The sequence below is a fragment of the Chryseomicrobium aureum genome (genome assembly GCF_016909155.1).
Lineage (GTDB): Bacteria > Bacillota > Bacilli > Bacillales_A > Planococcaceae > Chryseomicrobium > Chryseomicrobium aureum.
Window position 1 is genome coordinate 518,535 of the sequence record NZ_JAFBFG010000001.1, and the last position, 57,671, is coordinate 576,205.

Annotated in this window: 58 protein-coding genes and 1 riboswitch (2 of these 59 cut by a window edge); of the genes, 14 read left to right on the forward strand and 44 right to left on the reverse strand. The window is 43.8% G+C overall.

Features of this window, described 5'->3' with window-relative positions:
* The 3 genes from JOD03_RS02665 to JOD03_RS02675 all read left to right on the forward strand — a co-directional run.
* On the forward strand, positions 1–227 hold the 3' portion of the coding sequence (locus JOD03_RS02665; RefSeq protein WP_204589256.1) for a sporulation protein. The gene continues 157 nt to the left of window position 1, outside the view; 227 of the gene's 384 nt are visible here — the last part of the coding sequence; the start codon falls outside the window, past its left edge; its stop codon occupies positions 225–227.
* 54 nt (positions 228–281) lie between these two features.
* Positions 282–385, forward strand: a riboswitch (SAM riboswitch).
* Between the two features lie 54 nt (positions 386–439).
* Positions 440–1,357: a homoserine O-acetyltransferase MetA gene (gene metA / locus JOD03_RS02670; RefSeq protein ID WP_204589257.1), complete on the forward strand. Its 918-nt coding sequence runs from the start codon at positions 440–442 to the stop codon at positions 1,355–1,357.
* On the forward strand, positions 1,354–2,211 hold the full coding sequence (locus tag JOD03_RS02675) for an aminoglycoside phosphotransferase family protein (protein ID WP_204589258.1): 858 nt from the start codon (positions 1,354–1,356) through the stop codon (positions 2,209–2,211). Before metA ends, JOD03_RS02675 begins: the two co-directional genes overlap by 4 nt.
* Before the next feature lie 504 nt (positions 2,212–2,715).
* Here the strand turns inward: JOD03_RS02675 and parC are convergent.
* Together parC and parE are read right to left on the reverse strand one after the other, a co-directional pair.
* Positions 2,716–5,136 (reverse strand): DNA topoisomerase IV subunit A, encoded by a 2,421-nt coding sequence (gene parC, locus JOD03_RS02680; protein WP_204589259.1) that lies wholly within the window; start codon positions 5,134–5,136, stop codon positions 2,716–2,718.
* Positions 5,136–7,103 carry a DNA topoisomerase IV subunit B gene (gene parE / locus JOD03_RS02685; RefSeq protein ID WP_204589260.1) on the reverse strand — a complete coding sequence of 656 codons (1,968 nt, stop codon included), beginning with the start codon at positions 7,101–7,103 and terminating at the stop codon, positions 5,136–5,138. The genes parC and parE overlap by 1 nt, the downstream gene beginning before the upstream one ends.
* 187 nt (positions 7,104–7,290) lie before the next feature.
* Between parE and plsY the strand changes: the two genes are divergently transcribed.
* Complete coding sequence (gene plsY, locus JOD03_RS02690) at positions 7,291–7,896, forward strand: glycerol-3-phosphate 1-O-acyltransferase PlsY (RefSeq protein ID WP_204589261.1); 606 nt, start codon at positions 7,291–7,293, stop codon at positions 7,894–7,896.
* 12 nt (positions 7,897–7,908) lie between these two features.
* Positions 7,909–8,205 (forward strand): HesB/YadR/YfhF family protein, encoded by a 297-nt coding sequence (locus JOD03_RS02695; protein WP_204589262.1) that lies wholly within the window; start codon positions 7,909–7,911, stop codon positions 8,203–8,205.
* 3 nt (positions 8,206–8,208) lie between these two features.
* On the opposite strand, the gene JOD03_RS02700 is transcribed toward JOD03_RS02695, so the two are convergent.
* From JOD03_RS02700 to JOD03_RS02715, 4 genes are all read right to left on the reverse strand, one after another.
* On the reverse strand, positions 8,209–8,526 hold the full coding sequence (locus tag JOD03_RS02700) for a hypothetical protein (RefSeq protein WP_204589263.1): 318 nt from the start codon (positions 8,524–8,526) through the stop codon (positions 8,209–8,211).
* On the reverse strand, positions 8,526–8,945 hold the full coding sequence (locus tag JOD03_RS02705) for an acyl-CoA thioesterase (protein WP_392456602.1): 420 nt from the start codon (positions 8,943–8,945) through the stop codon (positions 8,526–8,528). Before JOD03_RS02705 ends, JOD03_RS02700 begins: the two co-directional genes overlap by 1 nt.
* 200 nt (positions 8,946–9,145) lie before the next feature.
* Positions 9,146–11,857, reverse strand: a complete 2,712-nt coding sequence (gene acnA / locus JOD03_RS02710; protein WP_204589264.1) for an aconitate hydratase AcnA — start codon at positions 11,855–11,857, stop codon at positions 9,146–9,148.
* Positions 11,858–11,976: 119 nt separating this feature from the next.
* Positions 11,977–12,468, reverse strand: a complete 492-nt coding sequence (locus JOD03_RS02715; protein ID WP_204589265.1) for a DinB family protein — start codon at positions 12,466–12,468, stop codon at positions 11,977–11,979.
* Positions 12,469–12,701: 233 nt separating this feature from the next.
* Here JOD03_RS02715 and JOD03_RS02720 point away from each other — a divergent pair, with 233 nt between their 5' ends.
* Complete coding sequence (locus JOD03_RS02720; RefSeq protein WP_204589266.1) at positions 12,702–13,244, forward strand: cysteine hydrolase family protein; 543 nt, start codon at positions 12,702–12,704, stop codon at positions 13,242–13,244.
* Positions 13,245–13,332: 88 nt separating this feature from the next.
* A complete protein-coding gene (locus tag JOD03_RS02725; RefSeq protein ID WP_204589267.1) occupies positions 13,333–13,584 on the forward strand; it encodes a GlsB/YeaQ/YmgE family stress response membrane protein in 252 nt (83 codons plus the stop codon).
* Positions 13,585–13,612: 28 nt separating this feature from the next.
* On the opposite strand, the gene JOD03_RS02730 is transcribed toward JOD03_RS02725, so the two are convergent.
* The 5 genes from JOD03_RS02730 to JOD03_RS02750 all read right to left on the reverse strand — a co-directional run bounded on the left by JOD03_RS02730 (position 13,613) and on the right by JOD03_RS02750 (position 15,650).
* Positions 13,613–14,293, reverse strand: a complete 681-nt coding sequence (locus tag JOD03_RS02730; protein WP_204589268.1) for a lytic transglycosylase domain-containing protein — start codon at positions 14,291–14,293, stop codon at positions 13,613–13,615.
* Between the two features lie 79 nt (positions 14,294–14,372).
* Complete coding sequence (locus JOD03_RS02735) at positions 14,373–14,945, reverse strand: SCO family protein (RefSeq protein ID WP_239584756.1); 573 nt, start codon at positions 14,943–14,945, stop codon at positions 14,373–14,375.
* A gap of 65 nt (positions 14,946–15,010) precedes the next feature.
* Positions 15,011–15,148, reverse strand: a complete 138-nt coding sequence (locus JOD03_RS02740) for a YvrJ family protein (protein WP_204589269.1) — start codon at positions 15,146–15,148, stop codon at positions 15,011–15,013.
* A 52-nt stretch (positions 15,149–15,200) separates the two neighbouring features.
* Positions 15,201–15,413, reverse strand: coding sequence for a DUF2922 domain-containing protein (locus tag JOD03_RS02745; protein WP_204589270.1), 213 nt, complete (start codon positions 15,411–15,413; stop codon positions 15,201–15,203).
* A gap of 21 nt (positions 15,414–15,434) precedes the next feature.
* The gene (locus tag JOD03_RS02750; RefSeq protein WP_204589271.1) at positions 15,435–15,650 is read right to left on the reverse strand and encodes a DUF1659 domain-containing protein; all 216 of its coding nucleotides are present in this window, start codon (positions 15,648–15,650) and stop codon (positions 15,435–15,437) included.
* Between the two features lie 106 nt (positions 15,651–15,756).
* Here JOD03_RS02750 and JOD03_RS02755 point away from each other — a divergent pair, with 106 nt between their 5' ends.
* On the forward strand, positions 15,757–16,212 hold the full coding sequence (locus JOD03_RS02755; protein WP_204589272.1) for a DUF2621 family protein: 456 nt from the start codon (positions 15,757–15,759) through the stop codon (positions 16,210–16,212).
* A gap of 16 nt (positions 16,213–16,228) precedes the next feature.
* On the opposite strand, the gene JOD03_RS02760 is transcribed toward JOD03_RS02755, so the two are convergent.
* The 12 genes from JOD03_RS02760 to JOD03_RS02820 all read right to left on the reverse strand — a co-directional run bounded on the left by JOD03_RS02760 (position 16,229) and on the right by JOD03_RS02820 (position 29,390).
* Positions 16,229–16,702 (reverse strand): CcdC family protein, encoded by a 474-nt coding sequence (locus JOD03_RS02760; protein WP_204589273.1) that lies wholly within the window; start codon positions 16,700–16,702, stop codon positions 16,229–16,231.
* Positions 16,695–17,024: a thioredoxin family protein gene (locus JOD03_RS02765; protein ID WP_204589274.1), complete on the reverse strand. Its 330-nt coding sequence runs from the start codon at positions 17,022–17,024 to the stop codon at positions 16,695–16,697. The genes JOD03_RS02760 and JOD03_RS02765 overlap by 8 nt, the downstream gene beginning before the upstream one ends.
* A 12-nt stretch (positions 17,025–17,036) precedes the next feature.
* Entirely contained in the window at positions 17,037–17,747 is a 711-nt protein-coding gene (locus tag JOD03_RS02770) for a cytochrome c biogenesis CcdA family protein (RefSeq protein ID WP_204589275.1), read from the reverse strand.
* A 79-nt stretch (positions 17,748–17,826) separates the two neighbouring features.
* Complete coding sequence (locus JOD03_RS02775) at positions 17,827–19,614, reverse strand: ABC transporter ATP-binding protein (protein ID WP_204589276.1); 1,788 nt, start codon at positions 19,612–19,614, stop codon at positions 17,827–17,829.
* The gene (locus tag JOD03_RS02780; protein ID WP_204589277.1) at positions 19,607–21,367 is read right to left on the reverse strand and encodes an ABC transporter transmembrane domain-containing protein; all 1,761 of its coding nucleotides are present in this window, start codon (positions 21,365–21,367) and stop codon (positions 19,607–19,609) included. Before JOD03_RS02780 ends, JOD03_RS02775 begins: the two co-directional genes overlap by 8 nt.
* A 106-nt stretch (positions 21,368–21,473) precedes the next feature.
* Positions 21,474–22,724 carry a Y-family DNA polymerase gene (locus tag JOD03_RS02785; RefSeq protein ID WP_204589278.1) on the reverse strand — a complete coding sequence of 417 codons (1,251 nt, stop codon included), beginning with the start codon at positions 22,722–22,724 and terminating at the stop codon, positions 21,474–21,476.
* A gap of 828 nt (positions 22,725–23,552) precedes the next feature.
* Positions 23,553–23,816: a hypothetical protein gene (locus tag JOD03_RS02790; protein ID WP_204589279.1), complete on the reverse strand. Its 264-nt coding sequence runs from the start codon at positions 23,814–23,816 to the stop codon at positions 23,553–23,555.
* Positions 23,817–23,883: 67 nt separating this feature from the next.
* Positions 23,884–24,513 carry a hypothetical protein gene (locus tag JOD03_RS02795; protein ID WP_204589280.1) on the reverse strand — a complete coding sequence of 210 codons (630 nt, stop codon included), beginning with the start codon at positions 24,511–24,513 and terminating at the stop codon, positions 23,884–23,886.
* Position 24,514: 1 nt separating this feature from the next.
* Positions 24,515–25,021, reverse strand: a complete 507-nt coding sequence (locus JOD03_RS02800) for a type I restriction-modification system subunit M N-terminal domain-containing protein (RefSeq protein ID WP_239584757.1) — start codon at positions 25,019–25,021, stop codon at positions 24,515–24,517.
* Positions 25,022–25,944: 923 nt separating this feature from the next.
* A complete protein-coding gene (gene argH, locus JOD03_RS02810) occupies positions 25,945–27,315 on the reverse strand; it encodes an argininosuccinate lyase (RefSeq protein WP_204589281.1) in 1,371 nt (456 codons plus the stop codon).
* Positions 27,312–28,520: an argininosuccinate synthase gene (locus JOD03_RS02815; protein ID WP_204589282.1), complete on the reverse strand. Its 1,209-nt coding sequence runs from the start codon at positions 28,518–28,520 to the stop codon at positions 27,312–27,314. Before JOD03_RS02815 ends, argH begins: the two co-directional genes overlap by 4 nt.
* Positions 28,521–28,610: 90 nt before the next feature.
* Positions 28,611–29,390 (reverse strand): polyphosphate kinase 2 family protein, encoded by a 780-nt coding sequence (locus JOD03_RS02820; protein WP_204589283.1) that lies wholly within the window; start codon positions 29,388–29,390, stop codon positions 28,611–28,613.
* A 117-nt stretch (positions 29,391–29,507) separates the two neighbouring features.
* On the opposite strand from JOD03_RS02820, the gene JOD03_RS02825 reads away from it, so the two are divergent.
* The 3 genes from JOD03_RS02825 to JOD03_RS02835 all read left to right on the forward strand — a co-directional run bounded on the left by JOD03_RS02825 (position 29,508) and on the right by JOD03_RS02835 (position 32,567).
* Positions 29,508–30,533: an NADH:flavin oxidoreductase/NADH oxidase gene (locus JOD03_RS02825; RefSeq protein ID WP_204589284.1), complete on the forward strand. Its 1,026-nt coding sequence runs from the start codon at positions 29,508–29,510 to the stop codon at positions 30,531–30,533.
* A gap of 175 nt (positions 30,534–30,708) precedes the next feature.
* Entirely contained in the window at positions 30,709–31,047 is a 339-nt protein-coding gene (locus tag JOD03_RS02830) for a DUF485 domain-containing protein (protein ID WP_204589285.1), read from the forward strand.
* Entirely contained in the window at positions 31,044–32,567 is a 1,524-nt protein-coding gene (locus tag JOD03_RS02835; RefSeq protein WP_204589286.1) for a solute symporter family protein, read from the forward strand. The genes JOD03_RS02830 and JOD03_RS02835 overlap by 4 nt, the downstream gene beginning before the upstream one ends.
* 23 nt (positions 32,568–32,590) lie before the next feature.
* On the opposite strand, the gene JOD03_RS02840 is transcribed toward JOD03_RS02835, so the two are convergent.
* A complete protein-coding gene (locus JOD03_RS02840) occupies positions 32,591–33,343 on the reverse strand; it encodes an SDR family NAD(P)-dependent oxidoreductase (protein ID WP_204589287.1) in 753 nt (250 codons plus the stop codon).
* A complete protein-coding gene (locus JOD03_RS02845; RefSeq protein ID WP_204589288.1) occupies positions 33,336–34,277 on the reverse strand; it encodes an MBL fold metallo-hydrolase in 942 nt (313 codons plus the stop codon). Before JOD03_RS02845 ends, JOD03_RS02840 begins: the two co-directional genes overlap by 8 nt.
* Before the next feature lie 128 nt (positions 34,278–34,405).
* Here JOD03_RS02845 and proC point away from each other — a divergent pair, with 128 nt between their 5' ends.
* Positions 34,406–35,245: a pyrroline-5-carboxylate reductase gene (gene proC / locus JOD03_RS02850; RefSeq protein ID WP_204589289.1), complete on the forward strand. Its 840-nt coding sequence runs from the start codon at positions 34,406–34,408 to the stop codon at positions 35,243–35,245.
* On the opposite strand, the gene rnz is transcribed toward proC, so the two are convergent.
* From rnz to mce, 5 genes are read right to left on the reverse strand one after another with little or no spacing between them, the layout of a single operon-like run.
* Positions 35,191–36,147, reverse strand: a complete 957-nt coding sequence (rnz, locus tag JOD03_RS02855) for a ribonuclease Z (RefSeq protein WP_204589290.1) — start codon at positions 36,145–36,147, stop codon at positions 35,191–35,193. The two genes, proC and rnz, sit on opposite strands and share 55 nt — an antisense overlap.
* Positions 36,148–37,395 (reverse strand): DNA polymerase IV, encoded by a 1,248-nt coding sequence (locus JOD03_RS02860; RefSeq protein WP_204589291.1) that lies wholly within the window; start codon positions 37,393–37,395, stop codon positions 36,148–36,150.
* Positions 37,396–37,408: 13 nt separating this feature from the next.
* Positions 37,409–38,506, reverse strand: coding sequence for a M20/M25/M40 family metallo-hydrolase (locus tag JOD03_RS02865; RefSeq protein WP_204589292.1), 1,098 nt, complete (start codon positions 38,504–38,506; stop codon positions 37,409–37,411).
* Positions 38,507–38,516: 10 nt separating this feature from the next.
* Positions 38,517–40,064 carry an acyl-CoA carboxylase subunit beta gene (locus JOD03_RS02870; RefSeq protein WP_204589293.1) on the reverse strand — a complete coding sequence of 516 codons (1,548 nt, stop codon included), beginning with the start codon at positions 40,062–40,064 and terminating at the stop codon, positions 38,517–38,519.
* Positions 40,064–40,477 carry a methylmalonyl-CoA epimerase gene (mce, locus tag JOD03_RS02875; protein ID WP_204589294.1) on the reverse strand — a complete coding sequence of 138 codons (414 nt, stop codon included), beginning with the start codon at positions 40,475–40,477 and terminating at the stop codon, positions 40,064–40,066. The genes JOD03_RS02870 and mce overlap by 1 nt, the downstream gene beginning before the upstream one ends.
* A gap of 112 nt (positions 40,478–40,589) precedes the next feature.
* On the opposite strand from mce, the gene prli42 reads away from it, so the two are divergent.
* Positions 40,590–40,685, forward strand: a complete 96-nt coding sequence (prli42, locus tag JOD03_RS13825) for a stressosome-associated protein Prli42 (protein WP_165767453.1) — start codon at positions 40,590–40,592, stop codon at positions 40,683–40,685.
* A gap of 411 nt (positions 40,686–41,096) precedes the next feature.
* On the opposite strand, the gene JOD03_RS02885 is transcribed toward prli42, so the two are convergent.
* The 12 genes from JOD03_RS02885 to JOD03_RS02940 form a co-directional block, all read right to left on the reverse strand.
* A complete protein-coding gene (locus JOD03_RS02885) occupies positions 41,097–41,537 on the reverse strand; it encodes a BrxA/BrxB family bacilliredoxin (RefSeq protein ID WP_204589295.1) in 441 nt (146 codons plus the stop codon).
* A 48-nt stretch (positions 41,538–41,585) separates the two neighbouring features.
* The gene (meaB, locus tag JOD03_RS02890; RefSeq protein WP_204589296.1) at positions 41,586–42,581 is read right to left on the reverse strand and encodes a methylmalonyl Co-A mutase-associated GTPase MeaB; all 996 of its coding nucleotides are present in this window, start codon (positions 42,579–42,581) and stop codon (positions 41,586–41,588) included.
* Positions 42,578–44,665 (reverse strand): methylmalonyl-CoA mutase, encoded by a 2,088-nt coding sequence (gene scpA / locus JOD03_RS02895; RefSeq protein ID WP_239584758.1) that lies wholly within the window; start codon positions 44,663–44,665, stop codon positions 42,578–42,580. The genes meaB and scpA overlap by 4 nt, the downstream gene beginning before the upstream one ends.
* Positions 44,662–45,993: a methylmalonyl-CoA mutase family protein gene (locus JOD03_RS02900; RefSeq protein WP_204589298.1), complete on the reverse strand. Its 1,332-nt coding sequence runs from the start codon at positions 45,991–45,993 to the stop codon at positions 44,662–44,664. The genes scpA and JOD03_RS02900 overlap by 4 nt, the downstream gene beginning before the upstream one ends.
* Positions 45,994–46,097: 104 nt before the next feature.
* Entirely contained in the window at positions 46,098–47,408 is a 1,311-nt protein-coding gene (locus JOD03_RS02905) for a dihydrolipoamide acetyltransferase family protein (RefSeq protein ID WP_204589299.1), read from the reverse strand.
* 15 nt (positions 47,409–47,423) lie between these two features.
* Positions 47,424–48,407: an alpha-ketoacid dehydrogenase subunit beta gene (locus JOD03_RS02910; RefSeq protein WP_094942020.1), complete on the reverse strand. Its 984-nt coding sequence runs from the start codon at positions 48,405–48,407 to the stop codon at positions 47,424–47,426.
* Positions 48,407–49,411: a thiamine pyrophosphate-dependent dehydrogenase E1 component subunit alpha gene (locus JOD03_RS02915; protein ID WP_204589300.1), complete on the reverse strand. Its 1,005-nt coding sequence runs from the start codon at positions 49,409–49,411 to the stop codon at positions 48,407–48,409. The genes JOD03_RS02910 and JOD03_RS02915 overlap by 1 nt, the downstream gene beginning before the upstream one ends.
* 14 nt (positions 49,412–49,425) lie before the next feature.
* A complete protein-coding gene (gene lpdA / locus JOD03_RS02920; protein WP_204589301.1) occupies positions 49,426–50,853 on the reverse strand; it encodes a dihydrolipoyl dehydrogenase in 1,428 nt (475 codons plus the stop codon).
* Positions 50,854–50,865: 12 nt separating this feature from the next.
* Positions 50,866–51,942: a butyrate kinase gene (gene buk / locus JOD03_RS02925; protein ID WP_239584759.1), complete on the reverse strand. Its 1,077-nt coding sequence runs from the start codon at positions 51,940–51,942 to the stop codon at positions 50,866–50,868.
* 23 nt (positions 51,943–51,965) lie between these two features.
* Positions 51,966–53,060, reverse strand: coding sequence for a Leu/Phe/Val dehydrogenase (locus JOD03_RS02930; protein ID WP_204589302.1), 1,095 nt, complete (start codon positions 53,058–53,060; stop codon positions 51,966–51,968).
* Between the two features lie 24 nt (positions 53,061–53,084).
* Positions 53,085–53,960, reverse strand: coding sequence for a bifunctional enoyl-CoA hydratase/phosphate acetyltransferase (locus tag JOD03_RS02935; protein ID WP_204589303.1), 876 nt, complete (start codon positions 53,958–53,960; stop codon positions 53,085–53,087).
* A gap of 14 nt (positions 53,961–53,974) precedes the next feature.
* Entirely contained in the window at positions 53,975–55,930 is a 1,956-nt protein-coding gene (locus JOD03_RS02940; RefSeq protein WP_204589304.1) for a PAS domain-containing protein, read from the reverse strand.
* Between the two features lie 127 nt (positions 55,931–56,057).
* On the opposite strand from JOD03_RS02940, the gene JOD03_RS02945 reads away from it, so the two are divergent.
* Entirely contained in the window at positions 56,058–56,309 is a 252-nt protein-coding gene (locus JOD03_RS02945) for a DUF2627 domain-containing protein (protein ID WP_204589305.1), read from the forward strand.
* A 221-nt stretch (positions 56,310–56,530) separates the two neighbouring features.
* Here JOD03_RS02945 and JOD03_RS02950 read toward each other — a convergent pair whose 3' ends face one another.
* Positions 56,531–57,250 carry a glycerophosphodiester phosphodiesterase gene (locus JOD03_RS02950; protein WP_204589306.1) on the reverse strand — a complete coding sequence of 240 codons (720 nt, stop codon included), beginning with the start codon at positions 57,248–57,250 and terminating at the stop codon, positions 56,531–56,533.
* A gap of 13 nt (positions 57,251–57,263) precedes the next feature.
* On the reverse strand, positions 57,264–57,671 hold the 3' portion of the coding sequence (gene spo0A, locus JOD03_RS02955; protein ID WP_204589307.1) for a sporulation transcription factor Spo0A. The gene runs 369 nt beyond the window's last position; 408 of the gene's 777 nt are visible here — the last part of the coding sequence; its start codon lies beyond the right edge, outside the window; the stop codon is at positions 57,264–57,266.

A 57,671-nucleotide genomic window follows, 5' to 3' on the forward strand; every position in this document is an offset into this window, starting at 1 on the left:
GCAAGAAAGAAAAACGTGAATTGATTGCAAAACTATCCTTTGAGCCAGTCGGCAATCCGGCATCAAAAGGAACGCTCATGATTCCGTTTGAAATCATGCCGGATGAACGCTGGGTGCCAGAAGAAGGGGAAGAAGCGACACAGCTCGTATTGACTACGACTGCATTCTTCTCAGATGGAAGCAGTTTGAGCGATGAAGACGAATTGATATTTGATATCGAAGAGTAGGCTTGAACTTTACGATTGCGTTTGATACAATCGCATCAATACAAAATTGCATATTCATTATCAAGAGAAGTCGAGGGACATGGCCCGGTGACGCTTCAGCAACCTCTGTTTGACAGAAAGGTGCTTCCTCCATCAAGTGCTGACTTGGAAGATAATACTACCGACACTCTGCCCTTGTTATGGGTAGAGTGTTTTTTTAAGGAGAGAAACCAATGCCAATCAATTTGCCGAAAGATTTACCTGTAATTGAAAAACTCCGTGATGAAAATATCTTCGTGATGGACCAAGAACGCGCGCACACGCAAGATATTCGTCCACTTGAAGTACTCATTGTCAATTTGATGCCGGAAAAAGAGAAAACCGAGCATCAGTTACTGCGTTTACTTGGAAATACGCCACTTCAGACGAATGTGACATTTTTACGTATGGCTAGTTATCAACCGAAAAATGTCAGTAGCAGTCACTTGGATCAGTTTTATACAGTATTCGAGGATATCAAAGACCGACGATTTGACGGAATGATTGTGACGGGCGCGCCGGTCGAGCAAATGCCCTTTGAAGAAGTGGCCTACTGGCCTGAGATTGTGACCTTGTTATTTTGGGCGAAGACGCATGTGACATCAACGTTATCGATTTGCTGGGGAGCTCAGGCCGTGCTTTATCACGAGTTTACTATCGAGAAAGAAGATTTACCGAAGAAATGTTCGGGAGTTTACCCACACTCGTTGTTAACACCTCATAGTCCGCTTGTTCGCGGATTCAATGATACGTTCTTGGCACCGCACTCTCGTCATACGACGGTCAGTTACGAAAAACTCTTGAAGCAGCCAGCCCTTGAAGTAGTAGCAGTTTCAGATCAAGCGGGTGTGTTTTTGGTGCAATCAAAAGACCAACGCCACATCATGGCAACTGGTCATTTAGAATATGATGCGACGACATTACGAGATGAATATGAGCGAGACATCGCAAAAGGATTGGAGTGCGAAGTGCCAGAGAATTATTTTCCTGATGATGACCCAACAAAAGATCCTCAAAACACGTGGCGTTCTCACACCCATTTATTGTTCTCGAATTGGTTAAATTATTATGTCTACCAGCAGACCCCTTTTGAGTGGAGCACTTCGTCATGAGCTTTGAAGAAAAGATCCGGGTTGCGTTCGGAAAGAGAGGCGAGGTGTGGCTAGTAGAACTCCCGAAACAACTTAAGAAGATCGCCTGTTTACATGAATTGACTGGACTGACGCCATTTTCGAACCTGTCTTACAATTATGTAGCCCGAGCAACGATGAAGGGGAAGTCTGTTGTCTTGAAGGTTGGTATACCCGGTACTGATTTCACAAATGAAGCAGTTGCTATGCAGGCCTTTGGAACGTTTGGAGTACCACAGCTCTTGTTTAAAAACACCGACTTCGGCTACTATATTATGGAAGATATATCGCCTGGTTATACACTAAATGTCCGATTTCCCGAAACGAGAACGAGTGTTCGTTTATTTGTGGAGCAGTGGAGGAGGTTGCATGACACGGAGGTGCCAACTACCGATTTGAATCAGTTACCACAAATTGAGCGATGGTTTGAGAGTTTAGAGACTCACTATGATGCGATTCCTGAAGATTGGCGATTAGAAGCAAAACGCGCTAAACAAAGAATTCATGAGTTGCAGCAAACGACGATTTTACATGGAGATTTGCATCATGAGAACATTTTGTGGGATGATTTGCGTGGATTTGTCATCATTGATCCAAAAGGCGTCGTTGGTCATAGATATTATGATTGTGTGCAATTTTTATTTAATAAGAACAAGAACTTGGATGAATTTAAATTAAAAGTTGAATTGTTGATTGATGAGCATGGATTTGAAGAGAATTTATTAGTGGATGCAATCAAAGCATTAGGAAATGTGTATTATGCATGGATGGTCGAAGATAGAGATCCCGTGGTTGGTGAACGAGTTGAAATGCTTGATTGGATTATGAGTAAATAGTGGATGATAGGAGACCAAGTAGAGAGGTCTCCATTGTTATTTTTTAAAATTAGTTTCCATAATATATATTATCTAAAGTTAAGTTTCATTAAGTAGTATACTTTAAACAATGAGATATTTGAGAAAAAACAAGATTTCATGCATGTGAAATTTCATCCGGTTTATCTACTCAATTAGTGAAAAATCGTTGGATATTTTGATAGTTGCTTTGAGCGACGAAAAGTTTAATTCTAGCGACGCAAATCGTGATAACTGCGACGCAAATTCAAACTTGAGCGCCGAATCCACTGCATGAGCATAATCCAGCGACGCAAACTTCCATTCTAGCGACGTATTTCTCACATACTGCGTCGAAAATGCAATTCCCAGCGACGAAACGATTTATTTCTCCTCACCATACCTCCCTTCTAACCAACTTTTAATCGTGTTTACCAAACTCCAGGAAAACCAAAAAGCACTTCCTCTCAAAGCTCAAGAGAAAATGCTTTTTAGTTTACTTCTATACTATAATTCCTTAACAGTTAGTTTTTCCACGGGTCCAGTTTGATCCACGTCAACTAAAAAACTACCGTTTGAATAGCGGTCTACAGATTTCATCTCTTTTACAGCAATTGGCTCGGAAACTCCAGCTGCTGTATGAGGAATGACAAAATCAGCATTTGACACGTACACCACATCAATCACGCGATGCGCATTCGACTTCAGTTCTCGAAGTACGACTACCCCACGCTTTGCACGTGAACTTGGCTCGAGCTCTTTTCTAGCAAGCTTTTTCATAGCTCCGCGGTGCGTCACTACAACAAAGAAGTCTTGGCTATCCTTTTTAATCAGTGTAAATGCAACGACTGAATCACCATCTTTTACATTGATGGCTTTGACTCCAGCTGTTTTAACTCCAGTAATCGGAACCTCATCTAATGAATACGACAACGCGTACGCACCCGACGTGAACAACGCAAGATCATCCGATGGACTTGCTAAACGAACCGCAACAATCCGGTCGTCTTTTTTTAACTTCATCGCTTTTAATGCGCGATTATAGCGCTGTACATAAAATTCTGCGAGCAATGAACGTTTGATTTGACCTTCAGCGGATACTGTTACAACTGTATAGTCTAACTCGAATGATTCAATCGCTTCTGCATGTATGATTTGCTCTGTAGGATCTAGCTGTACAATACTCGAAATATGTTGGCCAAGGTCTTTCCAACGAATCTCAGGCAGCTCATGAACCGGTTGGTAAATATAATTGCCGTGAGACGTAAACAACAACAAGTGATGCTGCGTATTGCTTGTTAGATCGAGTAACAGTGCATCGGTCTCTTTCATCGCAAAGTCTTTTCCGTTCGATGCCTGGTACGAACGAAGAGACGTACGTTTCACATAGCCTTCTTTTGTTACTGTTACGCGTACATCTTCACTTGGGATCAAGACGTCTAGCGTTAATTTAATTTCCTCGATTTCATCTTCAATGATTGAACGTCGTGTCTCTGCATACGCTTTGCGTAAATCTTGCAGTTCTTTTTTAATGACACGAATCAACTTCTTCTCATCACCTAAAATTCCTTGTAATTGCGTGACAAGTTTCGTTAAATCTGCGTGCTCTGCTTCAAGAGCCGTGATATCCGTATTGGTTAAACGGTAAAGTTGCAAGGAAACGATTGCTTCGGCTTGCTCTTCTGTAAACGCGTATTTTGTTTTTAAATTCTCTTTTGCATCACGCTTATCTTTTGAAGCTCGAATTGTAGCGATTACTTCGTCCAAGATGGATAAGGCTTTCATTAAACCTTCTACGATGTGAAGACGAGCTTTAGCACGTTTCAAATCATACTCTGATCGTTTGCGGATGACTTCTTTCTGGTGCTCCAGATAAGCATCGAGTAGTAAAGGCAACGTCATCATAGTCGGACGACGATTATGGATGGCAATCATATTGAAGTTATACGACACTTGAAGGTCTGTATTTTTGTAGAGATACTGTAAAATCCCGTGTGCATCAATATCTTTCTTCATCTCAACAACAATACGCAGTCCCGTGCGATCGGACTCATCGCGGATATCGGCAATGCCATCTAAACGTTTGTCTGAGCGCTGTTCATCCATTCGTTTGATCAGATTGGCTTTATTCACTTCATACGGAAGTTCTGTGATGACGATCTGTTGTTTGTTACCTTTGATCGTCTCAATTTCTGCTTTCGAGCGAATGATGATTTTTCCTTTGCCTGTCTCGTAGGCTTTCTTAATCCCCTCTACACCTTGAATGATACCACCAGTTGGGAAATCCGGTCCTTTCATAACGGTCATGAGTTCCTCGACCGTCACTGCGGAGTTTTCCATATACATAAACAAAGCATCAATCACTTCGTGCAAAGCGTGTGGTGGAATATCTGTCGCATATCCTGCTGAGATACCCGTCGATCCGTTGACGAGCAAGTTCGGGAAACGTGCAGGCAATACAGTCGGTTCTGAATCCGAATCATCGAAGTTTGGAATGAATTCGACAGTTTCTTTTTGAATATCACGCAGTAGCTCAGATGCGATAGGTGACAAGCGTGCTTCTGTATAACGCATAGCTGCTGGCGGATCTCCGTCAACAGACCCATTGTTCCCGTGCATCTCAACGAGTAGATTGCGAAGTTTCCAGTCCTGACTCATGCGGACCATCGCTTCATAAACCGAACTATCGCCGTGTGGGTGGTAGTTCCCGATAACATTCCCGACTGTTTTAGCCGATTTACGGAATGCTTTATCGTGTGTATTTCCTTCGGTGTACATCGCATATAAAATACGGCGTTGTACCGGTTTTAAACCGTCGCGTGCATCAGGAAGAGCACGGTCTTGGATGATGTATTTACTATACCTCCCGAAGCGGTCACCGATGACCTCTTCGAGTGGTAGATCTTGAAAACGTTCAACTTGTGACATTACACTTCACTCTCCATATGAATACGTTCATTCTCTAAAATCGTGCCATCTTCTTCTAGACTGAAGTCGACATTGTTCTCGATCCACTTCCGGCGTGGTTCTACTTTATCGCCCATCAAAGTGGTGACACGACGCTCTGCGCGACTGCCATCTTCAATTGTTACACGAATCAGAGTACGTGTCTCTGGGTTCATTGTCGTCTCCCAGAGCTGGTCCGCATTCATTTCACCAAGCCCTTTATAGCGTTGTAAGGCATAGCCCTTACCAATTTTTTTGATCGATTCTTGCAGTTCTTTTTCAGTCCAAGCATATGTGCTCACTTCTTTTTTCCCGGCACCTTTAAACACTTTGTACAATGGAGGAAGTGCAATATACACTTTGCCTGCTTCGATCAAAGGTTTCATATAGCGGTAGAAGAATGTGAGTAGCAATACTTGAATGTGTGCACCATCTGTATCGGCATCGGTCATAATAACAATTTTGTCGTACGCGATGTCTTCAACGTTGAAGTCTGCTCCGACGCCACCGCCGATTGCATGGATGATGGTAGAGATCTCTTCGTTTTTCATGATGTCGATCAATTTGGCTTTTTCAGTATTGATGACTTTTCCGCGAAGTGGCAAGATTGCTTGGAACGTGCGGTCACGCCCTTGCTTGGCTGAACCACCTGCAGAATCTCCCTCCACGAGATACAATTCATTGCGTTTTGCATTTCGTGACTGAGCAGGAGTCAACTTACCCGATAGTAATGTGTCGTTCTTTTTGCGCTTTTTGCCGCTTCTTGCTTCTTCACGTGCTTTTCGGGCTGCTTCACGTGCTTGTTGTGCACGAATTGCTTTTCGAATCAAGGAAGCTGTCAGTTCAGCATTTTCCTCTAAAGTATATTGCAACTTTTCAGAGATTACCGTATCCACTGCGCTACGTGCCTCATTCGTTCCAAGCTTCCCTTTTGTCTGCCCTTCAAACTGCAACATATTTTCGGGGATGCGGACAGAGATGATAGCCGCGATACCTTCTCGGACATCGGACCCATCTAAGTTTTTATCTTTTTCTTTCAACAAGCCCGTCTTACGTGCATAGTCATTGAACACACGTGTCAGTGCTGCTTTCGCACCTGTCTCATGAGTTCCGCCATCGCGCGTTCTGACATTGTTAACGAATGACAAGATGGTCTCTGAGTAGCCATCATTGAACTGGAAGGCAAACTCCACTTCGATTTCAGACTGAATACCTTCCATATAGAATACATTATGAAGTGTATCTTTCTCTTCGTTCAAATAACCAACGAACGCTTCTATTCCTGTCTCATAGAAATACACTTCTTCAATGTCTGTACGCTCATCTTTTAATGTGATGCGCAATCCTTTCAATAGGAAGGCGGACTCACGGAGACGCTCACTTAATGTTTCGAAATTATATTTTGTGACTGAAAAAATCGTATCATCCGGCAAGAAACGGACAAGTGTCCCCGTCTCTTTCGTCTTCCCCGTCTCATGCAGCGCCACTTCGACTTTGCCGCCGTGCGAGAACTTTTGATAGAACTTCTTGCCGTCCCGGTGGATCTCGACTTCTACCTCACTGGAGAGTGCGTTCACTACAGAAGCACCTACCCCGTGGAGGCCTCCACTCGTTTTATAACCGCCTTGGCCAAATTTCCCTCCGGCATGCAGTACGGTGAAAATTACTTCTGCTGTCGGTTTCCCTGTTTTATGTGTTCCTGTAGGCATACCGCGTCCGTAATCCCGAACGGATATGCTGTTGTCGTCATGTATCGTTACATCGATCTGTGTGCCAAATCCAGCTAAGCTCTCATCTACTGCGTTATCGACAATCTCGTAGACCAAATGGTGTAAACCACGTGTATCTGTCGAGCCGATATACATCCCAGGACGCTTGCGGACGGCTTCGAGACCTTCTAATACTTGAATATCATCATCTGTGTAGGCTGTTAATGTCTGTTTTGCCAAGTTGTTCTCCCCTATCAAACATGCGTTCTATTTTTAACGATACGCTTGTCTAGCAGTGCTGTCAACCGCTAGACCGTCATTCTATAAGTGTAAAGAAACAGTGAAAAGATTGCAATGCAGTATGTCCAATCAAAATTCGAATATGGTACACTACTAGTAGCAAAAGAGACATTTAAAGGAGACTGCCATGACTACAGCACTAGTACTTTTACTTGCCTACTTACTCGGGTCTATTCCGACAGGCCTTATTATAGGAAAGATTTTCTTCAAAACCGACATTCGTGAACATGGGAGTGGGAACCTCGGAGGGACAAACACCTTCCGCGTACTCGGTAAACCCGCGGGTCTGATTGTATCACTGATCGATATTTTAAAAGGAACAGCTGCCGTATTGCTCGTTGCATTGCCAGTATTCGCAGACGTCGGCATTCATCCATTGGTTTTAGGTGCGGTTGCGGTCATTGGCCATATGTATCCTGTGTTTGCAGGATTTCGAGGTGGAAAAGCCGTTGCGACTTCTGCGGGTGTATTACTCGGCTATAACTGGTTGTTCTTCTTGATCTTACTTGGATTATTCTTCTTATTGTTAAAACTGACAAAGATGGTGTCTCTGACATCAATTTTACTTTCACTCATCGCCTTTTTGATGGCGGTCGGGTCACATTTCTTGATTCGACCGGACGTTCCACTTATTCTGTTAATAAGCGTCTTGTTGGTGTTCATCGTGTATCGTCATCGCGCGAACATCACACGAATTCGTCAAGGAACAGAACCAAAAATAACGTGGATCTAGGAAGTGATACAGATGAAAATCGAAATTTCACAACAAGCACTCGAGTGGTTCGTGCAGGAAATGGAAGCGCGCTCGGGAGAATGGATTCAATTTTACGCACGGTACGGCGGTAGCAGCATACTTCATGAAGGATTTACGCTTGGTATGACAAAAGCAGAGCCGGATGAAGCAGCTATCCAACAAGATGAAAATGGCATTCATTTTTATATCGAAGAACGCGACTTATGGTACTTCGATGGACATGGTTTGCATGTCCACTTAAATGAAGACCGAAAAGAAATTGAATTTGACTATAAAAAAGGATCGTAACCCTTAGAGGGTGCGATCCTTTTTCTCTAAAAATTTTGCATATTGATCCTCGATGCCTTCTAGCCGCAATACCTTCTCCTGCCATTCCCCAAATAAATCAAAGTGGGGATACGATTCTTTTCGATCGATCCATTGCTTTTTCAAGCCATATTGTTCTCCCCACTTAGCCAGTTGATCAATATCTTGGGCACCTACTTTTGTGACAGAGGTAGACCCTGGGAATCGTGGGTCCATCCAATAATGCGTTAAAAAAGCAATTTCTCCTTGCTGTATTTTTGACTTCCATTGTACGAGCTCGTCACGCGTGATTCCGAATGCCATTATGTATTCACACACGCATTCTCATATGCCTCATGCCATTCTTTATCTACCTTAGATAAAGGGACAGGGCGGAACGTCTCTTTCGCTACAAGGGTATGAATCGTTTTAGCCGTTGCTGCAACCGTCCCATCCTCTTTGACCACTTCATATCCATAAATCGTCTTCAAACGACTATACGAGTCTATCCAAGTTGAAACCGTCACTGTCTCGCCGTATCTGACACTTTGTTTATATTGAATGGATACATCGAGAACCGGCGATAGAAATCCTTTTTCCTCAAGTCCCGCATAATCGAATCCTAAATCCTTTATCAATTGTGTGCGGCCCATCTCTAACCAAACTAAATAATTGGCGTGATAGACGACACCCATTTGATCCGTTTCTGCGTAGCGCACTTCAATTAATTTTGTACTTTTCAAGTTGCTTCACCTCAAGTAACAGTATACATGATACAAGTTAGTTCTAGCGAAAAGATAGTACTATTCAAATATAATGTATTACTTTATTAAAATTATTTAAATATAACTTTATGTGAATTGCGTTATTATACTCACTTATATTGTGTTTTTGGCATAACAAAACCCCTCCCCACCGAAGTGGAGAGAGGTTGTTTAAAAACTTATGCTTCTAACATTTTGTTACGAAGTACCATTTGAAGGATACCACCATGACGGTAGTAATCTACTTCTACTTCAGAGTCGAAGCGAGCAAGTACTTGGAATGTCTTTTCAGAACCATCTTTTGCTTTTGCAGTAACAGTTAAGATATCACGTGGTTTAACGCCTTCTGCGATATTCACGCTGATCTCTTCAGTTCCAGTCAAACCAAGTGTCTCTGCGCTCTCACCCTTCATGAATTGAAGTGGAAGCACGCCCATCATGACAAGGTTTGAACGGTGAATACGCTCATAGCTTTCTGCGATAACTGTTTTGATGCCTAGAAGGTTTGTACCTTTCGCAGCCCAGTCACGAGAAGAACCCATACCGTAATCTTTACCAGCAAGAACAACAAGTCCTGTACCATCTTGTTGGTACTTCATTGCTGCATCATAGATTGCCATGATTTCACCAGTTGGCCAGTACGTCGTGTAACCGCCCTCTGTACCTGGTGCTACTTGGTTACGGATACGGATGTTTGCAAACGTACCACGCATCATGACTTCATGGTTCCCACGGCGTGAACCGTATGAGTTGAAGTCACGGATCTCTACGCCATTCTCACGAAGGTAGCGACCTGCTGGTGTGTCTTTACCAATCGCTCCGGCTGGAGAGATATGGTCTGTTGTAATTGAATCGCCAAATTTCGCAATAACGCGAAGTCCAGCAAGTGTTTGAATGTCTTGTGGCTCTTTCGATAGACCTTCGAAGAACGGTGGGTTCTGAATGTATGTTGAGTTCTCATCGAACGCATACAGGTCATCGTCTGGAGTTTCAATTGCATTCCACTCTTCGTTCTCTGTGAATACGCGTGCGTACTCTTTGCGGAACAATTCAGGTGTTACTGTAGAGTGAACAGCTTCTTTCACTTCTTCAGTTGTTGGCCAGATATCTTTGAAGAATACGTCGTTCCCGTCTTTGTCTTGACCGATTGGGTCGTTTTGAAGATCGATATCAACCGTACCTGCAAGTGCATACGCCACAACCAGTGGTGGTGAAGCCAAATAGTTTGCTTTTACTAATGGGTGAACACGGCCTTCAAAGTTACGGTTACCAGAAAGTACGGAAGTCACTAGTAAATCGTTATCGATGATGCCTTTCTCGATTTCAGGAAGAAGTGGTCCTGAGTTCCCGATACATGTTGTACAGCCGTATCCAACTAAGTTGAAGCCGATTTGCTCAAGTGGTGCGAGCAGTCCTGAATCTTGAAGATAGCCTGTTACAACTTTTGAACCTGGTGCTAATGAAGTCTTCACGTAAGCAGGAGGAGTTAATCCTTTTTCAACTGCTTTCTTTGCTACAAGACCAGCGCCAAGCATTACGTATGGGTTGGAAGTGTTCGTACAAGAAGTGATTGCAGCGATTGCAACAGCACCTGTAGGAATCGTTACTTCTTTGCCATCAAGCTCGATTTCTGCAGTTTTTGCGAACTCTTTCTTTGAAAGACCGAAACCTTGGTTTCCTTGTGGAGCGACTACAGCTTTGTTGAATTCTTCTTTCATTGCTGAAAGTGGAATCAAATCTTGTGGACGCTTAGGACCTGAAAGGTTTGGTTCGATTGCAGAAAGGTCTAATTCAATGATGTCTGTGTATGTTGGTTCAACTGAATCTGCTGTGAAGAACATGTCGTTTGCTTGTAAGTAAGCTTTCACGACTTCAATGTTCTCGTCTTCACGGCCAGTTAAGCGCATGTAGTCAAGTGCCTCTTCGTCAACTGGGAAGAAACCACATGTAGCACCGTACTCAGGAGCCATGTTGGCAATCGTTGCACGGTCAGCAAGTGGAAGTTGAACAACGCCAGGTCCGAAGAACTCAACGAATTTACCAACTACGCCAGCTTTACGTAAAACTTCTGTTACTTTAAGTGCCAAGTCAGTTGCAGTCGTTCCGTTTGGAAGGTCTCCAACTAAACGTACACCGATAACTTCTGGGATTGGGAAATAGGAAGGTTGACCAAGCATTCCAGCCTCAGCTTCGATACCACCAACACCCCATCCAAGTACACCGATACCGTTGATCATCGTTGTATGAGAATCTGTACCGACTAATGTATCTGGGAATGTTTCAAATGTACCGTCTTCATTTTCAACAGCATGGACAACATTCGCTAAGTACTCTAAGTTTACTTGGTGAACGATACCAGTTGCTGGTGGAACTGCACGGTAGTTGTCGTATGCTTTTTGTGCCCAGCTAAGGAACTGGTAACGCTCTGCATTACGCTCAAACTCAAGCTCCATGTTTATACGAAGCGCATCGTTTGTACCGTATTTATCAACCTGAACTGAGTGGTCAATTACAAGGTCCACTGGGATTTCAGGATTGATTTTTGATGGGTCTCCACCCATTTTAGCCATTGCTGAACGTAATGCAGCAAGGTCAACGACTACAGGAACTCCTGTGAAATCTTGAAGGATAACGCGTGAAGGTTTGAATGGTACCTCTGCTTCTGGGTCGTTTTCTTTGCCCCAGTTTGCTAGTTTGCCAACGTGATCTTCTTTGATCACATACCCGTCGTATTGACGAAGTACAGACTCAAGAAGAACTTTAATTGAATACGGCAGACGTGAAACGTTTGCGATTCCAGCTTCTTCTAAAGCTTTCAGACGGTAGTAGTTGTACGTTTTGCCATTGACTTCGAATGAAGCACGGCTTTGGTGTAAGTTACTTTTTGCCATCGTGTTTCCTCCTTTACAATCTTGAAAGAGACATATGTCGCTTTTCTCCACTATTAATCATACGCTACCTAGATTGATAAGTAAATTACATTAAAATTATAAATCTTGATAAGTATTGTTTATATCTTTAATTGTTTTCGGACTTCTTGTAGCTGCTTCACATGGCGGAGTTCGTGGTACCCAAGAAAATCAAACCATTGTTCCAAGGATAGATAGCCAAACACAGGATGTTTCATCGCGAGTTGCTTTTTCTGTTCACGTGAAAAGCTCTTGTACATCTCAAGCACATCCATCCGAGACTCGAACAATAGATTGAGTATCTCATTTTTTGACTTCTCGGCAGCCTGTGGGTCGACAGGTGCTGGTGCATGCACTTTGAGGCTACGAACTGTTGTGAAGCGAATCGGTTTTTTAACTGTTTTCTTTTCCTCGGTCTTTCCTTTTTTCATCAAGGATGCGATGTACCTATCCATCAACGCAATATGTTCGCTTACTTCTTTTGGACTCCAAGTAGTAGCGTCTGGTTTTCGATTGAAGTCTTGCTCAGAAACGGTATGAAGTTCTTGAATCAGTTTGTCACGTGTCGCGTTTAAGTGTTTTAAAGTATCCATAACTATCTCCTCACAGTAAAAAGAGTGGAAAGCTCTTCCACTCTTTTAGTAAAATTGAATAAAGTCAAAGGCGAGAGTAACAACGAACAGACTGTGAAGTGCAGCGAACCACATGCCGTGTTTTGTCCAACGCTTATGCATCTCCTGATCCATAGTTGTGTACCTCCTTTTGTTTTTAGTATACAATCTTTCAGAACATTTGAAAAATATTTTCCTTTGAAAGGGTGGTAAAAATGAAAGAAGCTTTACTCGTAGTTGATTATACAGTAGATTTTGTAGCAGATGATGGTGCTTTGACTTGTGGCAAACCAGGACAAGCGATCGAGGGTAAAATCGTAGCGTTATGTGAAGAATTTGCTAGCAGCAATAAAGTCATTGTGTTCCCCGTTGATTTACATTATAAAGATGATCCGCATCATCCGGAAACAAAACTTTTTCCTCCACACAATATAGAAGGAACTTCCGGGCGCGATTTGTATGGTGAACTTGCTTCATTTTATGAAACGAATAAGCAGAGCGTCTATTGGATGGACAAGCGTCGCTATAGTTCATTTGCTGGCACGAACCTTGATCAATACTTACGCGAGCGAAAAGTAGATACAGTTCATATAGTAGGGGTTTGTACAGACATCTGTGTTCTTCATACAGCCGTCGATGCTTACAATCTCGGATACTCGATCGTCATTCATCAAGATGCAGTCGCATCCTTTGATCCACAAGGCCACGAATGGGCTCTCCGGCACTTTGCATCGACATTAGGTGCGGTCGTAAAATAATTTTTTAAGAAAAAGGTTTATACTTTCTTGTCTTAGGTTATTTAAAGAGTGTACTCATACACTAACATTAGACAAGGAGTGAAGGAAAATGGGATTCATTTTATACTTAATCGTAGGCGGTATCATCGGGTGGTTAGCTGGACTTATTCTTGGTAAAGATATTCCTGGTGGTATTATCGGAAACATCATCGCAGGTATCGTAGGTGCTTGGGTAGGTGGACTACTCTTCCCTGATTTAGGTCCTGTAATAGCGGACATCGCGATTATTCCAGCATTGATTGGTGCTATTATCGTAGTGTTCATCGTATCATTCATTTTAAAATCTATGCGTAAAGCATAATGAAAAGCCTCCCGAATCTGGGAGGCTTTTACTTGGCTTGGGTGACTTGTTCAGGATAGTTTTCTTTGTACAAGGAGTAAAAATGAAGGACATCCGCTACATATTGATCACTGCGGTTGTATAAAAAGATGGCTGATTCCAAGTCTCCGTCTGCAGCACCGTTTGATCCTAAATAATTGGCAGCGCTATAGACCGCATCGGTGATATTGTACGGGTCAGCAATGCCATCCCCGTCTCCATCCACACCATATCCCCCGTAATACGCAATCACTTCAGGATCTGTCTTTTCCTCTTCAGGAATCTCCCCTTCCCCTAGTCCCCCGCACGTCGGATGCGTCCAGCCAACAAATGTACATGGCATAAACTGCATATGCCCTTCTGCACCAACTGGTGACAACAGTGGATCCATCGTTGAAAAACGCGTCTCAATCCGGTGATGGGCAGCAAGTAGTTGCCACGGCACGCCGTATTCAAGTTCTGCAGATTGATAGACCGCAACGTACTCCTCAGGAATTTCGGGATCGCGGAATTCGATGACTTTTGAGTCGACAAATTGGCCGATCTCATGAGTCCATGCGATATTCCGCAGCTCATGCCAGCCAATAACGCTTATAAAATAGGCTACAACCATGATAGGCAAAAACAAGAGAAGTGCCCACAAACGGAAGTAGATGCGTGATTTTAATTTGGATTTTTGTTGTTTTTTCATATCCGTTCACCTTTTCATTTCGCTTGTCCCATCATACTATAAACTTTCAAATAAAAAAACTGCCCGCTACGGGACAGTCTTAATTTGATAATGCATCCATATCTTCAACGATTTCTTCAACGGGTACTTCGCTCACACCGCTATAGTTCTTCACGACAATCCCTTCTTGATCAACAAGGTAGAAACTGCTTCCATGAATGACTTGGTCTGAATTCGGATCATTTTGTACAATGGCTTTAAACGAGTTCCGTGCAAGTTGTGAAATAAACGTCTGGTCGTAGCCCGTCAACAATTCCCATTTCGACTCATCCGCAACATCATACATCTCTAAGTAAGAAGTAAGCACTTCCGGTGTATCAACAGCTGGGTCCACACTGAACGCTACTATTTTATACTCTTCCACACCCGCTGCTTCAAGTTCTTCTTGAATATCTGTCAAGTTGTAGGTCATCGGTGGACAGATGGTATTGCAATTCGTGAAAATGAAGGTCGAGAGCCAGATGGTCCCCTTTAAATCTTCAAGAGAAACGTCCTCCCCACGGTGATTGGTCACCGAGAACGAATCTACTTCCCAGTCCGTCTGTGCTTCAAAGCCACCACAACCAGCCAGTAACAACATGACAAGACTCATTACTACTGCAATCTTCTTCAACTGAATCACTCCTCGTCTCTTTCTAATGATAGCCGAGGGATGAGGAGTGTTCAATCGTTTGATTCTTACACTTTTGTGACAGGGTTGATTGCCACTAGTACATCTCGAATGGCTTCAAGTCGTGATTCGATTCGATGTAGTAAGTAAAACGACACCACGACGGGAAAGCCGATCTCTTGCACAAGTGCGATCCATTGCTCCATATAGTCTCCTCCTTTTAAAAAACCCTCCCCCGAATCGGAGGAGGGAAGTTCGTTAAAATAACTGCTGGACGTTGCGGTCGACGATTTGAGCGGACACGGCTTCTGTCACTGGATTGGTGTCGATCAAGAACACTTGTGACGTGATGATTTGTTGCATCGCGGCTTCTACTTCTGGTACCGTCAAGTTGTCGCGTGGCTCTTCGACAGCTACTGTTACTTTCTTGCCCGCAGCGTTGCCGAATTCAAGTTGTAATGTTTTGGCCATTTAAAGGGCCTCCCTTCTTGGTTAGATAATTTCTTCCATTTCTTGCTTTTGTGCTGCGAGTAATTCTTTTGCTGAAAGTGAAGAGATTGTGACAGCTGCTTGGAACAGCTGATCTGCAGGTAGAGACGAATCAATCCCTGTATAACTCTTCGTGTGACGTTTCGGCTTGCCATCTCCTGTCATTCCGTCATCATAGACGAGGCGGAATGACGCACTTCTAAGTTGATACGATGCCATGTGTATCACCTCCTTCATACGCTATATAGAGCGCACGTGAAAAAAGGGATACCTCGAGGTGAATTTTCTTCAAGAACCTTGTATACTTAACTCGAGGTGAACAACTGTGTTAGAAGGCTGGTTTTTATGGTTTATCCTATTTTGGGTCGTCGTTTTGATCACGTTGATGGCAATCGGTGGCTATTTCATGTTCCGCAAGTTTTTAAAGGCACTCCCGAAAGAAGACGGTAAATCCGACCTGGATTGGGAATCTTATTATGTTGATAAGACGATTCATCTATGGTCTGAAGAACAAAAAGCATTATTGAACGAACTCGTGGCACCGGTTCCGGAAATTTTCCGCCCAGTTGCCAAACAAAAGATTGCAGGACGTATTGGACAATTGGCATTAGAAGAAAATGCCGACGCCATCACGCAAGAATTATTAATCCGTGGGTATATTCTAGCGACTCCCAAACGCGATCACAAATTCTTGCGTAAAAAGATGGATGAATTAGAAATCGATTTGACACCGTATGAAGTGTATTTTCATCAAGAAAAGACCGTACCACTCAAAAACTGAGTGATACGGTCTTTTTTTAAGTCAGAGCTTTGTATTTTTTGTACATCATCAATCGCCATGGCACAATCATTCCAAATGCCAGTAACCAGAACATGCCGCTTAGTTCACCGACATCGATTTCGCTGCTTAGTACAAGCTTGAGTACGATCCGCAGACCGAGAAGTCCAAATAAAATAAAAATGAACGCTTTCGAAGGTTTTAGGTAAACTTCGCCGTCACGTTTTTCAAAATTGGACGTTTTAACAAGTAAAAATGAAAACAATACGCCGACTGCCAGTGCCTCCAGTACGTTGATCCACGGGACACGGAAGAATGGAAACAAAAACATCAACGCTCCTGTAGACATGAATAGCGGTGGTAGCAAAATCTTTTTTGCACTCGCTGGCTTTTTCGCAGCGCGACTGCGGACGATTGTAAGAAGCGTCCCCATCACGATTGCACTGACAAGTGACAAGGTCACAAGCAGTTCTTCAGAAATAAAGTCAAACATCAGCAGATCCTCCGTCAAGCAACTTTAATCGAAATTGTAGTTCTTGCATCGGAACAAATCTCGCAAAACGCTGCACTTCTCTTCCGGACTCCCATAAAATCACGACGGGTGCTGTGAAAAGTGATAATTGACCGGCCACTTCTGGTACTTGGGCGATATTCACTTTAAAAAATGGAACTGTTGGATAGTCGTCTTCAATAGCCTCTACTTGCGGACGCAAGCCTTCACAGACGGAACAACCGTCTGTCTTCACAAACAGCAGTCCTTTTGGGTTCGACTCGAACGCCTCTTGCCACGCATCGAATGATTGAATGTCTTTCATAGTTCCACTTCCTTAAAATCCTGTAAAGTCACCGAAGATTGGTGTTAACACACGAATGATCCATGTCAGTCCGTCAAAGAATAACACTACACCAAGTGCAATCATGATGTACCCGCCGACCTTCATAAATTTTGCACTGTTTTTGCGCATCCAGTCCGTGCGTGTCACAAAGAAGGATAGCAAGAAGAATGGAATGGCAAAGCCGAGTACGTAGGCGACCATATACCACACACCAAGTTCAGGGTTTGATCCAGCCATTACAAGAACCGCTGCAAGGATCGGCCCTGTACATGGCTGCCATCCAGCTGCAAACGCTATCCCGATCAAACTACTGCCTAAATAACCAGAAGGTCGATTCTTAAATTGTAGTCGTTTTTCAGACATCAGCATTTCCGGCTTAAAGATTCCTACGACAAGTAATCCAAATACGATAATCAAAATAGCGCCGATTTGACGGATGAGGTCACCGTATTGAATAAAGAATGTACCAAGCCACGTTGTTGCAAAACCTAATGCTATAAATATAACGGAAAAACCAAGCAAGAAGAACAATGTATGGAACATCCCTCTTCGTTGCATTTTCTTTTTATCTGTTTTGATCTCTTCAATCGTCATCCCTGTTATATAGGACAAGAAAGCCGGGTAAAGAGGCAAGGTACACGGGGAGACAAAGCTCAAGAAACCTGCACCAAAAGCAAGCCAGATGGTCACATCGGTTGCCAAAAAAATCACCCTTTCAGCTAAACTACATCCATCGTATCAGACTTTTCCTCTTTACACCCTACTCTTGCTCATGACAGTTTTATGACATTTGTTCTTCGACAATTCCATTTTGAAGCTGATACATTTTGTGATAGAGCCCTTTTTGACGAATCAGTTCTTGGTGCGTGCCGCGTTCAACGATCTCTCCTTGGTGCAAAACAAGAATCAGTTCTGCGTCTTGAATCGTGCTGAGTCGGTGTGCGATAGCAATCGTCGTACGGCCTTTTCTCATCTTCTCAAGACTCGTTTGAATCGCCACTTCTGTCTCGGTATCGATGTTGGCTGTTGCTTCATCTAGAATCAATACTTTCGGGTCTGTTGCCATGGTGCGCGCAAACGCAACCAGTTGGCGCTGTCCACTTGAGAATGTTGATCCGCGCTCTGTCACTTTTTGCTGATACCCATCTGGCAGTGCGCGTATAAAGCTGTCCGCTTGCACAAACTCTGCAGCAGCACGCACTTGTGCGCTCGTCATCTCTGGTGCATGGAGGCGAATATTGCTTTCAATGTCGCCGTAGAATAAGAATGGATCCTGGAGCACAAGCCCCATCTTCTTTCGTAACTCACTCATCGGAAAGTCTTTTAAAGAATGTCCATCGATGAGGATTTCCCCGTTTTCGTATTCGTAGAACCGCATCAACAAATTGATGATCGAGCTCTTCCCACTTCCGGTGTGCCCAACTAAGGCGACCGTCTGTCCAGGCTCCGCAGTGAACGAAATGTTCTTCAGTACGTCTTGGCGTCCATCATACGAGAACGTCAAATTGCGGAATTCGATTTTTCCGTCGAGTATTTTGGCAGCAGGATTGTTCGCCTGTGCCGGTGCCATATCTTCTTCGTCCATCAGTTTAAATACGCGTGAAGCAGCAACGATAGCTTGCTGGAAAATCGAAAGTCGTTGCATCACTTGATTGATCGGCTCGAAGAAACGGTCGATGTAGGCAACAAATACATAGATCACCCCGACTTCAACCGGGTTCGAGAAAGACGTGATTCCGAAATAACTCAATACCAGGATAATAGCCAATGCGTACACCAAATCGATGGCTGGACGAAGAAGCAAACTGTCGAGCTTGATATTGCGGCCTCCTGCTTGGAAGTGCTTGTCATTGATTTCGCTGAATTCATCTCTCAAACGTTTTTCTTGGCGGAATGCTTGGATCATGCCCATTCCAGAAATGGATTCTGCAAGTTTTGCATTGAGTTGCGAAAGACGTTCGCGAAGGTCTTGGTAGACGACGGAACTGTGTTTACGGTACGTGTAGATGATAAATCCTAAAATCGGTAACAACAATGTCGCCATCAGTGCGAGTTGCGGATTAATCAAGAACATCGCAATGTAGACCCCGATGATCAAGAATCCGGCTTGGACGAATCCGACAAGTACACTGACAAACATATCCTTGATGGCTTCTGTATCGTTCGTGACACGTGATACGATGCTTCCGGCAGGCGTGCGGTCGAAATAGCGCATGCCAAGCCCCTGTACCTTCGTGAAGACATCGATTCGCATCGTCTGGATAATTTTCAATGCAAGTTTTTGGAATGTCATCAGTTGGAAATAGCTGATCACGACATTACTGATCTGAATGAAAAGATATCCTGCAGCAAGCCCAATAATGGCTGCTTGCGGGAACGAACCGACTGTTAAATAGTCATCGATGTAGATTTTAATTAAATAGGGCCCGACCAGATCTCCTACGACTGTCAAAGTAAGTAGAACGAGGGCAATCGCCAACATCTTTTTATGTGGGAGTAAATAGCGTAGTAAACGTTTTACGACTTGCCACTGCATTTTCCCGGTCAGTTTGGGCATTTTCTCATCCATGGATGTCGCCTCCTTGCTCTACGAGTGACTCGAGCTGCTGGAGCTGGTACATCTCGAAATACGTGCCTTGTTGAGCCATTAATTCGTCATGGGTCCCTTTTTCTTTAATGGTCCCGTCTTCCATCACGATGATTTGGTGTGCATGTTGAATGGCACTTAGTCTGTGTGATGTGATGATCGTTGTTTCATCTGTTCGCTCTGCTTTTAGTGATTCTAAAATGGCCTCTTCCGTCTTTGCGTCCACCGCTGACAAGGAGTCATCGAGTATCAACAATTCTGGTTGCATCATGAGCGCGCGGGCAATCGAAATACGCTGCTTTTGACCACCGGACAGAGAGACGCCTCGTTCACCGACAATGGTGTCGTACCCATCCGTGAACCGTGTGATGTCTTCGTGAATCGCTGCAAGCTTTGTCGCGCGTTCGATTTCTTGTTGGCTTGCTTTGACATTTGTGAATGCAACGTTCAACCCAACTGTCGTTGAGAATAAGAAATGGTCTTGTGGAACGTAGCCGATCGCTTCAAGCAGACTCTCTTTTTTGTAATCACGAATATCGTGTGTGCCATATGTGATACTTCCTTTATATCCTTCAAATTCACGCATCAACAGTTTTAGAATCGCCGTCTTTCCGGAGCCAGTTCGTCCGACGATACCTAATGTCTCCCCGCGGTCCAATGTGAAATGGACGTCACGAAGGGCCACACGCTCATCCCCTGGGAATGAGAACGCATCAATCGCAAATGTTACTTTACCTTGAGGTTTGACTTCCAGTGCGCCAACACGGTCATCAATGTCGACTGGTTCCGATAGCAGTTGCTGGATGCGCTCATACGAAGCACGGCCACGCTCTACGATGTTGAACAACCAACCAAACGCTAGCATCGGCCACACGAGTAAGCCAAGATACGTATTGAATGCTACAAGGTCTCCAATTGTCATCTCATCCGCTAAGATGAACTGGGTACCGAAGCTGATCGCTAAGAAGAAACATGCTCCAACGATGAGTGAAATCGTTGGGTCGAACAATGAGTCGACTTTTGCTACACGGATGTTCTTATCGACGACTTCTTGTGACAGACGTTTAAAGTCTTCCGTATCTTCTTGTTCTTGTCCGAACGTCTTAATGACCTTGATTCCACTAATACTTTCTTGGGATTTGTCGTTCAGGTCAGAGAACGCTTCTTGTGCAAAACGGAAGCGTTGGTGTAACAATCGTCCGTAATAACTAGTTGTCAGTACCATGATGGGCATTGGTAGTAAGGCAATCAATGTCAGCTTCCAGTTGATGGTGATGGCCATCGCAGCAATCACAAATCCACCAGTTGCTAGTGAATCAACGAGTGTCAGCACGCCTGCCCCTGCTGTTTGTTGCACAGCCGACAAATCATTCGTTGCATGTGCCATCAAATCTCCGACGCGTCGTTTTTGATAAAACGAAGGGGACATCCGGCTAAAATGGTGAAACAATGTCTGACGCATACGACGAGCAAGCAAAATTGCTGAGCCGAAGATCATCATTCGCCAGTAGTAGCGGAGAATATACATTAGTAGTGCAGCCCCTGCAAGTAAACCGAGCCACTGCATGAGTAGCTGTGATGTAAGCCGTTCTTCATTGATGGCATCGACGACTTCTCCGATGATGCGCGGAGGAATCAGTGTCAAGAATGCCACAAACAGCAGCATGACGACGCCGAGTCCGTAGTGCCATTTTCTCTCTTTAAAGAACCAGGCAAGGTCTAAAAATACCCTCATGTGTTCGTTCCCCTTTTCTCGTACAATTTAAAAACCTTATTTAGTTTAGCAAATCTTCAAACATTTCGGAAGACGAACAACTGAAATAATTTCGAAAATAGAAATATCATATCTTTTTATGACCGCCAAGAAGAGTTGCTCGGTAACGCGCTGTACCGTCCGCTGTATAGGATACGGCACGTAAAACAGCGGTCGAACCATATTTTCTACGAAGTGCATCGATTGTTTGGCCGAGCCGTTGCTCGCGGATCTGTTCAGTGTGGGTAAATAAATTTAATTGAAGGGAATCGTCCTCCTCGATGTTACTGACAGAGAGTGCGATTCTACGCACGGGACTGCCATCGTAAAAAGTGTCCATCAAGCGGTCAAATGCAGCGTAGATGACAGATGTTCGGTTGGTAGCTTCGTCAATCGATAGAGAGCGACTGAACCCGCCGAATTTGCTGTAGCCGATACTCATATGCATCGTGCGACCGACCTTCCCTGCTTCTCGCAGGCGGCGTGCCACGTCTTCTGTCATTTCGAGTACGACGGCCATCGTTTCTTTTTTGGAGTTGTAGTCGCGGAACAAGATCTGCCCCTTGCCGTAACTGATCTGTCCTTCCATGATGGGTGCACCGACTTCAGATAGATCAATCCCCCACGCGTGGTGATACAGTTGATTCCCCATCACACCGAATTTTGCTTCGAGTTGCTCGAGCGGGGTGTGAGCAAGGTCGCGAACTGTGAAAATGCCCATAGCGTTGAGTGTAGCTTCCGTTCGAGTGCCGATTCCCCATACTTCCCTCAGAGGAGAGACGGGCCAGAGTTTTTCTGGAACATCTTCGTAGGTCCACTCGGCAATGCCAGTTTTTTTCGCTTCTAGGTCAAGTGCGAGTTTGGAAAGCAACATATTTGGTCCAATGCCAATGCTGCAAGGGACTTGAAATTGACGCTTCAAATCATCTTGAATTTTGCGAGCGACATCCCACGGGTCACCCCATAGTTTTTCGGTGCCTTTTAAGTCAATGAAGCTTTCGTCGATACTGTACACATGAAGGGATTCCATCGGGACGAGTTGATTTAAGTAACGGGTAATTTCTGCTGAGACTTTCACATAGAGCTCCATTTGCGGCTGGATGATGCGTATTGCGGGGTGGTTTGGAATTTCAAACCGACGTGTACCGGTTTTGACGCCAAATTGTTTTTTCATTCTCGGAGAAGCGGCAAGGACGACACTTCCTTTTTGTTCGAGGTTGCCAACGATGGCGATGGCTTCTTGTTGGATATCGAGGCCATAGACGGCTGCAGAACAACTTGCAAAGAAGCTTTGCATGTCGATGCAAAGAATCTTGCGCGGTTCAAGTAGTTCATACATAACAATTCCGCCTTTCTATTCTAGTTTGATTTAGTATACACCGAACACACGTTCTTAATCTAGTGCGGAATGTTTTTTGATCGAGGAAAAATTTGTCGGGGTTAACTGCTCAAGAAAAAAAGAGACCGGGGTGAGGTGCCTGTTTTAGACTCAATTCTGGTAGGGCTGGAGACTCAGTTCGAGACGGAGTCGAAGAAGTGTGGCTCCTGAACTGCCGCGTTAGAATTGTTGCTGTGACAGGCTCCGTATGATTACGCACCGATAGAGCATTTGTCTGTCATCCGAGGTTCGATTCTGTCTAAAGAAATAAAAACCAACAGTGGCCGATTCGCTTATTGAGCGAATCGGCCACTGTTCTTCTTAGTTCTCAACAAAATCAACCTCTGACAACAGATCAAACGTCTATCAGCACTTCTTTTTACTGAGAAGTTGTATTCAATCACTAATTCGAGTCGGCTTTGCCTCTATCTTACCTATCTTGATACTCAAGCTTTCTCTCTATGATTTGTTTGGGGGCGGGCTGTGCTAACGCAAGGCCCGATTCATCGAGCTGATAGCCACAGTATAGGACAGCGAGTTGAGAGAAACAGACAAGTAACTTTTGAAAGAACATATTTTTTCTGGTCACTATCATTTAAAACTCCTCAAGAAAAGAAGACCCCGGGTGAGGTGCCTGTTTTAGACTCAATTCTGGTAGTTCTGGAGACTCAGTTCGAGACGGAGTCGAAGAAGTGTGGCTCCTGAACTGCTGCTCTAGAATTGTGGCTGTGACAGGCTCCGTATAAAAAGAAAAAGTCCCATGAACTTAAAAAGTTCATGGGATAGAGTTTAGACTAAATCGGCAATATCATTGAAATCTACAGTATGAGGTATTTCATCCGCATACATAAGATTTCTAACCATTGATAAAAGATTAACAATTTTCATATCTACAAATTCACGACCATCGGCATTCATTTCATAGGCAGGGACATTTTTTATAGTGTACTCTGTACCAGAGATTTTCCAAACTAAATCTTTTACTATCGGTATATCCGGTGCCAACCTTTTTTCCTCCTTAGCAGAAGAACTCTTCGATAAAGTAGTACGCATGATGTCTCACCCCTTACTTTGTTATTTTAAGTAATTATACTATATTTTATACCCACACAGTTAGATTTTAATCTGTAGAGAGTCGCTCCAAAAGCTCTTTTAATAATGGATTATCACTTAAATATTGATTAGAACGCGACTTACCTAAAGTGTTAGTATCACTAAATTCTGTCAAACTAACGGTTATTACCCTAATATTGCGAGCGATCCCATTATGAATGACAAAGCTAATACTAGAATTAAATTTTTCACTTTCATTTTTTGTTTGAAGTGTGTAAGAAAGTTGAGGGAACCCTTTGTATTGTGCTTTCAGAACTTTATTAGACTCGATAATTTTCTCAATAATATAAATATCCATATTCGCAACTTCCTGTTGAACTCGTTGGAAGCTACGCTCAAGAGCATGAAAAGTAAGATAAACCAATTTTTTATCGAATAGTTCTTGGGGGTCTTCTTTTCCAGAAATTACAATGTTCTTCTTTTCTTGAAGAATGGTTGCTTTTTGTTCTGACGTTAGGTCTTTTAAATTGAAGCCATTATCCATTTCATTCAGTTCAAATTTAGTATGTGCACTTGAAATCTGTTTAATTTGGGTTAGTTGTTTATCGTCAAATTCTATAACATCATTAATGAGCATTGCCTCTTTATCTTCAAAAAACACAATATTTTTCGGCACATGACTGTTTGAACTTTTCACATTATGAATTCACCTCACCATACACTTCATTCATCATATCCTCCATGATATAGGCTTTAAATTCAGGGTTCTCAAGGATTTTCATGAAGAAGTCTTGGTTGGTGTTCATACGATCAATGACAAAGTCCATAAAGGTGCGTTCAAATGCAAACTTAAAGTTTTCTTTTGTATTGTTTTTAGCTTTTTGACGTATGTCATCACTATTTAAAATATCTTCCTTTACTTGTTCACGTGATAGATAGTCAGTCTCTGAAAACTCTGTACCAAATCGGTCGTTTAATTTTTCGAGAATTGAAGACAAGCGAACTTTCTCGTCTTCTACTGCCCCGCTAGCACCATGTTTTTGTGGATCAAGTTCAGAGCCGCCAGTTTTTTCGAGTACGCAGTCAAAGCGACGTAATACGGCAAGTGGTAAAATCACTTTTCCGTAATCTTCTGGTTTGTATGGTCCGCGTAATACTTCAGCGATTGACCAGATAAAGCTTACTTTATCTTGAAAATTAATCATCTAGTATACCTCATTCTTGTTGTTAGTTTTGTATGTATTCCCTTTCATTTTACCTATTCGGTAAGCGCTTTACTAGGTGTAAAGTGAAATTAGGAGGTGTTTGGAAGTGCAGATAGACCATTGAGGCTCACAATTTGTTAGCACTATCTTAGATTAAGATATACGGAGCCTGTCACAGCCACAATTCTAGATCGGCAGCTGACGAGCCACACTTCTTCGACTCCGTCTCGAACTGAGTCTCATCATCTGCCAGAATTGAGTCTAAAACAGGCACCTCACCCCCCGTCTTTCTTTTTGGATGAATTTAAATGCAGAGGACTCTTAAGTGTGTAGAAATCTGAAAAGTAACTTGTCTGTTTGTCTAAACTTGCTGTCCTAGACTGTGATTATACGAACAATGAATCGGGCCTTGCGTTAGCACAGCCCGCCCCAAGATACTTACAGAGAGAATGCTTGAGTATCTAGATATAAAGGTAGAGGCAGAGCCGACTCGAATTTATGAGTGTTTGCCACTTCTCAGTAAAAAGAAGTACCGATATGTGTTTGGTCTGCTGTCTGAGGTTGATTATGTGGAGAACTAAGAAGAACAGTGGCCGATTCGCTCAAAAAGCGAATCGGCCACTGTTGGTTTTTATTTCTTTGACAGAATCAAACCTCGGGTTGTAGAAGAAATTTCTATCGGTGTGCTTTTTTCCTTTCATACGGAGCCTGTCACAGCCACAATTCTAGCTTGGCAGTTGAAGAGCCACACTTCTTCGACTTCGTCTCGAACTGAGTCTCATCATCTGCCAGAATTGAGTCTAAAACAGGCACCTCACCTCCCATCTTTCTTTCTGAAGGAGTTCAAAATATCAAAGACTAAAAGAATAGCGGGGACAAGCACCTCACCCTTCCCGTCTTCTTTCTGGAGGAGTTTTAAAAACTTAAAGTAACGCCTTTGCTTTCTGAATTTGAAGACCGACTTGCTCAAAGCCTGTTCCACCAAGTGAGTTACGGCGGCGGACGGCCTCGCGCGGTGCAAGTGCTGTAAAGATATCGTCTTCAATTAAAGACGAGTAGTCTTTATATGTTGCAAGTGGCACATCTTTTAAGAAAATGCCTTGCTGGATACAATAAAACACGAGACGCCCGGTCACGTCATGTGCTTCACGAAACGGCATACCTTTTGCTGCCAGATAATCTGCAAGCTCTGTCGCATTGGAGAAATCCGATTCGACAGCGGCTTCTAACGTTTCCGTGCGCACTGTCATCGACTGAATCATTCCAGCAAAAATCTTCAATGAACCTGTGACAGTTTGAACTGTATCGAACATTCCCTCTTTATCTTCTTGCATATCTTTGTTGTAGGCGAGCGGCAATCCTTTCAACACGGTCAGTAACCCAAAGAGATTCCCGTACACACGTCCCGTCTTCCCACGGATCAGTTCTGCCATATCCGGATTTTTCTTTTGCGGCATGATGCTCGACCCTGTTGAGAACGCATCCGATAATTCAATAAATGAAAACTCCTGGCTCGACCACAAAATGATTTCTTCGGCAAGACGAGAAAGATGCGTCATGAGAAGTGACGAAGCACTCAAAAATTCAACGATGAAATCACGATCACTGACAGCGTCTAAACTGTTTTCGTAGACACCGGAAAAACCTAATAATTCTGCTGTGCGTTCACGGTCAATCGGAAATGTCGTGCCAGCGAGTGCACCGGCACCAAGTGGCGACAAGTCCGTACGCTTCAAGCCATCTTGAAAACGCGCTTTGTCACGTTCAAGCATCCAAAAATATGTCATCAAGTGATGACCAAAAGAAATCGGTTGGGCTCGCTGCAGGTGCGTATATCCTGGTGCAATCGTTTCAATATGCTGCTCGGCTTGAGAAACCAATTGCTTTTGAAAGTCTTCGATAAGCACAATGATTTCTTCCGTACGTGTTTTTAAATAGAGATGCATGTCCGTAGCGACTTGATCATTTCGACTGCGTCCTGTGTGAAGCTTCCCGCCGACTGGACCAATCAAATCGATCAAATGTTTCTCTAGATTCAAATGGATATCTTCTTGAGCAACAGAAAAAGTAAGTTCTCCATTTTTTGCTTTCTCTTGAAGCGTTAGAAGTCCGTCCATGATTTTCTCCGCGTCACTGCGCGATAGAATGCTTTGCTCTGCCAGCATCTGAACATGTGCAAGGCTTCCAGTAATATCTTCTAAAACGAGCGCTTGGTCAAAGTGGATCGATGCACCAAAATCATCGACCCATTCCTCTGCCGTCTGTTGAAAGCGCCCTCCCCACAATTTCGTCATACTGTCACCTTCTGCTCCTGTTGTTTGTTCACGACTGCATGTACTTTTGTTGGAAGACCCCATAGTTCGATGAAACCGACTGCCGAAGCGTGATTGAATGCATCGTCTGTTGAGTACGTCGCAAGCTTTTCATCATACAATGAATTTGGAGATTTACGGCCTTCGACAATCGCATGCCCTTTGAACAATTTCACACGAACCGTTCCGTTCACGTACTGTTGCGTTTCTTTCAAAAATGCTTGTAATGCCGTGCGAAGTGGCGAGAACCAAAGTCCCTCATAGATGAGTTCTGTCAATTTTTTCTCCATCACCGGCTTAAAATGTGCAAGCTCTTTGACAAGTGTGATATCTTCTAACTCCTTATGCGCCACTAAAAGTGTGTGCGCTCCTGGAATCTCATACACTTCACGTGATTTAATACCAACTAAACGGTTTTCGACGTGATCGATACGTCCAACACCATGTTTACCAGCCACTTTGTTTAATTCTTGAATCAAATCGCTCAAGAGATACTCTTGCCCGTTCAACGCGACAGGGACTCCTTGTTTAAATTCAATCTCAATCACATCCGGTGTATCCGGTGTGTTTTCAAGTGCATTCGTTAAATCGTATGCGTCTTCAGGTGGTGCCGCCCACGGATCTTCTAGAATGCCACATTCGTTAGCACGTCCCCATAAGTTTTGATCGATGGAGAACGGGCTATCGAGATTAATAGGAATTGGAATGTTCTTTTCTTTTGCGTAGGCAATCTCTTCATCACGGCTCCATGACCACTCACGTACCGGAGCAATTACTTCTAGGTGTGGTGCAAGGGCCTGGAACGAAACTTCAAAACGTACTTGGTCGTTTCCTTTACCTGTACATCCGTGTGCAACGGCAGTTGCTCCGACCTGCTCTGCTACTTCGACTAATTTTTTTGCAATTAGAGGACGAGAAAGTGCAGAGACAAGTGGGTACTTTTGCTCGTACCATGTATGAGCCTGCATAGACGTAAGTGCATATTCCGTCGCAAACTCTTCTTTCGCATCAATCACGTAGCTCTCAGTGGCTCCGACAAGCAATGCTTTTTCTTTAATAAAATCGAGGTCCTTACCCTCCCCAACATCTAGGCAGACAGCCACTACTTCATATCCTTGCTCCTTCAACCATGTAATGGCAACCGATGTATCTAGACCACCGGAGTACGCTAAGACAACTTTTTTCATACTAAAAACCTCCATGTATTTTTATGCATAATGATTTATCAATATGCATATACTAGCATGGAGGTTATAAAAATACAACACTTTAATTATTTATTCACCAATAATTTGTGACAGCTCTTTGTCATGAATCGGTGGAAACTCGATTCCACGGCGAGACAATTCCGCTTCGATGGTATCAATTGCCTTCTTCAAAACTTGCAACCGTGCATGTTTTTTGTCATCAGCTGCCACAACAAACCATGGGGCGTGCTCTGAATCGGTTTTTTCCAACATGTCTTGTGCTGCTTCTACATACTGGTCCCATTTGTCCCGATTACGCCAATCTTCGTCTGTTAATTTCCACTGTTTGAAAGGATCGTTTTTTCGTTTGATGAAGCGGCTGAGTTGTTCATCATTTGAAATTTGAAGCCAGTATTTGACGAGAATATAATCCTCATCACTCAATAGCCGTTCAAACTCATTGATTTCATTATATGCACGCTTCCATTCTTGCTTCGTTGCAAATTTCTCGATGCGTTCCACTAATACTCTGCCGTACCAAGAGCGGTCGAAAATGCTGATTTGTCCATGCATCGGCAATTTTCGCCAAAAGCGGTGCATATAATGATACCGTTTTTCGTGTGGACGAGATGCAGAAATGGGATGCACGATAAATCCACGGGGATCAAGTCGCTCTGTCAATCGTTTGATGGCGCCGCCTTTTCCTGCAGCGTCCATTCCTTCGAATACAAAAATCAAACCGACTTGCTGTTTGCGGAGTGTGAGTTGCAAACTTAACAGATGATATTGTAGTTTTTTCAGTTCCACCTTATAGTCTTCTTTTGATAACGTATTTTCTTTTTTCGGGATGTTATTTAACTGCACTTTCATTCAGACACCTCCAGTTTCTCCCTATTATAAGTGATTTCTGAAAATTCGGTAGCTAATCTTTGAAAAAGTTCATAGAATGCGGAATAATAACAACATACCCGAGAAAGGTGATGAGATATGTCGAAATTATTTGAACCTGCAAAGCTTGGTAAACTCGAGCTTAAAAATAAAGTGATCATGGCACCAATGTGTCAGTATTCTGTTGAGGCAGAGGATGGTCACCCTGAGGACTGGCATCTTGTGCACTACACATCGCGTGCGGTCGGCGGCGTCGGGCTCGTTATCGTCGAAATGACAGATGTCGAACCAGACGGACGCATCACAAATCGTGATTTAGGATTATGGGACGATGCACATATTGAATCACATGCTCGCCTTGTTTCCTGTGTAAAGAAAAATGGAGCAAAAATTGCCGCCCAGATTGCACACGCTGGACGCAAAGCAACAGATGCTGTACAACCGGTCTCCTCTTCTACAGTTCCCGTAACAACGGATGCGGACTGGAAAACCCCTCGTTCCCTTTCGACGGAAGAAGTACACGAGATGGTAAACAAATTTAAAAAGGCAACTGAACGCGCGATAGCAGCTGGGTATGATGCGATTGAGCTGCACGGCGCACATGGGTATTTGATCCACCAGTTCCATTCTCCAGCTATCAACAAGCGACAGGATGAGTATGGAATTGACCTTGCCCGCTTTGGAGTCGAAGTGATTCAAGCAGTCAAATCGGTCATGCCAGCAGACATGCCGCTTATCTTCCGAATGTCAGCGATAGAGTATATGGATGGCGGCTATGATTTGGAGCACGCACTAGACATTGCACAACGTTATAAAGAAGCAGGCGTGGATGTATTTCATATTTCAAGTGGTGGTGAAGCACCTCCTGGACAGAAAAAGCCATCGAATGAACCTGGTTACCAAGTTGGGTTTGCACGTGCGTATAAAAAAGCTTTCGAACTTCCTGTGATTGCTGTAGGGCGTTTAGAAGATGCAATCTTAGCAGAAAAAGTAATTGCAGAAGGCGATGCAGAATTTGTTGCAATTGGTCGCGGATTACTCCGTGATCCATATTGGGCCCTTCATGCACAAGAACAATTAACAGGTTCTGTCGTACCGCCAAAAGCCTACGAACGCGGTTTTTAAGTTCTTTCCCTCACATGATGGTTGTGAGGGTTTTTTATTGCAATTTTTTAGTAATATCGGCCTATAGTACCAACCCTTGAATTCAAAGTAAGTAGAAGGTTCTGTTTTTGAACTATTCATTGTTTTCTGATTAATTATTCATTATACTGAATCATTATAGAAAAGGAGGCAGTTTATGGAACCTATCAAAGAAAGCGGTTACACCCGAGAGTATCCATATGAAGAGATTTCTGAACAGAATAACTTCAAATCTCTCAAGAAACGAAAAAACAAATTCATAGTAGGTATTTCGATTTTCTTTTTAACAGCGTATCTAGCATTGCCCATCCTGACTTCGTACACGACGATTTTAAACACCCCTGTAATTGGTGATATTTCACTTGTATGGATTTATTCATTCCTGTTGTTTATTATGACCTGGACACTTTGCATGATCTACGTTAAAAAAGCAAATGGCTTTGATAAAGAGGCCGAAAAGATCAAAGAAGATGCAGTTGGTGAGGTGACACGATGAGTGGAGTAGGAATCTTTTTCTTCGTTGCTATCGTCGGGTTGACCTTATACGTTACATATCTTGCTTCAAAGCGCACGAACTCTGCCAGTGAATTCTATACTGCAGGAGGTGGCCTGACAGGATGGCAAAATGGAATCGCCATCGCCGGAGATTACTTATCGGCCGCGTCTTTCTTAGGAATTGCAGGAGCTATTGCATTATTTGGCTTCGACGGATTCTTCTTCTCCATCGGCTATTTGGTTGCCTACCTTGTTGTTTTATACATCGTAGCGGAACCATTACGAAATCTTGGTCGCTACACACTTGCTGATATGATTGCTGCGCGCTTCAATCAGAAAAAAGTACGGGGCGCAGCAGCGGTCAGCACAATCACCATCGTACTTTTTTATATGATTGCACAGTTAGTAGGTGCCGGTGCACTTATTCAATTACTTCTTGGCATTGATTATTGGATTGCTGTTTTGATTGTCGGTACTATGATGACAATTTATGTATTGTTCGGTGGAATGGCTGCAACCAGCTGGGTCCAGATTATCAAAGCTGTTCTTTTGATGGTCGGAACAGTTGTGATCTCTTTCCTCGTTCTCTGGAAATTCAACTTCAACATCTTAGGGATGTTCTCGGAGATGAAAACAGCGACAGCACACGGGGAAGCATATTTACACCCAGGTGTTCGCTATACAAATGGAATTGATACAATCTCTATGATGATTGCCCTTGTACTAGGTACAGCAGGGCTACCGCACATCTTGATGCGTTTCTTTACAGTAAAAGATGCAAAAACCGCACGCAGTTCTGTCGTCTATGCAACGTGGATTGTAGGAATTTTCTACATCTTGACGATTTTCCTGGGCTTTGGCGCAGCGGCATTTGTAGGTTCTGAACAGATTGTAGCAGCAAATGCAGCTGGAAATATGGCAGCTCCTCTCCTTGCAGAAGCACTCGGTGGCGACTTGTTGCTATCCTTTGTATCGGCTGTCGCATTTGCAACCATCTTAGCTGTAGTAGCAGGGCTTGTGCTTTCCGGCGCCTCTGCATTTGCACATGACTTGTATGGACAAATCATTAAAAAAGGAAAAGTGACTGAAAAAGAGCAGATGATTGCAGCACGTAGTGCATCGATCGCAGTTTCTGTTATCTCGATTATTTTGGCACTTGGCGCTCAAAACATGAACGTTGCATTCCTTGTGTCTCTTGCTTTCTGTATTGCAGCATCCGCTAACCTGCCGGTGATTATTTACACCATCTACTGGAAGCGTTTCTCAACAACAGGTGCACTGGCTGCTATTGTTACAGGTCTTGTGACAGCACTTATCCTTGTAATTTTAAGCCCGAACTTATGGGCGGCAGATGGGTCGATGCTATTCACTGGTGAACCTCTCTTCCCTCTTACAAACCCTGCACTTGTTTCCGTGCCAGCTGGTTTCTTAGGAGGATGGATCGGAACACTCGTTGGGCAACGTGCTGATTTGAAAAAATATGCCGAAGTCGATGTTAAAGCAACCATTGGGTTGAAATAAAAAAAGTAGAGGGCCTCGGCTCTCTACTTTTTTGCGTATATGCGTTTACCGTACCGTTCAAATAGCAGCGGGGCAAGTTGCGCAAGCTTTGCACCCGCACCAAGATGACCAGGTACCAGTACTTCTCCTTTTGGAGAGTCAAGCTGCTGCATGACAATGTCTCCCACTTGTTCAATTGAGAGAATGTGTTTTCCTAGCGCTTTTTTATAACCACCTGATTGATCTGTTTTATCGATAAAGGGTGTATCGATTGGTCCTGGCTGCACGATACTAACGTCCACTCCTGAGTCCATCAGCTCCATGCGAAGACCTTGAACGTAACCAGTTAACGCGTGTTTTGAGGCAGCATACACACTTGCTTTAGGTGAGGCCATTCGACCTGCTAGTGAACCGATGAAAAGTAACAGCCCCTTGTTCTTTTGTTGCATGAACGGACTATGGTAGCGAGCAAGCAACATCGGTAGCTCTACATTGATCACTAGCATTTCACGAATTTCCTCAGGTGTTAGCGTGTCGTGTGTTTTAAAAAATCCCACCCCCGCATTGATGACCACAACATCATAATCTGTTTCAAGTAATTCAAGTGGCCAGTCTGTCTGTTCATGTTGCAGCGTCATATTCCATGCCACCGCACGAACTCCGACTGTTTGTAAATCAGCAAGTGCCTCTGCATTACGCCCTGTTACCGTCACTTTGTATCCTCTTTTTACTAGTTGATGCGTGACGTAGAGACCAAGACCACTAGTACCGCCTGTCACTAGTACTTTTTTAGGCATTACGATAATAAATCACCCCTTCACTCGTCACTTCTTCTACTAGTGAAAGATCCGAAAGATAGTCGACTTGCCCGATTGTCTCAGACAGGGTCAATCCAAGTTCTTTTTCGTAAACTTTTGGAAAGAGACGCTTCGTCAATTCAAAGATGGAGAGTGATTCATCTCCTAGCAAAGTTTGGACGTGCATCGCTCTCTGATGCTGTCTCTCGAGGCGGTATGTAATGAGCGGGTGCACATCTTTTACAACATCTCCATGCCCACTGTAGATTTGCTCTACCGGATAATCGAGCATACGTTTTAAAGAAGCATTATACTGCAACAATGCTTTCGGTCGTCCGGATGATTTTAAGAGGGGTGGTTCAATCAATGGATTCGAAGAAATATGTGCAATCACGTGGTCCCCACCGATCATCCAGTTTGTCTTTTCATTGTAAAAAGATAATTGACTTTGGGCGTGTCCAAGTGTTTCGAGCACCATGATGTCCGGATGTCCTGGTAACTTTTCACCGTCTTGAAGAATACCATCTAAAGGACGATTTCCCATCAATTGGATTGGCCGTCTCATCTTTTCAATCCAATGATGATAGTGTTCTGGAACGCCTTCCTCTTTTAATTGTTCAAGGTAGAAATCGTCGTGATAGGAAAAAAATGCTTGATCTCGTTTAAACCACACATCATTGTATGCATGACCCAGCAACGAGGCATTCTCAAAAAGCTCTGTCCAACCGGAATGGTCTGGATGATGATGCGTTAACACGACTTGTTCGATATCAGTTGGAGCCACGTTTAGATCTTTCAGCTGGGCCTCTAGTAGTTGCCTAGCTTGTTCCGTTTTTGGACCGACATCAAAAAGTGTCAAGGAGTCCCCTTTAAGCAAATAGCTGTGCACATCTCCAACAGCAAAAGGAGTCGGAAGTGTTAGTGTATGAATCATTTTGGGCCTCCTAAAATGAATGGTTATTCATAGTGTACTATGAATGCAATATGACGTCACTAGTAGCATTGACAAGTTAGACGGACAACTCTATAATTCGAATCATTATACTTGAGGAGGCGTTTTCCATGAAGATTGTGTTTTTTGGAGCTGGTGCAATGGCAGAAGCGATTATTAGCGGGTGGGTGAACTCTCCCAAACTTCCTCCTCTTTCGTTGTACGTGACCAATAAGAGTGATGATCAAGCGCTCACAGACCTACAAACAAAATACAAAATTGAGCTCGTGAAAGATCATCCAACATGCTTAGAGGATGCAGATTATGTAGTGCTTGCGATGAAGCCAAAAGATGCTCAGCAAGCCTTCCAGGCGATTCAGCCTCTGCTCCCAAAGCATGTAACTGTATTGTCGGTGATAGCTGGTATTGATTTAGAGCTCTTGACTCATGCCTTTCCTGGCCATCCAATTGTGCGTATTATGCCGAATACATCCGCTACAATTGGGAAAAGTGCTACGGTTATGAGCCACACGCCTACAGTTATAGAATCGAACTTACACTTTGTAGAAGCATTGTTTGAAGCAATTGGAACTGTCGAGGTAATGGAGGATGACCAGATGCATGCCGTGACTGCGTTATCAGGAAGCGGACCTGCTTACATCTACTTTGTCACCGAAGCATTGCAACGCGCTGCACAGGAAATCGGTTTACCACAAGAGCAAGCGAACGCGCTGATCTTACAAACATTAGATGGAGCTGTAGCAATGCTGAAAGAGACAAATGAAAAACCCGCCACACTAAGAAAGCGTGTGACGAGTCCTGGTGGGACGACAGAAGCTGGGTTGAAACAAATGAAAGACCTAGGTCTCGATACGGCGATTGTAAAAGGCATTGAAGCAGCCTGTACACAATCTGCTCATTTAGGGGAAGTTGTAAAAGATTCAATGTTGCCATCGCGCAGCAGTTTGTAATGCATAAAATCTGACGCAATAAAAGATGGACAGCCGCTCTCGTTTAGTTCCTTTAATAGAGACGGCTCGTTTTCATTTGTAAACCGTGCACTGATATGAGTTACGATTAAATGTTTCGCCTGCGCTTCGTTTGCCACTTGTGCCGCTTGTCGGAACGTCGAGTGCCCATAGTCTTGTGCCATTTTCTTCCCTGTATCGTCGAACGTTGCTTCATGCACGACGATGTCCGCCTCTTTAGCAAGTGCAATAGAGGATTCAGTGAAACGCGTGTCACCTAGAACAGTAACTGTAAATCCTGGTTTCGGTTGTGAAGTTACATCTCCACTTTTGACTACTCGCCCATCTTCTAGCACGATATCTTCCCCTGCTTTTAACCGTCCAAGTAGTGGACCTCTCGGCACGTGAAGTTCACGTACTTTTTCCATTAACAATGTCCCAGGCTGATCATTCTGTTCAATACGAAATCCATAACACGGAATGACATGATCTAATCGTTCTGTCAGGACTCGGAACTCCGTATCTTCAAACACCACACCCGGTTCGATTTCAATAATTTCAAGTGGATACGTCAAGTGAGTGCGAGAAAGTTTGAGTGACAACCGGATATACTCTTCGATTCCGCGTGGCCCATATACCGTGAGTTTTTCCGTACCACCAAGGAACGAGCGTGATCCAAGTAGGCCGGGTAAGCCGTAAATATGATCTCCATGCATGTGTGTGATGAATATCTTTTCGATGCGCCGAGGTTTTAGTGACGTATACAAAAGCTGATGCTGCGTTGCTTCTCCACAATCAATCAGCCAGTATGTGCCCCGTTCTTCCACGAGATTGACAACAATAGAGGTCGTATTGCGTTGTTTAGACGGCATACCTGCACCGGTCCCAAGAAAAAGTAGTTCCATTCAATCGTCCTTCTTTCGCCTATGATCGTTTAAAAAGTCTTTACTAAAACTTGATGTAGAGCCAGTTTTCTTCTTTAGTTTAATTCCTTTTTGAATGCTTGTTTTCCCGTATTTCTTCTGCAAATCTTCTATAAGATTTCGGACAGGCTCTTCTTTAGCAATTTGTTCATACGATTCAAATGTCAACTGCTCGGTGATTTCACCGGGTTCTTTTAAATCCTGTACAGTCACTCCAACAAGTCGAACAGGCTCTTCGTTCCAAAGTTCTGTAAACAGCTGCTTGGAAATTCTTGCGATATCAGCTTTTTTATAAATGGATTCTCGAAATGTGCGACTTTTCGACTTGTTCTGCCAGTCGTGGTAGCGCACTTGAACGTTCACCACATAGCCGACGTAGCCTTTTTCTTTTAAACGGTCTGCCACTTTTGTCGAGAGTTGGTCGATGTGTGCAAAAAGCGCTAGTTTGGATGTTTCATCAATGGACAACGTTTTTGAGTTCCCAACACTTTTCCGCTCATAGACTGAGTCAGGATCCACCAGCCGTCTGTCAATTCCATGTGCGCGTCTCCATAGTTTTTCGCCGTGTTGACCAAGCAATTCTTGTACCTGTTTTTCAGATAAACGGGCGAGATCTCCAATTGTTTGGATGCCTTTGTCATTTAGCTTTTTTTCTGTCTTGTCACCAACACCATGCATCTCACCTACTGCAAGTGGCCATAGTACTTGGGGAACATCGCGTTTGCGTAAAATCGTAATGCCCATTGGTTTTTTCATACCACTCGCCATCTTTGCTAGAAACTTATTTGGCGCAATACCAATACTGCATGGCAAGTCTAGCTCTCGCTTGATTCGATCTTGAATCGTATGCGCGAGTTTGATAGCTTGTGCCCCTTCTACGATATCTGTGACATCTACATACCCTTCATCAATTGAAACCGGTTCAACGAGGGAGGTATAGTCGCGCAAGATAGCAAACATGGCTTGTGAGGCGATTCTGTAGCGCTCAAATGTTGGTGTAACGAAAAGAAGCGAAGGGCATTTGCGCTTCGCTTCCCAAACGGACATTGTTGTATAAATCCCGTAAGCTCGTGCTTCATAGGAACACGTGATGATGATACCTTTACGCTCTTTTGGGTTGCCGGCCACTGCGACTGGCTTCCCTTTCAAAGTGGGATCATAGGCCTGTTCAACAGAAGCGAAAAAACTATTCATATCTAGATGAAACAAAATTCTCGCCTGTTCGGCCATATGCTTTCCTCCTTTAGCGTTTGATTAGATGTGTCACAACATCTGCAAGCTTTTCTAGCTGAGCGATTGGCATCGACTCGTTTGTCGTATGGATTTCTTCATAGCCAACAGATAAGATAGCTGTCGGGATCCCAAGTCCATTGAATACATTGGCATCACTTCCGCCTCCGCTCCGTTTGATGGATACTGGAATTTCAAGTGCTTCAAATGAGTGTTTCGCGTAGCTGACCACTTCATCTTGTTCACTGAAAGAGAATCCTGGATACATCAATTCTGTCTTCGTCTCTGCCGACGCACCAAGCGACGTTGCAGTCGTCTCGAATGTATCAACCATATGCTTTACCTGGGCATTTACTTTTTCTTCTGTCAGTGCACGGGCTTCTGATAAGATATGGACTTCCGGACAGACGATGTTCGTCGCCTTTCCACCTTCAAAACGACCGATGTTCGCTGTCGTCTCTTCGTCGATACGTCCTAGATTCATCGCACTGATGGATTTTGCTGCGACTGTAATTGCTGAAATCCCTTTTTCAGGTGCTACTCCAGCGTGTGCCGGTTTTCCGGTGATGGTCGTCCAAAGCTTTGCTTGGAAAGGTGCTGCAACGACAATACCGCCAACCTCTCCATCGCTATCGAGTGCATAACCAAAATCAGCATCGAGTAGAGATGGGTCCAGTGCTTTTGCCCCAACTAAGCCACTCTCTTCCCCAACGGTGATAACCACTTGCAACTGACCATGGTGTGCTTCCGATTCGTTTACGCGACGTAACGCTTCAAAAAGTGCTGCAATTCCCGCTTTGTCATCTGCACCAAGAATCGTCTCACCTTCAGACACGATGCGGTCACCCCCGCGTACTGCTTTGATGTCTACCCCTGGTGTCACGGTATCCATGTGAACGGAGAACAATAGTTTTGGTAATGCTGCGTCTCCTGGTTTTGTTGCAATCAAGTTTCCAGCACCGAAGCCTGTTTTTTCTTTTGCATCATCTTCTAGAACGGTAAATCCTAAGTCTTCAAGTTTTGTCTTTAAGACGGGTGCAATGATTTGTTCATTTCCAGTCTCTGATGGAATTTCAACAAGTTCAATAAATTCTTCGAGTAGTCGTGTCATGCGTCTCTCCTTACAACGGGATATTTCCGTGTTTTTTCTTTGGTCGTGTTTCTTTTTTGGTGCGCATCATCTCGAGTGCTTGAATAAGTTTGATACGTGTCTCACGTGGATCGATGACGTCATCTACCATACCCATAGATGCTGCTACGTAAGGATTCGCAAATTTCTCGCGGTATTCTTCGATTTTTTCAGCACGCGTTGCTTCTGGGTCTGGACTTCCTGCGATTTCACGCGCAAATATAATGTTCGCTGCACCATTTGGTCCCATTACGGCAATTTCTGCGTTTGGCCAAGCAAATACAACGTCGGCTCCGATAGATTTTGAATTTAAAGCTACGTATGCACCGCCATACGCTTTCCGTAAGATAACTGTAATTTTAGGAACGGTTGCTTCTGAGTATGCATATAGGATCTTCGCGCCGTGGCGAATAATCCCTCCGTGCTCTTGCTTGATGCCTGGGAAGAAACCCGTCACATCTTCAAATGTGATGAGTGGAATGTTAAATGAGTCACAGAAACGGATAAAGCGCGCTGCTTTATCGGATGAATCGATGTCAAGTCCTCCAGCCATCACTTTGGGTTGGTTACAGATCAGTCCGACCGTTTCGCCTTTAATCCGTGCGAACCCAACTACGATGTTCCGCGCAAATTCAGATTGCACTTCTAAGAACGAATCGGCATCGACCACTTGCTCAAGAACGCGGCGAATATCGTACGGACGAATTGCTTCAAACGGTACGATATCAGCAAGGTCTGGACGCTCATCCGATTCTGGTTGTGTTTCCATGATTGGCGTCTTTTCTTCATTGTTCTGTGGCAAGTATGTAAGCAATTTTCGTACTTCTGCCAGCACTTCTTCTTCTGTAGCACCACGGAAATGCGCATTCCCACTGATTGTGTTATGTACTTTTGAACCACCCAGGTCTTCTGAGGAAATCTTTTCGCCAGTAACTGTTTCGATTACTTTAGGTCCAGTGATAAACATTTGGCTTGTTTTATCTGTCATAAACACAAAGTCAGTGATTGCAGGCGAATAGACAGCCCCACCCGCACATGGGCCTAAGATGACAGAAATTTGAGGAATAACACCTGAATAGATCGCATTGCGATAGAAAATCTGACCATATCCATCAAGTGAAACTACGCCTTCTTGAATACGAGCCCCGCCAGAATCATTGAGTCCGATGAATGGCGCTCCATTTTTCGCTGCAAGATCCATTACGTTTGCAATTTTAAGTGCATGCATCTCTCCAAGCGCACCGCCAAATACGGTAAAGTCTTGTGAGAACAAATAGACTGGTTTGCCAGCGACTTTACCATACCCTGTGACAACTCCATCTCCAGGTCCTTCAAGCTTGTCCATGCCGAAGTCGGTTGTTCGGTGTTTGATGAAAGGATTTAACTCTACAAATGTACCTTCATCGACTAATAAATCGATTCGCTCGCGCGCAGTTAATTTGCCTTTTTCGTGTTGTTTTTCGATGCGCTCATCGCCACCGCCAAGTTCAATCGTGCGTTTTCGGTCATACAATTCATTGATTTTATCGTACATATCCATTAGTTTTTCGCCTCCGACTGTTTTTCGCAAAGTTCATAAAGTACACCGTGAGAAGATTTTGGATGGATAAATGCAACTAGTGCTCCACCTGCTCCCACTTTCGGTTGTTCTTGAATGAGACGTACCCCGTTGTCTTTCAAGTCATTCAGTCTAGCTTGAATAGATTCTACTCCAAACGCAATATGGTGCATGCCTGGACCTTTCTTTTCCAAAAAACCATGGATGGCACTGCTTTCAGATAATGGTTCGAGTAATTCCAATTTCAAGTTGCCCGCATCAAGGAAGGCCACTTTCACTTGCTCACTTTGAACTTCTTCGACTTTCAGCAGTGGAAGCCCTAATGTTTCTATATAGTATGGAAGCGCTTCATCAATTGAATGAACCGCAATTCCAATGTGATCGACTTTTTTCATCCTCGTCATCCCCTTTCACACTTATCTTCTATTGTAGCGATTTCAAAAAAGGTTGGCTACCTCTTTTGTGTCTGATAAAATAAGGGTAGTCAACTAGAGGAGCGATGTTTGGATGCGAAATGAAACCTTTCGAAAAGTTATTATTTACTTGATGATCATTACAATGTTATTATCGACGTTTGTTTTTGGGTTAAGTTTCTTACTTTAAGATGTGGAGAACGGCGATCTAGAAACTCCGAGGAAATCCGGCGTGCAGGTGAAGGCGTATTCCAGCCTTTGCGGGTGCGACGGATTTCGGAGCGTGTTTCTGGCGTTTGCAACTCGATTTCATCATTGGCAATAGCTATTGTTACTAAAAAATCAGTATCTCCTCTAAAAATTTAAAGAGGAGATACTTTTTTTGGTTATTGACGTTGATTCTTGGCATACACATTAGAAATTAGTTTCCATAACTTGACTTCGGTAGATTAAAATTGATTTCGGTAGAATAAATCGTGATTTGGGTAGAATAAATTTCACTTTCAGCCGATGAACGACCGCTCAGTTTCCTAAACTAGAAAAAGCGCTAAAGCCCCTCATAAATAGAGACTTCAACGCTTTTCAAATAGTCCTACTTAACTTAATACTCTTCGCAGTGTTCTTCAAATAAACCTTGCAAGTTTGCAATCACACTCATCGGGTCGTGGCCTTCAATTTCATGACGGCCTACTTCCGCTACCATCTGTCCGTCTTTTACAAGTACGAAAGATGGAGAAGATGGCAAATGCTCGTCGCCAAACTTATCACGTGCGTAGAATGTTGCTTCTTTGTCTTGTCCTGCGAATACTGTCACTAAGTGATCTGGACGACGATCATAGTGTACTGCATGTGTTGCTGCTGGACGTGCAATACCGCCCGCACATCCACATACTGAATTCACCATGAAAAGAGTCGTACCCGGGCGTTCTAAAGCGCGGTCCACATCCTCAGGTGTACGTAATTGCTCATAGCCTGCTGCATCCATCTCGTTACGTGCTGTTGTAACGATTTCATTCATATATAGGTTAAAATCCATACTCATCGTGTAAACACTCCTTTATAGCTGTATTGTATCAGACTTTTGGTCACTTTAAGAAGTAAAAAGTTTAGCGAGTGCTTGTTCAATGGTAAGTTTGGAGTCTGCCACTTGCTTCTCAAGCTCTTTCATCTTCTGCTTCTTTGTCCCATCTGAAAAGAAACGACGTACAAGTTCATCCGTCACGGAGTTTTGAAACCATTCCCGTTGTTGCGACGCACGCCGCGCTGCAAATCGTCCCGATTCATTCGTCATTTGTTGAAATTCTTGAATCATCGACCAGACATCCTCTAATCCCGTTCGCTTATACGAAGATACCGGTAGAGCTCTTGGTGTCCATCCTTCCGTCGCAGGTTGGATAAAATGCAAAATCTGTTTATACTCCGCAACGGTTTTTTTCGCAAATGCTTCGTTCGGTCCATCTGCTTTATGCACAACAATGGCGTCTGCAAGCTCCATAATCCCTTTTTTCATCCCTTGCAACTCATCTCCTGCGCCGGTTAACGTCAAAAGCAAGAAAAAATCGGTCATACCACGGACAGTCGTCTCGGATTGGCCGACCCCAACTGTTTCAATCAGCACAATATCAAACCCAGCAGCTTCGCATAGCAGCATGGTCTCTCGACTTTTCTTGTGAACACCGCCTAGCGTTCCTGAAGTAGGCGAAGGACGGACAAAAGCATTGGGCTCTTTGACGAGTTGCTCCATCCGCGTCTTATCACCTAAAATGCTTCCACCAGAACGGGAAGAAGTAGGATCAATGGCTAGAACTGCCACACGGTGGCCTTCATCACAAAGCATTTTGCCAAACGTTTCAATGAACGTGCTTTTCCCTGCACCTGGCACACCGGTAATCCCAATTCGTAGAGATTGTCCAGATTTCGGGAGAACGGTTTGTAAGAGCGTCTGGGCTAGCTCATGGTCTTGATTGCGCTGGCTTTCAAGCAATGTGATTCCTTTTGCAAGGGCGATGCGGGAACCTGCTAAAATATCATCCGCAAGTTGCGCCACATCAATTGGTTTCTCGATTTTTTTTACAAACTTTTTCATGAAGAAACTCCGGTTTCTTCGTAGCCAAGTTGACGGTAAATTTCTTCAATCACTTTCTGAGCAGCGACGGGGATAACTGTTCCCGGTCCAAAAATAGCGGATGCTCCGTTTTCGAGTAAGAATGCGTAATCTTGACTTGGAATAACGCCGCCGACGACGAGTAAAATGTCTTCACGGCCAAGCTTTTTCAATTCTTCTTTTAATTCCGGTACAAGCGTTAAGTGCCCTGCAGCGAGTGAACTAACACCGATCACGTGTACATCATTTTCAACTGCTTGTAGCGCTGTTTCTTCAGGTGTCTGGAACAGTGGCCCCATATCAACGTCGAACCCGAGATCTGCAAACGCTGTCGCGATTACTTTCGCGCCACGGTCATGTCCATCTTGTCCCATCTTAGCAATCATAATTCGCGGGCGTCGACCTTCATTTTCTAAGAAATCTTCTGCCATTTGTTTCACGTCATCTACTTCTTGTGCTTCTGAATAATTGGAGCTGTACACGCCACTGATGGAACGAATAATTGCTTTGTGACGACCGGACACTTCTTCAATTGCGTCGGAAATCTCTCCAAGAGTCGCCCGGTGACGCGCAGCTTCCACAGCATATGCTAACAGGTTGCCTTCTCCCGACTTCGCAACGTCTGTTAAAGCAACTAGTGCTTGCTGGACAGCTTTTTCATCGCGAGTCTGACGAACATGTGCAAGACGCTCAATTTGAGATTTTCGTACAGCTGTATTGTCAATTGCTAAAATATCGATTGGGTCTTCTTTATCTAATCTACGATAGTTGACACCGACAATTTTTTCCTGTTTCGAATCAATCTGAGCTTGGCGAATTGCAGCAGCTTCTTCAATCTTCATTTTAGGAAGACCTGTTTCAATTGCTTTAGCCATTCCACCTAGACCCTCAATCTCTTCGATATGCGCCCATGCTTTTTTGATTAATTCATCTGTAAGGGACTCTACATAGTAAGAACCGCCCCAAGGATCAATGATAGACGTCATCTTTGCTTCTTCTTGTAAGAACAGTTGCGTATTGCGTGCAATGCGCGCAGAGAAGTCTGTAGGGAGTGCAATCGCTTCATCCAGCGCATTCGTGTGAAGAGATTGCGTATGCCCCATTGCTGCGGCATTCGCTTCAAGAAGTGTGCGCGTCACGTTATTGAATGGATCTTGCTCTGTTAAACTCCAACCCGACGTTTGCGAGTGCGTGCGTAGTGCCAATGATTTTTCGTTTTTCGGGTTAAACTGTGCAAGTAACTCCGCCCAGATGTGACGAGCAGCGCGCATCTTGGCTACTTCCATGTAGTAGTTCATGCCAACTGCCCAGAAGAACGATAAGCGGGGTGCAAAGCGGTCAATGTCCATACCTGCCGCTAGACCTGTTCGCACATATTCCAGTCCATCTGCGAGTGTATAGGCAAGCTCGATGTCCGCAGTCGCCCCTGCTTCTTGCATGTGATAACCGGAAATTGAAATCGAATTGAATTTTGGCATGTGCTGAGATGTGAATGCGAAAATATCCGCAATGATTTTCATCGACATTTCAGGTGGATAGATGTACGTATTACGAACCATGTACTCTTTCAAAATGTCATTTTGAATCGTTCCTGTTAGCTGCTCAGGAGTAACGCCTTGTTCCTCCGCGGTCACAATGAAAAATGCAAGAATTGGAAGAACTGCTCCGTTCATCGTCATCGAAACAGACATTTGATCTAATGGAATTCCATCAAATAAGATTTTCATGTCTTCCACTGAGTCAATGGCAACCCCGGCTTTTCCTACGTCTCCTTTTACACGTGCATGATCCGAGTCATATCCGCGGTGCGTCGCAAGGTCAAATGCTACAGAAAGTCCTTTTTGCCCCATCGCCAAATTACGACGATAAAACGCATTACTTTCTTCAGCTGTTGAGAATCCTGCGTATTGACGAACCGTCCATGGTTTTGTAACGTACATCGTTGGATACGGTCCACGGGTAAATGGCACCATTCCAGGGAAATCATTCACATGCTTCACTGCTTGTAGGTCCGCTTCTGTGTAGACAGGCTTGATAGAGATTCCTTCGTTTGTTTTGATTGTCATTTGACTTCCCCCTGACCTTTGAAGACTGCAACAAGTTCTGACCCTTTTTCTAGAAGTGACTGTCCAGCATAAATCGCTCCTTGCACTCCGTATTCTCTCCATGCCGCAAGCTTTGGATGATTGCCTGCAACGTTCAGTGTTCCCTCAAAAGAGTGTCCACTCTCTACAAAGGCTTCACTATCTTCATCTGTTCCTGCAACTACTGCATATACGTATGCATCATGTACCTGATGGAACGTTTCTACATCGATGACTTGTGCATCCCAGCCATAGACGGAAAGCACACCTTTGATATAATCTACACGCGCTTTGGATGCTTTATACTCTCCGGCTTGAATGATAACAACTTTATCACTGTAGGAGTGTAACTCATTTCTTAGTTTCTCAAATGGTTCTGCAAGACGCTTATAGCCATGATCAGACACACTAGTACCTGCGACATCTACAGGGTTTGCGTACGATGTTGTTCCAATCAATGCTTGTTTGCGTTTCGCAAGACGCTCAAGCTGGAAAGTAAACGATGCTTGTGCACGATCTGCAAACCACTGTGCGCGTTCTTCAACAGAAAGCTCAACAGTTTGTAAAAATAGTGTCCAGGCTTCATTGGCCAATTGATCTGTCAAACTCTCAACTGCGTATGCTCCTGCTGAAGGGTCTTGGACAGCCGTTACAAAACTTTCATGACGAATGACTTCGACAACATTTTCTGCGAGGCGCTCGCTTGTAGCTGTAGCTCCTGTCAATTCGTCATATGGATAAACTGCGACCGCATTAGCGCCTCCGATGACTGCAGAAAATGCGCTGTTTGCACTACGAAGCAAATTAACAGGTGGGTCGAAAAGTGAATACGAGCGGAGTGATGTTTCCGCATATATATGTAAAGTAGTTGGTTCTACTTTTCGCGCCAGACAAAATGCATGCCAAACAAGACGTGCCGCTCGTAACTTAGCAATTTCCATAAAGAAATGTGTATCTACTGCGAATCCGACTTGTGACGGCAACTGATGATGCGTCTCTGTATAATCATGAGCAGCAGTTAAAAACGCCACTAATTCGGTAACAGCGTCAGCGCCTTCTCGGTGTACAGGACGTGTGTCAACTTCTATAGAATCTAGCGGTTTAGTAAAAGTCGCTACCTGACTATTCCAGATTGTATGCAAAGTAGAAGCTTGTTCTCTCAACTTGTCTGTCCGCTCAAAATAAAGAGGCTCTATAGAAATACCTTCTGCTGTTTGCGTTGTCAGTACCCGCCAGTCTTTCCCTTTTAATGAATCCGTCACTAGCTGCTTCCAGTCGTTAGCAGTTGGTTGTTCCCTGTTGTCTACCATTATCCGTTCCTCCCCGTGAATCCGTTTCCATTCCACTTTCTAGTGTACTAGATTTTTTCGAGATAAACAAAAAGTCGTCCAAAAAATTGGACGACTTCGACATCTTAATAAACAGATGTGTTTTCTTTAGTCATGTTTTCTAAAATCTCTTTTACTCGCGCTAAGAAGCGTCCGCAAACGAGACCGTCAAGCACACGGTGATCTAGTGACAGACATAAATTGACCATGTCACGCGCAGCAATCATACCGCCGTCCATAATCACTGGACGCTTTACGATGGATTCCACTTGAAGAATTGCAGCTTGTGGGTAGTTGATGATTCCCATAGACTGAACAGAACCAAATGAACCGGTATTGTTCACTGTAAATGTTCCACCTTGCATATCGTCTGATTTCAATTTACCTGCACGGACTTTGCCTGCAAGTTCATTGATTTCACGTGCGATGCCTTTGATTGTTTTTTCATCCGCATGTTTGATAACAGGAACGTAAAGAGCATCTTCCGTAGCGACTGCGATGGAGATATTGATGTCTTTTTTCTGGATGATTTTGTCCCCAGCCCACATCGAGTTCATCATTGGGAATTCTTTCAATGCTTGTGCAACAGCTTTTACGAAGAACGCAAAATACGTGACATTGAAGCCTTCTTTTTGTTTGAACTCAGTTTTGATCGAGTCACGGTACTGAACAAGGTTCGTCACGTCGACTTCAATCATCGTCCAAGCATGTGGCGCCTCATGTTTACTGCGTAACATGTTTGCTGCAATCGCTTTACGGATACCCGTAACTGGAATTTCAACATCACCAGGTAATGTTGGGATGTCTTGTTTCGGTGCAGCAGCCGTCGTTTGCGCAGCAGGAGTAGACTTTGGTGCTTCTTCTACTGGTGCAGCAACTGGCGCTTCTTTTGCTTGTGGTAGTTCACCTGAATCAATGATTTTTTGAAGGTCTTTACGCGTGATGCGGCCTTCTTTCCCAGATCCTTCGACCAAACTTAAGTCGATGCCATGTTCGCCTGCCATTTTTAACACAGCAGGTGAGAAGCGACCAGCACCCGCTGGACGTTCTGCTTTTGCAGGGGCTGCTTTAGATTGCTCTTGTTGTGGTGCAGATTTAGATTCCTCTTTCGGTTGTTCGCTTGTTTTTTCAGCTGGCGCTTCTTCGGTCCCGCCACCTTCTGTTTCAATCGTACATACGACTTCACCAACAGCCAAAGTATCTCCTTCAGCAGCAATTAATTCTTTGATAACACCCGTGAACGAAGATGGGATTTCAGCAGTTACTTTATCTGTATTCACTTCAGCTAGTGGATCGTACTTGTTTACGTGATCTCCAGGAGAGACGAGCCACTTTTCAATCGTACCTTCTGTAACACTCTCGCCAAGCTGAGGCATTTTAATTTGTTCAAGTGCCATGTAAAGACCTCCTTGTTAGAATTCTGCAAGCTCACGCATTGCTTTTTCAACTTTATCTGGATTGATCATGAAGAACTTCTCCATCGTTGGTGCATATGGCATTGCTGGAACATCTGGTCCTGCAAGGCGCTGAACAGGAGCATCAAGATCAAATAAGCAGTTTTCAGCGATGATTGCTGCGACCTCTGACATGATACTTCCTTCCTTGTTATCTTCTGTTACAAGTAGTACTTTACCCGTTTTCGATGCCGCTTCGATGATCCCCTCTTTATCCAGTGGATAGACTGTACGAAGGTCGACTACGTGTGCAGAGATGCCGTCTTTTTCTAGGCGCTCTGCTGCTTGTAGTGCAAAGTGAACCGCTAATCCGTAAGTGATGACCGTAATGTCTTCTCCTTCACGCTTCACATCCACTTTTCCGATTTCGATTGTATAGTCTTCTGTCGGAACTTCACCTTTGATCAAACGATACGCACGTTTGTGCTCAAAGAATAGCACTGGATCCTCGTCGCGAATCGCAGCTTTTAACAAGCCTTTTGCATCGTAAGGTGTAGAAGGAATGACAATTTTAAGTCCTGGTTGGTTTGCAAAGACCGCTTCAACAGATTGTGAATGATACAGTGCACCGTGAATGCCTCCACCAAAAGGAGCACGAATAACCATTGGACATGTCCAGTCATTGTTTGAACGGTAGCGAATACGCGCTGCTTCTGAGATAATTTGGTTCACAGCTGGCATGATGAAATCTGCAAACTGCATCTCTGCGATTGGACGTAGTCCGTACATCGCCGCACCAATTCCGACACCTGCGATTGCTGATTCAGCAAGTGGTGTATCAAGAACGCGGTATTCTCCGAATTGATCATATAAACCATTTGTAGCTTTGAATACGCCACCTTTACGGCCAACATCTTCTCCAAGAACGAATACGCGCTCATCGCGTTCCATTTCTTCTTTCATTGCAAGTGTGATGGCATCGATATAAGACATAATCGGCATTAGTTGTCGCCTCCTTGCTCAGCATATACATGTTTCAGTGCATCTTCTGGAGCCGCATACGCTGCGTTTTCAGCGTAATCTGTAGCTTCATTGACTTCCTTCATGATGCGGTCGTTTAATTCTTTTTCAGACTCATCTGTTAAGACGCCGTTTTCTTTTAAGTACGCTGCAAATGAAAGGATAGGATCAAGTTTTTTACCTTCTGCAATCTCTTCAGCAGATTTGTACTGGCGATCATCGTCATCGGATGAGTGCGCCGTTAAACGGAATGTCACAGCTTCGATTAGAGAAGGACCTTCCCCATTACGTGCACGTTCTACTGCTTCTTTTGTAACACGGTAGACTTCGATTGGGTCTTTCCCGTCTACTTCAAAACCAGGCATTCCATAAGCGATTGCACGATCCGCAATATTTTTACTAGCGACTTGGCGATCAAAAGGTACCGAAATCGCGTATTTATTGTTTTCTACCATTGTGATACATGGCAATTTATGAACGCCCGCAAAGTTCAATCCTTCGTGGAAATCGCCTTGGTTTGAAGAACCTTCTCCAAGTGTTACGAAAGAAACAAAATCTTTCTTTTCAATTTTTGCTGCAAGTGCGACACCTACTGCATGCGGTAACTGTGTCGTTACAGGAGAAGAACCTGTTAGGATTCGGTTTTTCTTCTGTCCAAAGTGACCCGGCATTTGGCGACCGCCAGAGTTTGGATCTTCCGCTTTCGCGAAAGCCGAAAGCATTAAATCACGTGCTGTCATACCAAAATGCAAGACAACACCCATATCGCGATAATACGGTGCAATGTAATCTTTATCAGTATCTAGTGCATAGGCTGCTCCTACTTGAGCGGCTTCTTGTCCTTGACATGAAATAACAAATGGAATTTTACCTGCACGGTTGAGTAACCACATACGCTCATCAATACGGCGTGCCAGTAGCATTGTTTCGTACATTTTCAACACATCGTCGTTTGTTAGACCGACTTCTTCATGACGTGTAGACATTTGATTTCCCCCTTTTAACTATGAATGGCTTTTCCATCGACTGCTAATGCTGCTTCACCCATGATTTCAGATAGTGTTGGGTGTGGGTGAATAGTTGAACCAATTTCCCATGGAGTCGCATCTAATACCATTGCTAGACCTGCTTCAGAGATTAAGTCTGTCGCGTGCGGTCCAATCATGTGTACGCCTAAAATATCATTTGTATCTTTATCGGCAATAATCTTTACAAAACCATCTGATTCACCGTAGACAAGCGCTTTTCCGATAGCTTTGAATGAGAATTTTCCAGTTTTGATGTTGTAGCCACGCTCTTTAGCTTGTGCTTCCGTCATCCCAACGCTTGACGCTTCAGGGTTTGAGTAAACACAACGAGCAACTTTTTCAGTTTCCATCGCGTGCACGTCTTCCCCTGCAATATGCTCGACAGCAGTGATTCCTTCGTGACTCGCCACGTGTGCAAGTTGAAGACCTCCGATAACATCTCCGATTGCGTAGATGTGCGACTCTTTTGTTTGATACGTGTCTGATACTTGAACAAATCCATTCTCAACTACAATATCTGTGTTTTCGATACCAATGTTTTCGACATTTGCTTGGCGACCAACGGACACTAGCATTTTTTCTGCTTGGAAGCTCTGCATTTCGCCTTTGATTTCAGCTTCGATAGTGACACCATTGTCGACTTTCAACGTCTCTGAGACCACTTTCGCTGACGTAACGATCGTGATACCTTTTTTCTCAAGAATTTTTTTCATTTCTTTAGAAATGGCATCATCTTCAGTAGGAATAATACGGTCCGCATACTCAATGACTGTGACTTCTACACCAAAATCATGTAACATTGATGCCCATTCAATTCCAATGACGCCACCGCCAACGATGATGATCGACTTTGGAAGTTCTGTCATTTCAAGGGCTTCATCCGACGTCATCACGAATTCTTTATCGATTGTAAGTCCAGGCAATGTACGTGGACGAGAACCCGTTGCCAATACGACATTTTTCGGGATCAGCATTTCATTTTCTTTTCCATTATTCATTTCAACAGAAATCGTTCCACCTGGAGATGGACTGAAAATAGAAGGTCCGAGCATACGACCTGTGCCCTCATATACATCGATTTTGCCTTTTTTCATCAATCCTTGTACACCTTGATGCAATTGATCGACAATCGATTGTTTGCGTTTTTGCACTACGCTGAAATCAAGTGTGACGTCACTCGTGATGACACCAAATTCATGCGCCCGATCCTTCGCTGTATGATACACCTCTGCAGAGCGTAAAAGGGCTTTACTCGGAATACAGCCTTTATGCAAGCATGTTCCTCCAAGCTTTCCTTTTTCAACAATGGCAGTTTTTAGTCCAAGTTGAGCTGCGCGAATAGCGGCTACGTAGCCACCCGTTCCACCGCCTAGTATGACGATATCATATTCTTGTGCCATGCAATCCCTCCTCTAGTTCGGATAATTCTTCGGTTGTTCTTCTCCACTCAATACGCGGTAGGCTCCTTCTGCAAGAGCCTGCAATTCATCTTCTCCTGGATAGGTCACGACATCTGCAATCCAGCTTATACGATCTGCAATTTCAGCGACAAATGCTTTGCCATATGCAAGTCCACCTGTTAATAAAATGGCATCGACTTTTCCAGACAATACAGCACTTTGCGCACCGATTTCTTTTGCGACTTGATACGCCATCGCGTCATAAATCAATTTTGCCTCTGTGTCGCCGGCCTCAATTCGTTTCTCAACGGTCACGGCGTCATTTGTACCTAGATAGCTTACGAGACCACCTTGACCTACAATCATTTTCATAATTTCATGTTGGTAGTATTGACCGGAATAACACATCTCGACTAGATCTCCAATTGGAACAGTGCCTGCACGTTCCGGACTAAATGGTCCATCTCCGTGTAGTCCATTGTTAACGTCGATTACTCGGCCGTTGTGGTGTGTTCCGACCGTTACTCCGCCGCCCATATGCACAACAATTAATGAGAGTGCGTCATATGGTTTGCCAATTTCTTTTGCATAGCGTCTTGCAACAGCTTTTTGGTTAAGCGCATGAAAAATTGAGCGACGTTCAAGTTTTGCAGTTCCTGAAATACGTGCTAAGTCCTGCAGTTCATCGACCACTACTGGGTCAACAATGAATGCCGGGATATTCAACCCCTTTGCAATCTCATTGGCAATGATACCTCCAAGATTCGAAGCATGTTGACCCGAATAGCCGGCACGTAAATCTTCTAACATTTGGTCGTTGACGGCATATGTACCGCCTTCAATTGGACGTAATAGTCCTCCCCGCCCACAGACTGCTGAGAGGCGGGAAATATTCATTTGTTCTTCATCCAATGCCTGTAAGATCATCTCTTTCCGAAAGGCATACTGATCGATGATGGATGGAAATTTTTCAATTTCATCTGTGTTGTGACGAATCGTTTTTTCAAAAAGTAACGTTTCATTCTCATAGATACCGATCTTCGTGGAGGTCGAACCTGGATTTAGAACTAGGATACGATAAGGTTCCATTGCAATAGCCTCCTCTTTTTTGCTTATCGGTTTGTTAATGAATGTTTACCATTTTGTAAGAATTGGCGACGTGATTTTGCCATACGTGCGATACGGTCTTCTGCCAGACGGTCAGCCGCAGCGTATGAAGCGATGCCTTCTGTTTTAGAGATTTCAAAAATACGAGCAATTGTGTCATAGATTCCTTCAACGCGTTTCATAGCACGCTCACGGTTGTAACCATTCAACTCGTCAGCTACGTTCATAACACCACCTGAGTTGATTACATAATCCGGTGCATACACGATACCCAGCTCGTTCAGCTTGTCACCGTGGCGTGGCTCTTTTAATTGGTTATTTGCAGCTCCTGCAACAACTTTTGCTTTTAATTGTGGAATTGTTTCATCGTTGATGATGGCACCAAGCGCACATGGAGCAAAAATGTCCACATCTTGTGAGTAGATCTCAGACACGTCTACTTGTGTTGCACCGAATTCATTAACAACACGGTCTACAGAAGCTTGATTGATATCTGCGACTGTTAAGATAGCACCTTCTTCGTGTAGGAATTCACATAATTTGTACGCTACGTTTCCGACACCTTGTACCGCTACTTTTTTACCTGCAAGAGAATCTGAACCAAATGCTTCCATAGCTGCTGCTTTCATCCCCATGTAAACGCCGTAAGCCGTTACTGGTGATGGATTTCCTGAAGAGCCGAATGCTGGTGAGATACCTGTTACATAATTTGTTTCTTCATGGATCAAGTCCATGTCTGCAACTGTTGTACCGACATCTTCTGCTGTGATGTAACGACCATTTAGACCTTGAATGAAACGACCGAACGCACGGAACATCTCTTCGTTCTTATCTTTCAACGGATCACCGATAATAACTGTTTTTCCTCCACCAAGGTTTAAACCAGCTGCTGCATTTTTGTATGTCATCCCTTTTGCTAGACGAAGTGCATCTTCAATTGCTTCTTCTTCCGTAGCATAGTTCCACATACGAGTTCCACCAAGAGCTGGCCCAAGTGTTGTGTCATGAATTGCGATAATCGCTTTTAGTCCTGAAGTTTTGTCCTGACAGAAAATCAATTGCTCGTAATCGTAAGTCTCCATATATTTGAAAATTTCCATTTGTAATTCCTCCAATTAAGTGTTTTATATACTTGCAAGTGCGATTGAGTACAATTTACTTTCTGCACTATCAGCACGGGAAGTTAGTATGATCGGCACTTTCGCACCTTCAATGACGGCCCCAACTTTGGCGCGACCGAAATACATAAATGATTTGTACAAGACGTTGCCTGCTTCAATGTTCGGAACGAGCAAGATGTCTGCTTGTCCCGCTGAATCAGACGTAATGCCCTTTGCTTTCGCAGACGCAACAGAAATCGCATTATCAAACGCGAGTGGACCATCCACAATACATCCTTTAATTTGCCCACGTTGATACATCATAGTGAGTAGCGCTGCGTCCGTGCTCGACGGCATCGCAGGATTCACAACTTCTACTGCACTGAGCGGGGCAACCACTGGTTCATGTAAGCCCATTCGATGTGCAACGGCCACTGCATTCACTAAGATATCTTTCTTTTGTTTCAAGTCCGGCGCAATATTCATAGCAGCGTCTGTGACAAACAACAAACGGTCAAACTCTGGAAACTCGAAGACAGCGACGTGTGAAATCGTTTTTCCTGTTTTCAGCCCGTTGTCATCGCGCAGCACTTCACGTAGCAAAGATGCTGTGTCGATATGGCCTTTCATCAGTGCATCCGCACGCCCATCACCTGCCGCTTTCACAGCTTCTCTGATAGCGACATGTGTAGATTTTACAGGATATACTTCACAGGCCTCTGACGTACTGACAAATTCAGGTAGTGCCGCACAATTCTCTTCAGTATCGACGAGTAAAAACCTGGCGAGCCCTAATTCAGTGGCTTGGCGAATCGCTTCTAACACTTCTGGATCGTTTGCACAGGCGACTGCGATTGTCTTCGTCGACTTCATTTGCACTAGTTCCTCAAATGATTTCATCCGAAATTCCTCCTTTACTCTTCGACACCTAGTTTTTCAATTTTGTAATACAATGTCCGAAGGGAAATATTTAATTTTTTTGCAGCTTCCGTCTTGTTCCCTTTAAAGGAAGCGAGCGTATCTTGAATTAGCTTTCGCTCGTATTCTTCAACAAGGTCTGAAAGCGATCCATCTGGCAGTTCAGGTTTCGACTTTCGAATCGTTGTCAGTGGAAGATGTCTTTCTTCTACTAAGCGGTCATTCGCATTCATGAAAATCAGTGTTCGACTGATGACATTTTCAAGTTCCCGGACATTCCCAGGCCAATCGTAGGATTCGAGTGCTTTTAAAGCCCGACTAGAGAACCCATCAACTTGTTTGCCGAATTCTTTATTCAGTCTCACTAACGCATGATCGAGGATGAGTGAAATGTCTTCAATCCTCTCACGTAACGGCGGGATATAAATAGGCATTTTGTTCACTTGGAAATAAAGCTCCTCCAGGAAGTGGCCATCTCGCATACTTTTTTCAAGCTGATCACTTGTGGAAGCAATTAAACGGAACTTGTCGTTTGAAAGTTCTTTCAGTAATTTTCTCTGATGTTCAATCGAGAGTTCTCCGATTTCATCTAAAAACAGGGTACCTCCTGAAGCTTGTGAGATGAAGGGTTCCTGTTTTGAACCATCAAACAATTGATCTGTTGCTTCTTGAGAACTGCAATTCACTCGTATGAACTTGTTATGCTTTCGTTCACTTTTTCGGTGGATAGCGTGTGCGAAAAGATCCTTCCCGACTCCCGTCTCTCCTCGCAACAATATGGTTACAGGAACTCCGGCAGCGAGTTTTGCTTGGTCTTTAGCGAACTGAATTTTGTCAGATTGTCCAATGATATCTTCAAATGAAAGATTGGATTCTAGTGACCGAATTAACAAGCGTGCACGGTCAAGCTCTTTCATCATCGTTCGCATTTCTGTGACGTCGTGTATGACGCCAACACTCCCCTTCAAGCGATTGTTGACGATGACAGGCGCAACGTTCACAATTACTTCTTTACGATCTTTTCCAACTTGCAATTGCTTCCCTCGCACTGGTTTGCGCGTTTCAAGCACTTGCCTGTGAATACTTTCGCCGTTCATAATATCGGCCTCAGCAGGCTTACCGATAATATCTTTCTCTTCAAGTCCAGTAATCCTTGTATATGCCGGGTTGATCAGAAGACCCACTCCATTTTCATCCACTACGGATATTGCATCATCTGATGACTGAATAATGGCCTCTAACATCATTTGAATTTCTCGCAAATTCGTCAAATCTTCCGCCATTTGTTGAATCTCAGAAATATCTTTAAAAACAGCAAATGCACCAATTCGTTGACCGTCTCCAGTCGTCAATGGGAAACGAGACGTAACAATTTTGGTACCGCTTTCAAGAGTTAATTGTTGATTGGACTCCGAGCGTCCCGTCTCGATAACTTGTAATAGGCGACTGTGCGGAATAACTTCATGTATAGGTTTGCCGAGTACTTTTTCTTTTTTTACGTTGGTCAGCTTTGCAGCTCGTTCGTTGAAGAATGTGATTTTCCCATCTTGATCGACACTTATGATTCCTTCATCCATTGAATCAAAAATAATTCGCTGGATTTGTCGTTGCGCATCCATCAATTGAAAAGAACGATTCTTCTCTTCAATCAACTGCACTAAGATAGAAGCAATTTCTCCAGGAATAACAACAGTAGAGCGGTCCCGCTTTTCTAATAGTCGGGTGAATAAATTCGAGTCCCCTGTTGCATCAATGATGATATCGAGGTCTGGACTTATGTAGGTTTCCCAATGAGTATCTGTTGGTATTCCTAACTCTTTTGCAACAGCCATAGCAGGTGCTAATGGATTTTCATCGATAACTGCAGTAAATGAAAAGTTGCCGAGATTATTAAGGAGTCGGAGGATAGCTGTTCCACCTCGCCCTGCTCCAAGTAAAAGTATATTTTGCAATATATTGCACACCTCCTTGGTGTTAGTGCAAGTTGTTGCATTTCCACTCTATAATACCGTAAGCTGACTCGATTGACAATCATTTTTACACATGCGATAGTAAATAACAGATAAGGAGTTGACTGGTTTGGCACGTTTAGCAGCACTGATTGTCCTTGTAATTCCTGGAATACTAGCGGCATACGGAATCAAGTTAATGCGTGATACATTTTTCGGAATTAGTAATCTAGGTACTGCTCCACTATGGTTTCAATTTGTTCTAGGACTAGCTTTAATGGTACTAGGTATAGGTTTCTTTGCAGGATTTTTACTTAGACGAGACCGTAAAAATGGACGGGTATCTGAACGATTCAAAGAAAAAAAGGCTAAATCCGATTGAGGATCTAGCCTTTTTTTATATGGGGTTAGGTATGTAGGGGAAGCGTTTCGCGGGCGCGGGCTGAGCCAAAATCGAGTTGTGAACGCCAGAAATACACTACGGAATTTCTCGAGCGGCGTTCTCCACATCTAAAACAAGGTCTCAGCTTCCGCTTTTAATCCCGCTGGAGTAACCCCTACCCACTAGTAATGTTGCGTTCTTAACCTATTACAAATAATCCATCATACCTTATTAAAGCCTTTTTGCTTTTGTTCAACTTTATCTGGAAAATCAGTGATCCATCCAATTACACAAGGTCTTGGAGATGTTAAATACTTTTCTTTTCCGGTCAGACCGTAAAACCTTATGGAATAGCGCTCGCATAACTCGTTTATCCAAGAGGCATTGTAATAGCGCTTGTTGATATGCAACGTCTTCAACCACGGATAACTTTTTAATTCTTCCCAGTCAGTAGACTTCTTAGCGATTAAACACCACTCGTAGTCTGGATAGTTGGCATGTCCAATGGCTAAAATCGAAAGATCGAACGATGAAAAGTGAACATCTGAAAACGGTTTAATAAGTTCTACGACTTCCCGAATCTTTTCTTGCTTCCCCATATAAGTCTCTTTCAGCTCAACATTTAACGCAACATCATAGACTCTTGCAAACTCTATAAATTGTTGAAGCGTTAAAATACGGTGTCCAAAAAAACGACGAAGGAAACGTTTTCCGACTTTCCATTGTAATACCTCTTCTGCAGCGACGTCGCGGATCTGTTTGTTTTGACCCGTTAAGCGAAACAAGTCTAAATCATGAATAACCATGTGCTGTCCATCTGCAGTTAGTTGTAAATCAATTTCAATCCCTTTTGCATTGCGGGAAATGGCCTCTTTAAATGCGGCAAGAGTATTTTCCATCTTATAACCGGATGCACCTCGATGCGCATAAATCGGAAGCATGTGTAAAACTCCTTTAACTTGCCATATTCTCTAGACGAATTTTGTCTGCAATCATGGCAATAAATTCTGAATTGGTTGGTTTGCTCTTTAAGTGGTGAACAGTGTATCCAAATGTTTGCGAGATCGTCTCGTAGTTTCCTCGATTCCATGCTACTTCGATTGCATGACGAATTGCGCGTTCTACACGGGACGGTGTCGTATCGAATTTGTCTGCAATTTCAGGATAGAGAACTTTTGTGACCGAACCGAGCAATTCAATATCATTGTAAACCATTTGAATGGCTTCTCGTAAGTAGGAGTATCCTTTAATATGAGCTGGAACACCGATTTCTTTAATGACGTTTGTGATTGTGAAATCGATGCCTTTCGTTTTTGGAGCTGTTCGAACAGTAGTAGCTGAGGTTTGATTGTGAGCCGTACC

Bases quoted from the DNA above. Each gene is read 5' to 3' on its own strand.
- JOD03_RS02800 (WP_239584757.1), bottom strand. From the start codon at position 25,021: ATGATTAATTTTCAAGATAAAGTAAGCTTTATCTGGTCAATCGCTGAA.
- rnz (WP_204589290.1), bottom strand. From the start codon at position 36,147: ATGGAACTACTTTTTCTTGGGACCGGTGCAGGTATGCCGTCTAAACAA.
- JOD03_RS02885 (WP_204589295.1), bottom strand. From the start codon at position 41,537: ATGAGTATGGATTTTAACCTATATATGAATGAAATCGTTACAACAGCA.
- JOD03_RS02840 (WP_204589287.1), bottom strand. From the start codon at position 33,343: ATGCCTAAAAAAGTACTAGTGACAGGCGGTACTAGTGGTCTTGGTCTC.
- JOD03_RS02740 (WP_204589269.1), bottom strand. From the start codon at position 15,148: ATGGAGCAATGGATCGCACTTGTGCAAGAGATCGGCTTTCCCGTCGTG.
- JOD03_RS02835 (WP_204589286.1), top strand. From the start codon at position 31,044: ATGAGTGGAGTAGGAATCTTTTTCTTCGTTGCTATCGTCGGGTTGACC.
- JOD03_RS02775 (WP_204589276.1), bottom strand. From the start codon at position 19,614: ATGGATGAGAAAATGCCCAAACTGACCGGGAAAATGCAGTGGCAAGTC.
- JOD03_RS02825 (WP_204589284.1), top strand. From the start codon at position 29,508: ATGTCGAAATTATTTGAACCTGCAAAGCTTGGTAAACTCGAGCTTAAA.
- prli42 (WP_165767453.1), top strand. From the start codon at position 40,590: ATGCGAAATGAAACCTTTCGAAAAGTTATTATTTACTTGATGATCATT.
- JOD03_RS02695 (WP_204589262.1), top strand. From the start codon at position 7,909: ATGAAAATCGAAATTTCACAACAAGCACTCGAGTGGTTCGTGCAGGAA.
- plsY (WP_204589261.1), top strand. From the start codon at position 7,291: ATGACTACAGCACTAGTACTTTTACTTGCCTACTTACTCGGGTCTATT.
- JOD03_RS02820 (WP_204589283.1), bottom strand. From the start codon at position 29,390: ATGAAAGTGCAGTTAAATAACATCCCGAAAAAAGAAAATACGTTATCA.
- JOD03_RS02790 (WP_204589279.1), bottom strand. From the start codon at position 23,816: ATGCGTACTACTTTATCGAAGAGTTCTTCTGCTAAGGAGGAAAAAAGG.
- JOD03_RS02845 (WP_204589288.1), bottom strand. From the start codon at position 34,277: ATGATTCATACACTAACACTTCCGACTCCTTTTGCTGTTGGAGATGTG.
- JOD03_RS02905 (WP_204589299.1), bottom strand. From the start codon at position 47,408: ATGGCACTTGAACAAATTAAAATGCCTCAGCTTGGCGAGAGTGTTACA.
- JOD03_RS02930 (WP_204589302.1), bottom strand. From the start codon at position 53,060: ATGGAAATTTTCAAATATATGGAGACTTACGATTACGAGCAATTGATT.
- proC (WP_204589289.1), top strand. From the start codon at position 34,406: ATGAAGATTGTGTTTTTTGGAGCTGGTGCAATGGCAGAAGCGATTATT.
- JOD03_RS02720 (WP_204589266.1), top strand. From the start codon at position 12,702: ATGAAAGAAGCTTTACTCGTAGTTGATTATACAGTAGATTTTGTAGCA.
- JOD03_RS02725 (WP_204589267.1), top strand. From the start codon at position 13,333: ATGGGATTCATTTTATACTTAATCGTAGGCGGTATCATCGGGTGGTTA.
- JOD03_RS02760 (WP_204589273.1), bottom strand. From the start codon at position 16,702: ATGTTTGACTTTATTTCTGAAGAACTGCTTGTGACCTTGTCACTTGTC.
- JOD03_RS02675 (WP_204589258.1), top strand. From the start codon at position 1,354: ATGAGCTTTGAAGAAAAGATCCGGGTTGCGTTCGGAAAGAGAGGCGAG.
- parC (WP_204589259.1), bottom strand. From the start codon at position 5,136: ATGTCACAAGTTGAACGTTTTCAAGATCTACCACTCGAAGAGGTCATC.
- JOD03_RS02785 (WP_204589278.1), bottom strand. From the start codon at position 22,724: ATGTATGAACTACTTGAACCGCGCAAGATTCTTTGCATCGACATGCAA.
- lpdA (WP_204589301.1), bottom strand. From the start codon at position 50,853: ATGGCACAAGAATATGATATCGTCATACTAGGCGGTGGAACGGGTGGC.
- JOD03_RS02765 (WP_204589274.1), bottom strand. From the start codon at position 17,024: ATGAAAGACATTCAATCATTCGATGCGTGGCAAGAGGCGTTCGAGTCG.
- JOD03_RS02865 (WP_204589292.1), bottom strand. From the start codon at position 38,506: ATGACACGACTACTCGAAGAATTTATTGAACTTGTTGAAATTCCATCA.
- JOD03_RS02900 (WP_204589298.1), bottom strand. From the start codon at position 45,993: ATGGTAGACAACAGGGAACAACCAACTGCTAACGACTGGAAGCAGCTA.
- JOD03_RS02935 (WP_204589303.1), bottom strand. From the start codon at position 53,960: ATGAAATCATTTGAGGAACTAGTGCAAATGAAGTCGACGAAGACAATC.
- JOD03_RS02700 (WP_204589263.1), bottom strand. From the start codon at position 8,526: ATGGCATTCGGAATCACGCGTGACGAGCTCGTACAATGGAAGTCAAAA.
- JOD03_RS02750 (WP_204589271.1), bottom strand. From the start codon at position 15,650: ATGGCATCGTATCAACTTAGAAGTGCGTCATTCCGCCTCGTCTATGAT.
- JOD03_RS02715 (WP_204589265.1), bottom strand. From the start codon at position 12,468: ATGGATACTTTAAAACACTTAAACGCGACACGTGACAAACTGATTCAA.
- JOD03_RS02745 (WP_204589270.1), bottom strand. From the start codon at position 15,413: ATGGCCAAAACATTACAACTTGAATTCGGCAACGCTGCGGGCAAGAAA.
- buk (WP_239584759.1), bottom strand. From the start codon at position 51,942: ATGGAACCTTATCGTATCCTAGTTCTAAATCCAGGTTCGACCTCCACG.
- acnA (WP_204589264.1), bottom strand. From the start codon at position 11,857: ATGGCAAAAAGTAACTTACACCAAAGCCGTGCTTCATTCGAAGTCAAT.
- JOD03_RS02730 (WP_204589268.1), bottom strand. From the start codon at position 14,293: ATGAAAAAACAACAAAAATCCAAATTAAAATCACGCATCTACTTCCGT.
- JOD03_RS02860 (WP_204589291.1), bottom strand. From the start codon at position 37,395: ATGGCCGAACAGGCGAGAATTTTGTTTCATCTAGATATGAATAGTTTT.
- mce (WP_204589294.1), bottom strand. From the start codon at position 40,477: ATGAAAAAAGTCGATCACATTGGAATTGCGGTTCATTCAATTGATGAA.
- JOD03_RS02915 (WP_204589300.1), bottom strand. From the start codon at position 49,411: ATGTCTACACGTCATGAAGAAGTCGGTCTAACAAACGACGATGTGTTG.
- JOD03_RS02950 (WP_204589306.1), bottom strand. From the start codon at position 57,250: ATGCTTCCGATTTATGCGCATCGAGGTGCATCCGGTTATAAGATGGAA.
- meaB (WP_204589296.1), bottom strand. From the start codon at position 42,581: ATGAAAAAGTTTGTAAAAAAAATCGAGAAACCAATTGATGTGGCGCAA.
- scpA (WP_239584758.1), bottom strand. From the start codon at position 44,665: ATGACAATCAAAACAAACGAAGGAATCTCTATCAAGCCTGTCTACACA.
- JOD03_RS02870 (WP_204589293.1), bottom strand. From the start codon at position 40,064: ATGGATATGTACGATAAAATCAATGAATTGTATGACCGAAAACGCACG.
- JOD03_RS02910 (WP_094942020.1), bottom strand. From the start codon at position 48,407: ATGCCGATTATGTCTTATATCGATGCCATCACACTTGCAATGAAAGAA.
- argH (WP_204589281.1), bottom strand. From the start codon at position 27,315: ATGACGAAATTGTGGGGAGGGCGCTTTCAACAGACGGCAGAGGAATGG.
- JOD03_RS02830 (WP_204589285.1), top strand. From the start codon at position 30,709: ATGGAACCTATCAAAGAAAGCGGTTACACCCGAGAGTATCCATATGAA.
- JOD03_RS02815 (WP_204589282.1), bottom strand. From the start codon at position 28,520: ATGAAAAAAGTTGTCTTAGCGTACTCCGGTGGTCTAGATACATCGGTT.
- metA (WP_204589257.1), top strand. From the start codon at position 440: ATGCCAATCAATTTGCCGAAAGATTTACCTGTAATTGAAAAACTCCGT.
- JOD03_RS02780 (WP_204589277.1), bottom strand. From the start codon at position 21,367: ATGAGGGTATTTTTAGACCTTGCCTGGTTCTTTAAAGAGAGAAAATGG.